General features: G+C 73.5%; 39 protein-coding genes and 1 riboswitch. Of the genes, 24 read left to right on the top strand and 15 right to left on the bottom strand.

The genetic code is table 11. The annotated features are described in order from the left end of the window. Nucleotides 1–89 precede the first annotated feature (89 nt). The 5 genes from AC069X_RS06955 to AC069X_RS06975 all read left to right on the top strand — a co-directional run bounded on the left by AC069X_RS06955 (nt 90) and on the right by AC069X_RS06975 (nt 7,200). The gene (locus AC069X_RS06955; protein ID WP_478725922.1) at nt 90–836 is read left to right on the top strand and encodes an NUDIX hydrolase; all 747 of its coding nucleotides are present in this window, start codon (nt 90–92) and stop codon (nt 834–836) included. A gap of 164 nt (nt 837–1,000) precedes the next feature. Beyond that, nucleotides 1,001–3,031, top strand: a complete 2,031-nt coding sequence (locus tag AC069X_RS06960; RefSeq protein WP_478725924.1) for an ATP-binding cassette domain-containing protein — start codon at nt 1,001–1,003, stop codon at nt 3,029–3,031. Nucleotides 3,032–3,178: 147 nt separating this feature from the next. Continuing rightward, on the top strand, nt 3,179–4,120 hold the full coding sequence (locus tag AC069X_RS06965) for a FadR/GntR family transcriptional regulator (RefSeq protein ID WP_478725926.1): 942 nt from the start codon (nt 3,179–3,181) through the stop codon (nt 4,118–4,120). A 377-nt stretch (nt 4,121–4,497) separates the two neighbouring features. Beyond that, a complete protein-coding gene (locus AC069X_RS06970) occupies nt 4,498–6,072 on the top strand; it encodes an RNA polymerase sigma factor (protein ID WP_478725928.1) in 1,575 nt (524 codons plus the stop codon). Between the two features lie 273 nt (nt 6,073–6,345). Next, nucleotides 6,346–7,200: a serine protease gene (locus AC069X_RS06975; RefSeq protein WP_478725930.1), complete on the top strand. Its 855-nt coding sequence runs from the start codon at nt 6,346–6,348 to the stop codon at nt 7,198–7,200. Between the two features lie 198 nt (nt 7,201–7,398). On the opposite strand, the gene AC069X_RS06980 is transcribed toward AC069X_RS06975, so the two are convergent. Continuing rightward, nucleotides 7,399–7,632, bottom strand: coding sequence for a DUF7455 domain-containing protein (locus AC069X_RS06980; RefSeq protein WP_007267009.1), 234 nt, complete (start codon nt 7,630–7,632; stop codon nt 7,399–7,401). Nucleotides 7,633–8,079: 447 nt separating this feature from the next. On the opposite strand from AC069X_RS06980, the gene AC069X_RS06985 reads away from it, so the two are divergent. The 3 genes from AC069X_RS06985 to AC069X_RS06995 all read left to right on the top strand — a co-directional run bounded on the left by AC069X_RS06985 (nt 8,080) and on the right by AC069X_RS06995 (nt 12,481). Then, nucleotides 8,080–10,200, top strand: a complete 2,121-nt coding sequence (locus AC069X_RS06985) for a DNA gyrase/topoisomerase IV subunit B (RefSeq protein WP_478725932.1) — start codon at nt 8,080–8,082, stop codon at nt 10,198–10,200. Between the two features lie 185 nt (nt 10,201–10,385). Further along, nucleotides 10,386–10,892: a DUF485 domain-containing protein gene (locus AC069X_RS06990; RefSeq protein ID WP_478725934.1), complete on the top strand. Its 507-nt coding sequence runs from the start codon at nt 10,386–10,388 to the stop codon at nt 10,890–10,892. After that, complete coding sequence (locus tag AC069X_RS06995; protein ID WP_478725936.1) at nt 10,889–12,481, top strand: solute symporter family protein; 1,593 nt, start codon at nt 10,889–10,891, stop codon at nt 12,479–12,481. The genes AC069X_RS06990 and AC069X_RS06995 overlap by 4 nt, the downstream gene beginning before the upstream one ends. A 27-nt stretch (nt 12,482–12,508) precedes the next feature. Here the strand turns inward: AC069X_RS06995 and AC069X_RS07000 are convergent, their stop codons facing one another. From AC069X_RS07000 to AC069X_RS07010, 3 genes are all read right to left on the bottom strand, one after another. Then, nucleotides 12,509–13,207, bottom strand: coding sequence for a DUF7342 family protein (locus AC069X_RS07000; RefSeq protein ID WP_478725938.1), 699 nt, complete (start codon nt 13,205–13,207; stop codon nt 12,509–12,511). Further along, a complete protein-coding gene (locus AC069X_RS07005; RefSeq protein WP_478725940.1) occupies nt 13,204–14,820 on the bottom strand; it encodes a sensor histidine kinase in 1,617 nt (538 codons plus the stop codon). Before AC069X_RS07005 ends, AC069X_RS07000 begins: the two co-directional genes overlap by 4 nt. A 75-nt stretch (nt 14,821–14,895) precedes the next feature. Beyond that, nucleotides 14,896–16,161, bottom strand: a complete 1,266-nt coding sequence (locus tag AC069X_RS07010; protein WP_478725941.1) for a citrate synthase — start codon at nt 16,159–16,161, stop codon at nt 14,896–14,898. A gap of 70 nt (nt 16,162–16,231) precedes the next feature. Between AC069X_RS07010 and AC069X_RS07015 the strand changes: the two genes are divergently transcribed. Both AC069X_RS07015 and AC069X_RS07020 read left to right on the top strand, forming a co-directional pair. Continuing rightward, on the top strand, nt 16,232–17,383 hold the full coding sequence (locus tag AC069X_RS07015; RefSeq protein WP_478725943.1) for a citrate synthase: 1,152 nt from the start codon (nt 16,232–16,234) through the stop codon (nt 17,381–17,383). 14 nt (nt 17,384–17,397) lie between these two features. Next, entirely contained in the window at nt 17,398–18,558 is a 1,161-nt protein-coding gene (locus AC069X_RS07020; protein ID WP_478725945.1) for a CobW family GTP-binding protein, read from the top strand. Between the two features lie 10 nt (nt 18,559–18,568). Here the strand turns inward: AC069X_RS07020 and AC069X_RS07025 are convergent, their stop codons facing one another. Together AC069X_RS07025 and AC069X_RS07030 are read right to left on the bottom strand one after the other, a co-directional pair. Further along, complete coding sequence (locus AC069X_RS07025; protein ID WP_478725946.1) at nt 18,569–20,686, bottom strand: restriction endonuclease; 2,118 nt, start codon at nt 20,684–20,686, stop codon at nt 18,569–18,571. A gap of 120 nt (nt 20,687–20,806) precedes the next feature. Beyond that, nucleotides 20,807–23,263 carry a DNA gyrase/topoisomerase IV subunit A gene (locus AC069X_RS07030; RefSeq protein WP_478725948.1) on the bottom strand — a complete coding sequence of 819 codons (2,457 nt, stop codon included), beginning with the start codon at nt 23,261–23,263 and terminating at the stop codon, nt 20,807–20,809. A 228-nt stretch (nt 23,264–23,491) separates the two neighbouring features. On the opposite strand from AC069X_RS07030, the gene AC069X_RS07035 reads away from it, so the two are divergent. The 4 genes from AC069X_RS07035 (at nt 23,492) to AC069X_RS07050 (ending at nt 28,315) form a co-directional block, all read left to right on the top strand. Further along, nucleotides 23,492–24,844, top strand: coding sequence for a M16 family metallopeptidase (locus tag AC069X_RS07035; protein WP_478725950.1), 1,353 nt, complete (start codon nt 23,492–23,494; stop codon nt 24,842–24,844). A gap of 20 nt (nt 24,845–24,864) precedes the next feature. Next, the gene (locus AC069X_RS07040; protein WP_478726354.1) at nt 24,865–26,232 is read left to right on the top strand and encodes a M16 family metallopeptidase; all 1,368 of its coding nucleotides are present in this window, start codon (nt 24,865–24,867) and stop codon (nt 26,230–26,232) included. A 218-nt stretch (nt 26,233–26,450) separates the two neighbouring features. After that, nucleotides 26,451–26,610, top strand: a riboswitch (cyclic di-AMP (ydaO/yuaA leader). Nucleotides 26,611–26,622: 12 nt separating this feature from the next. Further along, the gene (locus AC069X_RS07045; RefSeq protein ID WP_478725952.1) at nt 26,623–27,426 is read left to right on the top strand and encodes a M23 family metallopeptidase; all 804 of its coding nucleotides are present in this window, start codon (nt 26,623–26,625) and stop codon (nt 27,424–27,426) included. A gap of 223 nt (nt 27,427–27,649) precedes the next feature. Then, nucleotides 27,650–28,315 carry a GntR family transcriptional regulator gene (locus AC069X_RS07050; protein WP_478725953.1) on the top strand — a complete coding sequence of 222 codons (666 nt, stop codon included), beginning with the start codon at nt 27,650–27,652 and terminating at the stop codon, nt 28,313–28,315. 255 nt (nt 28,316–28,570) lie between these two features. Here AC069X_RS07050 and AC069X_RS07055 read toward each other — a convergent pair whose 3' ends face one another. Continuing rightward, complete coding sequence (locus AC069X_RS07055; RefSeq protein ID WP_361598842.1) at nt 28,571–28,852, bottom strand: HPr family phosphocarrier protein; 282 nt, start codon at nt 28,850–28,852, stop codon at nt 28,571–28,573. Nucleotides 28,853–29,063: 211 nt separating this feature from the next. Between AC069X_RS07055 and AC069X_RS07060 the strand changes: the two genes are divergently transcribed. From AC069X_RS07060 to AC069X_RS07075, 4 genes are read left to right on the top strand one after another with little or no spacing between them, the layout of a single operon-like run. After that, complete coding sequence (locus AC069X_RS07060) at nt 29,064–31,925, top strand: bifunctional acetate--CoA ligase family protein/GNAT family N-acetyltransferase (protein WP_478725956.1); 2,862 nt, start codon at nt 29,064–29,066, stop codon at nt 31,923–31,925. Between the two features lie 38 nt (nt 31,926–31,963). Further along, nucleotides 31,964–32,569, top strand: coding sequence for a DUF5998 family protein (locus AC069X_RS07065; protein ID WP_478725957.1), 606 nt, complete (start codon nt 31,964–31,966; stop codon nt 32,567–32,569). Then, the gene (locus tag AC069X_RS07070) at nt 32,569–33,774 is read left to right on the top strand and encodes an alkaline phosphatase family protein (RefSeq protein WP_478725959.1); all 1,206 of its coding nucleotides are present in this window, start codon (nt 32,569–32,571) and stop codon (nt 33,772–33,774) included. Before AC069X_RS07065 ends, AC069X_RS07070 begins: the two co-directional genes overlap by 1 nt. A 59-nt stretch (nt 33,775–33,833) precedes the next feature. Beyond that, on the top strand, nt 33,834–34,484 hold the full coding sequence (locus AC069X_RS07075) for a thymidine kinase (protein ID WP_478725961.1): 651 nt from the start codon (nt 33,834–33,836) through the stop codon (nt 34,482–34,484). Between the two features lie 46 nt (nt 34,485–34,530). Here AC069X_RS07075 and AC069X_RS07080 read toward each other — a convergent pair whose 3' ends face one another. The 4 genes from AC069X_RS07080 to AC069X_RS07095 all read right to left on the bottom strand — a co-directional run bounded on the left by AC069X_RS07080 (nt 34,531) and on the right by AC069X_RS07095 (nt 36,784). Further along, a complete protein-coding gene (locus AC069X_RS07080; RefSeq protein ID WP_478726356.1) occupies nt 34,531–35,277 on the bottom strand; it encodes a VOC family protein in 747 nt (248 codons plus the stop codon). 213 nt (nt 35,278–35,490) lie between these two features. After that, nucleotides 35,491–35,811 (bottom strand): winged helix-turn-helix domain-containing protein, encoded by a 321-nt coding sequence (locus AC069X_RS07085; RefSeq protein WP_478725963.1) that lies wholly within the window; start codon nt 35,809–35,811, stop codon nt 35,491–35,493. Beyond that, nucleotides 35,808–36,224, bottom strand: a complete 417-nt coding sequence (locus tag AC069X_RS07090) for a hypothetical protein (protein WP_478725965.1) — start codon at nt 36,222–36,224, stop codon at nt 35,808–35,810. The genes AC069X_RS07085 and AC069X_RS07090 overlap by 4 nt, the downstream gene beginning before the upstream one ends. 128 nt (nt 36,225–36,352) lie before the next feature. After that, on the bottom strand, nt 36,353–36,784 hold the full coding sequence (locus AC069X_RS07095) for a nuclear transport factor 2 family protein (protein WP_478726358.1): 432 nt from the start codon (nt 36,782–36,784) through the stop codon (nt 36,353–36,355). A 106-nt stretch (nt 36,785–36,890) separates the two neighbouring features. Here AC069X_RS07095 and AC069X_RS07100 point away from each other — a divergent pair, with 106 nt between their 5' ends. Together AC069X_RS07100 and AC069X_RS07105 are read left to right on the top strand one after the other, a co-directional pair. Continuing rightward, complete coding sequence (locus AC069X_RS07100; protein WP_478725967.1) at nt 36,891–37,463, top strand: PadR family transcriptional regulator; 573 nt, start codon at nt 36,891–36,893, stop codon at nt 37,461–37,463. Next, nucleotides 37,450–38,307 carry an SGNH/GDSL hydrolase family protein gene (locus tag AC069X_RS07105; protein ID WP_478725968.1) on the top strand — a complete coding sequence of 286 codons (858 nt, stop codon included), beginning with the start codon at nt 37,450–37,452 and terminating at the stop codon, nt 38,305–38,307. The genes AC069X_RS07100 and AC069X_RS07105 overlap by 14 nt, the downstream gene beginning before the upstream one ends. Here AC069X_RS07105 and AC069X_RS07110 read toward each other — a convergent pair. Next, nucleotides 38,234–39,022: a VOC family protein gene (locus AC069X_RS07110; protein WP_478725970.1), complete on the bottom strand. Its 789-nt coding sequence runs from the start codon at nt 39,020–39,022 to the stop codon at nt 38,234–38,236. The genes AC069X_RS07105 and AC069X_RS07110 overlap by 74 nt on opposite strands. A gap of 176 nt (nt 39,023–39,198) precedes the next feature. Here AC069X_RS07110 and AC069X_RS07115 point away from each other — a divergent pair, with 176 nt between their 5' ends. Next, nucleotides 39,199–40,032: a sulfurtransferase gene (locus AC069X_RS07115; RefSeq protein WP_478725972.1), complete on the top strand. Its 834-nt coding sequence runs from the start codon at nt 39,199–39,201 to the stop codon at nt 40,030–40,032. Nucleotides 40,033–40,075: 43 nt separating this feature from the next. Here the strand turns inward: AC069X_RS07115 and sepH are convergent, their stop codons facing one another. Further along, nucleotides 40,076–41,101 carry a septation protein SepH gene (gene sepH, locus AC069X_RS07120; RefSeq protein WP_478725974.1) on the bottom strand — a complete coding sequence of 342 codons (1,026 nt, stop codon included), beginning with the start codon at nt 41,099–41,101 and terminating at the stop codon, nt 40,076–40,078. 532 nt (nt 41,102–41,633) lie between these two features. Here sepH and AC069X_RS07125 point away from each other — a divergent pair. Continuing rightward, nucleotides 41,634–42,494: a hypothetical protein gene (locus AC069X_RS07125; RefSeq protein ID WP_478725976.1), complete on the top strand. Its 861-nt coding sequence runs from the start codon at nt 41,634–41,636 to the stop codon at nt 42,492–42,494. 7 nt (nt 42,495–42,501) lie between these two features. On the opposite strand, the gene AC069X_RS07130 is transcribed toward AC069X_RS07125, so the two are convergent. Further along, nucleotides 42,502–43,836, bottom strand: coding sequence for a D-arabinono-1,4-lactone oxidase (locus AC069X_RS07130; RefSeq protein WP_478725977.1), 1,335 nt, complete (start codon nt 43,834–43,836; stop codon nt 42,502–42,504). Next, entirely contained in the window at nt 43,781–45,043 is a 1,263-nt protein-coding gene (locus tag AC069X_RS07135) for an MFS transporter (protein ID WP_478725979.1), read from the bottom strand. Before AC069X_RS07135 ends, AC069X_RS07130 begins: the two co-directional genes overlap by 56 nt. Nucleotides 45,044–45,211: 168 nt before the next feature. Here AC069X_RS07135 and AC069X_RS07140 point away from each other — a divergent pair, with 168 nt between their 5' ends. Continuing rightward, nucleotides 45,212–46,378, top strand: coding sequence for a ferrochelatase (locus tag AC069X_RS07140; protein ID WP_478725981.1), 1,167 nt, complete (start codon nt 45,212–45,214; stop codon nt 46,376–46,378). A gap of 9 nt (nt 46,379–46,387) precedes the next feature. Then, nucleotides 46,388–47,191 carry an inositol monophosphatase family protein gene (locus AC069X_RS07145; RefSeq protein ID WP_478725983.1) on the top strand — a complete coding sequence of 268 codons (804 nt, stop codon included), beginning with the start codon at nt 46,388–46,390 and terminating at the stop codon, nt 47,189–47,191. Nucleotides 47,192–47,316 lie beyond the last annotated feature (125 nt).

Raw genomic sequence — 47,316 nt, forward strand, 5'->3', positions numbered from 1 at the left:
CTCGGCAGGATCCGGACTGGGGTCCAGATCACCGTCTCCGGGATCACCAAAGGACTGTTTATCGTCAGGCAGACGACTATGATCGCGGCATGTCGCCCTACGACCCGTCGGCCTTTCCGCCCTTCGCCGTCACCGTCGACCTGGTCGTGCTCACCGTGCGGCGCCACGCGCTCTGCGCGCTGGTCGTACGACGGGGTGAGCAGCCCTTCCAGGGGCGCTGGGCGCTGCCCGGCGGCTTCGTGCGCGGGGACGAGGACCTCGCGGGCGCCGCGGCCAGGGAGCTCTCCGAGGAGACCGGGCTGTGCGCGCACGACCCGGCCGCGCCCGGCGTGGACAACGGCGCTCACCTCGAACAGCTCGCCACCTACGGGGACCCGCAGCGCGACCCCCGGATGCGGGTGGTCAGCGTGGCGCACCTGGTCCTCGCGCCCGACCTCCCGGCACCGCGGGCCGGAGGCGACGCCAACAGCGCCCGCTGGGCCCCCGTCGACGAACTGCTGGAAGGCCCCGACCAGGCCCCCGCCGGGCTCGCCTTCGACCACGCGCGGATCCTCGCCGACGGCGTCGAGCGGGCCCGCTCGAAGATCGAGTACTCCTCCCTGGCCACCGCCTTCTGCCCGCCCGAGTTCACCGTCGGCGAGCTGCGCCGGGTGTACGAGGCGGTGTGGGGCGTGGCGCTCGACCCGCGTAACTTCCACCGCAAGGTCACCGGGACCCCCGGGTTCCTGGTGCCCGCCGGGGGGACGACCACCCGTCAGGGCGGGCGGCCCGCCCAGCTGTTCAGGGCCGGCGGCGCGACCCTGCTCAACCCGCCGATGCTGCGTCCCGAGGTCTGAGCCGCCGGGGCCCGGCCGGTGGCACCCTCCGCCTTCCGGGTGCCGGCGGGCGGCGATGCCGACGGGGACACGGGCCGGTTGCGCAGAAAATCGGACATATCGCGTTATCTTGCATGCGGTACCCACGCTGCCGCAGAGCGGTCTCACACCCCGCGAGAGAAGCGATGCTCCAGGCCATCGGACTCACCAGCACACCCCGTCGAAACCTCCCGCCCCTCGTGGACGACCTCACCTTCGAGGCCCGCCCGGGGTGCGTGACCGCCCTGCTCGGAGAGCCGGGCTCGGGCAAGACCACCGCACTGCGGCTCATGCTCGAACTCGAACCGGGCCGTGGCGTCACCTACTTCCGCGGCCGTCCGCTGCACCGGATCCCGCATCCCGCCCGCGAGGTCGGAGTCCTCCTCGGCGACGTCCCCGGCCACCCCGCGCGGACGGTCCGCGGCCAGCTGCGGATGCTCTGCGCCGCCGTCGGCGTCCCGGCCTCCCGCGCCGACGCCATGATGGAGGTCGTCGGCATCGGCGGCCTGCGCGACCAGCGGCTCGGCTCGCTCTCGGCCGGCATGGACCGCCGGCTCGGGCTGGCGGCGGCCATGCTCGCCGACCCCTGCACCCTGCTCCTGGACGAACCCACCGCAGGGCTGGCCCCCCGGGAGCGAGCCTGGCTGCACGGGCTGCTGCGCGGCCACGCCTCCCTCGGCGGCGCCGTGCTCTTCACCACCGACGACGCGAAGGAGGCCGCCCGCAGCGCGGACCGGGTCGTCTCCATCGCCGCGGGCCGGCTGGTCGCCGACCAGGACGCCGGGGACTTCGCGCGCACCCGGCTGCGGCCGCGGGTGGCCGTGCGCACCCCGCACGCCGCCCGGCTGGCCGACGTACTGGGCCGCGAGGCCAGGGCGGCGCACCGCGTGGTGGAGATCGTCGAGGAGAGCGGCAGCCGGCTCTCCGTGTACGGGAGCAACTGCGCGGAGGTCGGGGAGGCGGCCTTCCGGCACGGCGTACTGGTGCACCAGCTCGCGGACGAGACCGGCGACACCGGAGCGCCCGTCCCGCCCGTGCCGCAGGCCCGTACGCGGACCGGCGCCGGGATCCGGGTCGAGGCCCGGGTGGAGGCCGCCGCGCAGGTCCGCACCGGACCGGCCGGCGTCGGGGCCGGCGGGGACGCGGGCGGGCGGAACGCCCGCCGGCCCGCTGCCGAGAACGCCGCCGCGCTGCGCGCCGAGCCGGCCGCCGAGCCCCCGCCCGCCCCCGGCACGGCACCCGCTCCGCCCCCCGCGCCCGCCTCCGGGGCCGGATCCGGCGGCTCCTCCGGATCCGGCACCGCCTCAGGCCCCGGGGCCGCCGGGCGGGGCCGGGCGTTCGCGCGGCGGGCCAGGGGCGCCCGCCCTGACAGTCCCGCGCGCCCGGCCCCCGCCGTGCGCCGCCTCGGCGGTCCGCTGCGTCCGCTGCGCTACGAGCTGCGCCGCGTCTTCGGCACCGCCACCCCCTTCCTCACGGCCGCCCTCGTCATCGCCGTCTCCGCCGCCACCGCGCTCGTGCTCGCCCGCACCGGCCACGCCTCGCAGAACCGGACCCTCGCCGCCTGGCCGGAGCTGTTCCCGCTGCCGCCCGCCGCGCTGGGCGCCGGGCTGCTGGGCGCCCTCGCCTTCGGCGAGGAGTACCGCTACCCCGCACTCGCGGCCGACCGGGGCACCGTGCCACGCAGGCTGGGGCTGCTCACCGCCAAGCTCGGCGTGTGCGCCGCCCTCGCCCTCCTGCTCGGCGCCCTCGCGGTCGCCGCCGACGCCGCCGCGCTCCGCCTGGTCTTCGGGTCGGCACCGCTGCGCGCCCCGGCGGAGTGGCTGGCTCCGGCCGCGAGTTGGGCGGGGCTGCTGGTCGGCTGCGCCTGGGCCGGGGTGCTCGCGTCGGCCGTCTTCCGGTCCGCCACCGTGGGCCTGGCCGCCGTGCTCGCCGTACCGGTGATGGTCGTACCGCTGGTGCGCAAGGTCCTGGAGGGCCAGTCCGCGTACCCGGCGAGCGGAGTCGCCTCCCGGCTGCGGGCCCTCGCCTCCGCGCCCTGGCCGCCCGAGGGGGACCGCTACGTGCTGGGGGCCCTTCGGGTGATGGCCCAACCCGTCGGCGCCGCGCTGGTGTTGTCGTTGATGGTCCTGTTGTGCGCCTATGGGTTCACAGGACTGCGCACCCGAGTCCGTTGGTGATCGTTCCGATGCGGGAGGCGACTGAGGGCTGACCGGAGAAGACCGCTTCGCGCGAAATCACGCGAAGCGGACCGCAACTCCCCGCAAAAGGCCCGGTTCCTTACGATAAGGCGTCAATTGCGTAGGTGGCACCGATCACCCTTTCGTGTGCTTTTCACCAAAGACCTCAAGGGTCATGGAGGCACGGCCGACAAAGGATTCGTGAGTACCCTTGCGCACACCATGATGACCGCCGCCCGCCATGCCGACACCGGCCTCGCCGGCCCGGGCGAACTCGACCGCTACCCCTACGCGGAGGCCGCCGGATCCGACCGGGTCGGACCACCCCACTGGGACGGCGCCGACGTCGAGTTGAGCCGCGTCGGCCGCCGGGCGGCCGGCAGCCGCGGCCGCGGACTGCACGGCCAACTCGTCCAGCAGCTCGGCCAGATGATCGTCTCCGGCGACCTCGGCGCGGACCGTCCCCTGGTCCCCGAGGAGATCGGCCAGCGCTTCGAGGTCTCCCGCACCGTCGTCCGCGAGTCGCTGAGGGTCCTGGAGGCCAAGGGCCTCGTCAGCGCCCGCCCCAACGTGGGCACGCGCGTCCGGCCGGTCGCCGACTGGAACCTCCTCGACCCCGACATCATCGAGTGGCGCGCCTTCGGGCCGCAGCGCGACGACCAGCGCCGCGAGCTCAACGAGCTCCGCTGGACGATCGAGCCGCTCGCCGCCCGCCTCGCCGCCGGCCACGACCGCCCGGACATCCAGCAGCGCCTCTCCGACATGGTCGAGATCATGGGCCACGCCCTGGGTCAGGGTGACGCGATCACCTTCGCGCGCGCCGACAACGAGTTCCACGCCCTCCTGATCCAGGTCGCGGGCAACCGCATGCTGGAGCACCTCTCCGGCATCGTCTCCGCCGCCCTCCAGGTTTCCGGCAGCCCGGTCACCTCCTGCGACCGCCCCAGCGAAACCTGTGTGGCGCACCACGCGCGCATGGTCGAGGCCCTGGCCTCCGGCGACGGCGCCGGAGCCGAGAGCGCCATGCGCCAGCTCCTGACGGTGCATCCGGAGGTCGAGCGCGTGGTCCCCGCCCCGCGCGAGCACTGACGCTCCGACGCACGGGGGCGTGGGAGCGCACCACCGGTCGCCGGGTCCCTTCGGGCCCGGCGACAGCGGCGTAAGGACAGCGGCGCAAGGGAACCGTGGGCCGCTGCGTACGACTGCGAAACGGGCACGTTCGCGCACTCGGTGTGACACAGGCCACGAAGAGGTGTAAGGGGGCTCGAAGATTGGGCGTAACGCTCCGCGACGTCACGCGATGACCTAAGAGGTGATGGCCGACGGAGGGAAGACAGCAGCCCTTGGGGGTGCTGTGCAGCTCCCCGGCCCCTGCCCGCGCCCCCCGGCCCATCCCCAGTCGGTGGTCGTCGGCTCCGGTCCAGCACCAGGCCGGGGTCGGAAGCCGTTCCCATCGTTCCGAGAGGTTGTTCGTGTCGGCCAGCACATCCCGTACGCTCCCGCCGGAGATCGCCGATTCCGAGTCTGTGATGGCGCTCATCGAGCGGGGCAAGGCCGAGGGGCAGATCGCCGGCGATGACGTGCGTCGGGCCTTCGAGGCTGACCAGATTCCTGCGACCCAGTGGAAGAATGTTCTGCGCAGCCTCAACCAGATCCTCGAGGAAGAGGGTGTGACGCTGATGGTCAGTGCCGCGGAGTCGCCCAAGCGCACCCCACGCAAGAGCGTCGCAGCGAAGACTCCCGCGAAGCGGACGGCGACGAAGACCGTCGCGGCCAAGACGGCGGCCGCCCCGGCAGCGGCCGACACCGCCGCGGAAGCCGGGGCGCCGGACCCCGACACCGCCGACGCGCTCGCCGGGGAGCCCGCAGCCGAGCCCGCCGCGAAGAAGACGGCGGCGAAGAAGACCGCCAAGAAGGCCGCGCCGGCCAAGAAGACCGCCGCGAAGAAGACGGCGGCCAAGAAGACCGCCGCCAAGAAGGACGCCGACGAGGGCGAGGAAGAAGTCCTCGACGAGGGCCCCGACGCCGCGAAGGCGGAGGCCGAGGAGGAGGACGAGGGCGGCGAGAACAAGGGCTTCGTCATCTCCGACGACGAGGACGACGCCCCCGCCCAGCAGGTCGTCGTGGCGGGCGCCACCGCGGACCCCGTCAAGGACTACCTCAAGCAGATCGGCAAGGTGCCGCTCCTCAACGCCGAGCAGGAGGTCGAGCTCGCCAAGCGCATCGAGGCGGGCCTGTTCGCCGAGGACAAGCTGGCGAACTCCGACAAGCTGGCGCCCAAGCTCAAGCGCGAACTGGAGATCATCGCCGAGGACGGCCGCCGCGCCAAGAACCACCTGCTGGAGGCCAACCTCCGCCTCGTGGTCTCCCTCGCCAAGCGCTACACCGGCCGCGGCATGCTCTTCCTGGACCTGATCCAGGAGGGCAACCTGGGTCTGATCCGCGCGGTGGAGAAGTTCGACTACACCAAGGGCTACAAGTTCTCCACGTACGCGACCTGGTGGATCCGCCAGGCGATCACCCGCGCCATGGCCGACCAGGCCCGCACCATCCGCATCCCGGTGCACATGGTCGAAGTGATCAACAAGCTCGCCCGCGTACAGCGCCAGATGCTCCAGGACCTGGGCCGCGAGCCCACCCCGGAGGAGCTCGCCAAGGAACTCGACATGACCCCCGAGAAGGTCATCGAGGTCCAGAAGTACGGCCGCGAGCCGATCTCCCTGCACACCCCGCTCGGCGAGGACGGCGACAGCGAGTTCGGCGACCTCATCGAGGACTCCGAAGCGGTCGTCCCGGCCGACGCCGTGAGCTTCACGCTCCTGCAGGAGCAGCTCCACTCGGTGCTCGACACGCTCAGCGAGCGCGAGGCCGGCGTGGTCTCGATGCGCTTCGGACTGACCGACGGCCAGCCCAAGACCCTCGACGAGATCGGCAAGGTCTACGGGGTCACCCGTGAGCGCATCCGCCAGATCGAGTCCAAGACCATGTCGAAGCTGCGCCACCCGTCGCGTTCGCAGGTCCTGCGCGACTACCTGGACTGAGCCGTACCGCGGGGCCGGGGCCGGGCACGGTCCCGGCCCCCGTACCGAGGCCTCAAGCGGACGTCGAAGGTCCTTCGACGCGTCGTGGACGCCCCTTCGACCGGTGCGCGGCGCCTTCCTCCGCCTCGCCGGCCGCCAGGACCGCTTCCGGCGCCCCCGGCCGGCTCCGTGGGGCGGGACCCGCCGTGCGCGGGGGACGGCCGCGCAGGTGCGCGCCGACCCGGGTCATCCCACTCTGGGTGTAATCGAGCACACTCAGAGTCAGGAGGCCTCATGCGTCGTCCCTTCGCCCGTGTCCTGGCGGGCGCTCTGACCCTGGTGGCGGGAGCGGCCGCGGCGCCGCTGGCCCAGGCGCCCAGGGTGGCCGCGGACAGCGTCGTCATAGGCGGGAGCCCGGTGCGGGTGGCCGACAGTCCGTGGGTCGTGGCCCTCGCCAGCCGTGACCGGTTCGGGGGTATCCGCGACGGGCAGTTCTGCGGGGGCGTCCTCGTCGCACCGACCACCGTCGTCACGGCGGCGCACTGCCTGGGCCGCCAGGTGCTGGGAGGGCCGGTCGAATCAGTCGCCGACTTCCGCGTCATCACCGGGCGTACGGAGCTCCGCGCGCCCGAGGGCCGGGAGATCGCGGTGCGCGGGGCCCGGGTGAACCCGGCGTACGACCCCGGGACCAACGCCGGGGACCTCGCCGTGCTGGAGCTCGCCGAAGCGGTGCCGGCGGACCACGTGCTCCCCATGGCCGGACCCGGGAGCCCCGCCTACGAGGCGGGTACCGAGGCGGCCGTGTACGGCTGGGGCGACACCAGCGGCTTCGGCGACTACGCCTACGGGCTGCGGGCGGCGCGGGTCACCGTCCTGGCGGACGAGGTCTGCCGGCGGGCGTACCCGGGGGACTCGGACGGTCAGTACCGGGAGGACTCCATGGTGTGCGCGGGCGACAGCGCGGGCGGCAAGGACGCCTGCCAGGGTGACAGCGGCGGGCCCCTGGTGGCCCAGGGGCGGCTCATCGGACTCGTGTCCTGGGGCCGCGGCTGCGGGCGCGCCGACAGCCCGGGCGTATACACCCGGATGGCCCCGCTGGTCGGGTTCGTGAGCGGGCCCGAGAGGGCCGTGCGGCCGGGCGGGGTCTAGGGCACCGAAGGGGATGCCCCGAGGGGCTCCAGGCGCCCCGTACGGCCCCTGGAGGGTGCTGTGGGCCGAGGGGCCGGGTCCCGGAGGGGAAGAGTGCCCCGGATATGAGGACGGGCGGCGTCCCTGGGTCTCAGAGATGCCGCCCGTCGACCGGCCTGGCCGGTCCTGGCTCGTCGGATGCGAGGTTCAGGCCTTGTGTCAGCGGTCCTCGTCGGCCGCACTGGCGGCCGGAGCGGACGTAAGCCGCTCGGTCTCATCCTGTATTTCCGCGGCGATCTTCTTGAGTTCCGGCTCGAACTTACGCCCGTGGTGGGCGCAGAAGAGCAGTTCACCACCGCTCAGGAGGACGACGCGCAGATATGCCTGGGCGCCGCAACGGTCGCATCGGTCAGCGGCCGTCAGCGGGGTCGCGGGTGTCAGAACAGTAGTCACGTCGCCTCTTCTCTAGCTCGACGAGCTGTCGTACCAGGGTCAACATCCAACCAGGCCGAAAACGTTCCCGCTCGCGGCTTTTCCTCGAAACTTCCTTCCGAAGCTGGCCGGCTGCTGCCGGTTGGCGGCGAAGGAGCCGTATTGCGTTGCTTTACGGTTTCGCGTTGTCAGTCGTTCGCTTGTAGCAGTTCTCGTCCTCCCCGGCGTGAGTGCCGGTTGTTCATGAGGACGTGCCCGAACCCTAAATGGTTCATGCGTGGAAGGGAACGTGATGTTTGCTTCACCCCCACGGGGGATCGAACACCCGTGCGGATCTGCACTAGGCTGTGGAACCCACGAGGGTGGCGTTGCATCGGCTCTACCAGGCCTCGGTACCCTTCGACCGGCGACCCAGCCACCCCTGCGCCCGACCGGGCCAGAAAAGAAATTCAGCGAGGAGCGAACTGCGTGACCGCCGACACGTCCGTGCCTTCCAGCGCGCTGCTGTCCGGAGCAGACCGGGACGGTTCCAACTACACCGCGCGGCACCTGCTCGTCCTCGAAGGCCTCGAGGCCGTCCGCAAGCGCCCCGGCATGTATATCGGCTCCACCGACAGCCGAGGCCTGATGCACTGCCTCTGGGAGATCATCGACAATTCCGTCGACGAGGCCCTGGGCGGCTACTGCGACCACATCGAGGTGATCCTCCACGACGACGCCTCGGTCGAGGTCCGCGACAACGGCCGGGGCATCCCGGTCGACGTCGAGCCCAAGACCGGCCTGTCCGGCGTCGAGGTCGTCATGACCAAGCTGCACGCCGGCGGCAAGTTCGGCGGCGGCTCCTACGCGGCCTCCGGCGGTCTGCACGGCGTCGGCGCCTCCGTGGTGAACGCCCTGTCCTCCCGCCTCGACGTCGAGGTCGACCGCGGCAGCTCCACGCACGCCATCAGCTTCCGGCGCGGAGTCCCCGGGCTCTTCACCGAGCAGGGCCCCGACAGCCCCTTCGACCCGGCGAACGGCCTGCGCAAGGTCAAGCGCATCGCCAAGGGCAAGACGGGCACCCGGATCCGCTACTGGGCCGACCGGCAGATCTTCCTCAAGGACGCCCGGCTCTCCCTGGAGAACCTCTACCAGCGCGCCCGCCAGACCGCCTTCCTCGTCCCCGGCCTGACCATCGTCGTCCGCGACGAGCGCGGCATCGACGGCGCCGGCAAGACCGAGGAGACCTTCCGCTTCGACGGGGGCATCAGCGAGTTCTGCGAGTACCTCGCCCAGGACAAGGCCGTCTGTGACGTGCTGCGCCTGACCGGCACGGGCACCTTCAAGGAGACCGTCCCGGTCCTGGACGACCGCGGCCACATGACCCCCACCGAGGTCACCCGCGAGCTGGGCGTCGACATCGCCCTGCGCTGGGGCACGGGGTACGAGACCGGCGTCAGGTCCTTCGTGAACATCATCGCCACCCCCAAGGGCGGCACCCACGTCACCGGGTTCGAACGCTCGGTCACCAAGACCGTGAACGAGGTGCTGCGCTCCGCGAAGCTGCTGCGCGTCGCCGAGGACGACGTGGTCAAGGACGACGCGATGGAGGGCCTGACGGCCGTCGTCACCGTCCGTCTCGCCGAGCCGCAGTTCGAGGGCCAGACCAAGGAGGTCCTCGGCACCTCCGCGGCCACCCGGATCGTGGCCGCCGTCGTCGCCAAGGAGCTCAAGGCCTTCCTGACCTCCACCAAGCGCGACGACAAGCAGCAGGCCCGCGCCGTGATGGAGAAGATCGTCGCGGCCGCCCGGACCCGGATCGCCGCCCGCCAGCACAAGGAGGCGCAGCGCCGGAAGACCGCGCTGGAGTCCTCCTCGCTGCCGGCCAAGCTGGCCGACTGCCGCAGCGACGACGTGGACCGCAGCGAGCTCTTCATCGTCGAGGGCGACTCCGCGCTCGGCACGGCCAAGCTCGCGCGGAACTCGGAGTTCCAGGCACTGCTGCCGATCCGGGGCAAGATCCTCAACGTCCAGAAGTCCTCGGTCTCGGACATGCTCAAGAACGCCGAGTGCGGCGCGATCATCCAGGTCATAGGAGCCGGCTCGGGCCGCACCTTCGACATCGACGCCGCGCGCTACGGGAAGATCGTCCTGCTCGTCGACGCCGACGTGGACGGCGCCCACATCCGCTGCCTGCTGCTCACGCTGTTCCAGCGGTACATGCGCCCGATGGTCGAGGCGGGCCGGGTCTTCGCGGCCGTGCCGCCGCTGCACCGGATCGAGCTGGTCCAGCCGAAGAGGGGCCAGGACAAGTACGTCTACACGTATTCGGACAACGAGCTGCGCCAGACCCTGCTGGAGTACCAGCGCAAGAACATCCGGTACAAGGACGCCATCCAGCGCTACAAGGGCCTCGGCGAGATGGACGCGGACCAGCTGGCGGAGACCACGATGGACCCCCGCCACCGCACCCTGCGCCGGATCAACATCGGCGACCTGGACTCCGCCGAGCAGGTCTTCGACCTGCTCATGGGCAATGAGGTCGCCCCGCGCAAGGAGTTCATCACCGGCTCCGCGGCGACCCTCGACCGCTCCCGCATCGACGCCTGACCCGGGCGCGGTACCGGCCGGCGGAGGCCGGTACCGCCGATGCGGAAACTGCGTTCCGGCACACCGGTGCCCGTCGTTCCATCACCTGAAGGGGTGAAGAGCACCGGGACATCAGTCCGGAAACCGACCATCCGGCACATCCTTGTGGGCACGCGGCCAATGCGGCGGCGGACAAGGAGAGTTCGGTGGACAAGCACGAAGGTCGTGATGCCGGAACGATCCGGTTGGACGACCCCTGGTACGACGCGCTGGCCGTGGGCTGGGGCGAGGGTGAGGGCGCGGACCCGGTCCCGGCCCCGGCCGCCCCGGCGGGGCGGCCGGCGCCCCGCGCATCCGACATCTACCTCGAAGTGCAGCGCAGCGCCGCCTTCCAGGAGGTCCGCGGCCGGTACCGAAGGTTCGTCGTCCCCGCGACCGCCGGCTTCTTCCTCTGGTACGTCGCCTACGTGGTCACCGCCACGACGGCCCCGGAGCTCATGGCCCGGCCCGTGGCCGGCGCGGTCAACGTGGCCCTCCTGGCGGGCCTCGGCCAGTTCCTCAGCACCTTCCTGCTGACCTGGGCGTACGCCCGGCACGCGCGCCTGCGCCGGGACCGGGCCGCCCTCGACCTGCGCTGGACGGTCTTCGAGCAGGAGCGCGTACAGGAGCGTGCGCAGGAGCGGATGCAGACATTCCGGGGGGAGGGGGCGTGACCACCGAACACCAGACGCTCGCGCTGATCCTCTTCAGCCTCTTCATCGCGGTCACCCTCGGCATCACCACCTGGGTCAGCCGCAACCGGCACGGCTCCGCCGAGGAGTTCTACGCGGGCGGGCGGCTCTTCTCCCCTATGGAGAACGGTTTCGCCATCGCCGGCGACTACATGTCCGCCGCCTCCTTCCTGGGGATCTCCGGGCTGATCGCCCTCTTTGGCTACGACGGCCTGCTCTACTCCGTCGGCTTCCTCGTCGCCTGGCTGGTCGTCCTGTTCCTGGTCGCCGAACTGGTGCGCAACTGCGGCCGGTTCACCCTCGCCGACGTCGTCGCCGCCCGGATGAGCGAGCGGCCCGTGCGGATCGCCGCCGGGACCTCCTCGGTCGTCGTCTCCGTTCTCTACCTGGTCGCGCAGATGGTCGGGGCGGGCAGCCTGGTCGGGCTGCTGCTCGCGGACTCGGGCCCCGCCGCCCGGACCCTGACCGTGATCGGGGTGGGCGCGCTGATGGTGGTCTACGTGACCTTCGGCGGAATGCGGGCCACCACCTGGATCCAGATCGTCAAGGCGGTGCTGCTGATGGGCGGGGCCGTCACCCTGACCGTGCTCGTCCTGCTCCGCTTCCACGGGAACCTCGACCAGCTGCTCACCGGCGCCGCCGAGCGCAGCGGGCACGGGGCCCGCTTCCTGAGCCCCGGCCTCAAGTACGGCGGGGACTGGACGTCCCGGTTCGACTTCATGAGCCTCGGCCTCGCGCTGGTCCTGGGCACCGCGGGGCTGCCCCACATCCTGTCGCGCTTCTACACCGTGCCCACCGCGCGGGCGGCCCGCCGGTCGGTGGTGTGGGCGATCGCGCTGATCGGGGGCTTCTACCTGATGACCGTCGTCCTCGGCTTCGGGGCGGCCGCGCTGGTCGGTCCCGACGCGGTGCGCGCCTCGAACGCCTCGGGGAACACCGCCGTACCGCTGCTGGCGGCCTTCCTCGGCGGGGGTGCCGAGTCCACCGGGGGCGCGGTGCTGTTCGCCCTCGTGGCCGCCATCGCCTTCGCGACCATCCTGGCCGTGGTCGCCGGGATCACCCTGGCCTCCTCGGCCTCCGTCGCGCACGATCTGTACGCCTCCCTCAAGCGGCGCCGTGCCCGGCAGCGCAGCGAGGTGGCGGTGGCCCGGGTCGCGGCCGTCGGGATCGGGGCGGTGGCCATCGCGCTGGGGCTGCTCGCCCAGGACCTGAACGTCGCCTTCCTGGTGGGGCTGGCCTTCGCCGTGGCGGCCTCGGCCAACCTGCCGGTGCTGCTGTACTCGCTGTTCTGGCGGGGCTTCACCACGCGGGGGGCGGTCTGGTCGGTGTACGGGGGGCTGGTGCCGGCGGTGCTGCTGGTGGCCCTTTCGCCCGTGGTGTCCGGCAGCCCCGAATCCCTCTTCCCGGGCGTGGACTTCCAGTACTTCCCGCTGCAGAACCCGGGGATCGTCTCGATCCCGCTCGGCTTCCTGGCCGGCTGGCTGGGTACGGTCACCTCCGCCGAGGAGCCGGACGAGCGCAAGCACGCCGAGACTGAGGTGCGGTCCCTGACGGGGGCCGGTGCGGTGTGACGGCCGCCGTGCGCGCCGGGCGGCCGGCTAGCCGGCGTCCGAGGGGCGCCAGGCGTAGCGGTGTTCGGGGCGGCCGGTCTCACCGTAGCGCAGGGCCAGCGTGACGCGGCCGGCGCGGTCCAGGAGCTTCAGGTAACGCTGGGCGGTCTGCCGGCTGATCCCGGCGCGGTCGGCGATCTGCTGGGTGGACAGCGGGCCTTCGGCCGCGCGCAGCACCTGGCGGACCAGTTCCGCGGTGGTGGGGGAGTGGCCCTTGGGGAGCTCGTTCGGGGTGCCGGCGGCGGCGAGGGCCCCGAAGATCCGGTCGACCTCGGCCTGTTCGGCCTCGCCGCCACCGGAGAGGGAACGGCGCAGGGAGGCGTAGGCCTCCAGCTTGGCGCGCAGTCCGGCGAAGGTGAACGGCTTGACCAGGTACTGCAGGGCGCCGAGCCGCATGGCCGCCTGGACGGTGGCCAGGTCCCGGGCGGCCGTGACCATGATCACGTCGGTGTGGTGGCCCAGCTGGCGCAGGCGGCGCACCAGGTCGAGGCCGTTCTCGTCGGGGAGGTAGTGGTCGAGGAGGACCAGGTCCACCGGGAGGGCGGTGAGGAAGTCCAGGGCCTCGGCCGCCGAATGGACCTCGCCGCGGACCTGGAACCCGGGAACCTTCGCCACGTACGCCGCGTTGATCCTGGCAACACGCATGTCGTCGTCGACGACCAATACGTGGATCGGGGTGTCGCTCATCGCAGGGCCTCCGGGAGTACGACGGAGAACTCCGCCCCTCCGTCCTCTGCTTCACCGGCCCGGGCGCTGCCGCCCTGCCGCTCCGCGAGGCGGCGTACGAGGGCCAGCCCGAGCCCTCGCTCGCGGTGGGCCTTGGGCTGCTTGGTCGACCAGCCTTCGGTGAAGATCTCCTCGCGCCGGCCGGCGGGGATCCCGGGGCCGCTGTCGCGCACCCGCAGCACGGCGGTGCGTCCCTCCGCGCGGATGTCGACCTCGACCAGGGGCGCGGCCGAGCCGGCCGCCGCGTCCAGGGCGTTGTCGACGAGGTTGCCGAGGATCGTGACGAGGCCGCCCGGGTCCACCAGGCGGTCGGGGAGGAGGGCGGCCGGTGCGAGGCGCAGCGCGACGCCGCGCTCGGCGGCGACGGTGGCCTTCCCCACCAGCAGGGCCGCCAGCAGGGGGTCGTGGACCCGCTCGGTGACCTGTTCGGCGGTGGTGCGGTGGACGCCGACGACCTCGGTGACGAAGGCGGCGGCTTCCTCGGGCAGGCCCAGTTCGAGGAGGCCGAGGAGGGTGTGGAGGCGGTTGGCGTGCTCGTGGTCCTGGGCGCGCAGGGCGTCGATCAGACCCTTCGTCGAGTCCAGTTCGCGGCCCAGGTGCTCGACCTCGGTGCGGTCGCGCAGGGTGGCGACGGCGCCGCCGTCCGCGGTGGGCATCCGGTTGGCGACGAGGACGCGCGGGCCCTGGACGGTGAGCAGGTCGCGGCCGGTGACCCGGCCGGTCAGGACGTCGCTGGTGCGGCCCGGGCCCAGGACCTCGTCCAGCGGCCGTCCGGTGAGGGCGTCGGGGCGGTCCGGGGCGAGGCCCAGCAGCCGGGCGGCCTCGTCGTTGACGAGCCGGACCCGGTCGTCGGGGTCGAGGGCGATGACGCCCTCGCGGATGGAGTGCAGCATGGCCTCGCGCTCCGCGAGGAGGCCCGCGATATCGGAGAAGGCGAGGTCACGGGTCTGCCGCTGGATCCGTCGGGACAGCAGGTAGGCGGCCAGCGCACCGGCGGCCAGGGCGCCGCCCGCGTAGGCGAGCAGGCCGGGGATGGCGCCGAGCAGCCGGTCGCGGACGCTGTCGTAGGCGATGCCGACCGAGACGGCGCCGACGATCTCCCCGTCGGCGGCGACGAGGGGGACCTTGCCGCGGGCGGAGCGGCCGAGGGTGCCCTCGTCGATCTCCATCACCTCGTGGCCGGCGAGGACGTCGCCCGGGTCGGTGGAGACCGGGCGGCCGATCCGGTCGGGGCTGGGGTGGGAGCGGCGGATGCCGTCCAGGCCGAGGACCACCACGTACTCGGCCCCGGTCGCCCGGCGGATCCGCTCGGCCGCGGACTGCACGGGTCCGTCCGCCGCCGGCCCGGACCGCAGGACGTCGGCGGCCAGGGACGGGTCCGCCGCCGCGCTCTGGGCGATGGCCAGGGCCCGGCGCATCGCCTGGTCGTCCAGCTGGCTGCTCAGGGGGGCCAGGAAGAGCCCGGTCGCCAGGACGGCGACCCCGGCCGCGATGGCCAGCTGGGTCAGCAGGATCTGCGAGACGGCCCGTCTGGGGAGCCCGAGGCGGCGAGCACTCGTGGGGAGGAACCGCATGACTAGCACGGTAGGTCGGCCGGGGCGGAAGCGGAATTTCCCCGGTCTATGAGAAGGCCCACCCGGAGGGGCACGTCAGGGCAGCGGGCGGGGCGGGCGCGGGCCGGTGTAGTGGCCGCTGGGGCGCATGCGCAGGGGGCGTTCCTGGTACTCCTCCAGGGCGTGCGCGATCCAGCCCGCCGTCCGGGCGACCGCGAAGACCGTCTCTCCGGCCTCCGCGTCCATCCCGCAGGACACGGTGAGCACCGCCAGCGCCAGGTCCACGTTGGGGTGCAGCCCGTGCCGGGCCGTCACCGCCGCCACGTCGCGCGCCGCGGCCAGCGCCGGGGCGGCCTGCGGGAGCTCCTCCAGCCGCCCGAACAGGGCCCGCGCCCTCGGGTCCTCGCCCCGGTACAGCCGGTGGCCGAGCCCGGGGACCCGCCGCCCCGCGCGCAGGTGCTCCGCCACCACGGGCGCGGCGCCGCCCCGCTCCAGGACCTCCGCCAGCATCCGGTGCGCGAGCCGCCCGGCGGCCCCGTGCAGGGGGCCCTCCAGCGCGCCGAGGCCGGCCGAGACCGCGGCGTACGGGTGGGCCCGCGCCGAGGCGGCCACCCGCACCGCGAGGGTGGAGGCGGCCAGGTCGTGGTCGACCAGCAGGGCCAGAGCCAGGTCCAGGGCGTCCACGGCCGCCGGGTCGGGCGCGTGCCCGGTCAGCCGGGACCACAGGGCGCGGGCGGTCCGCCCGTCGCCGCCGGTGCCGCCGTCCGGGGCGGGGTCCGGCCCGGGCAGGGCGCCGACCAGCGTCGGGATCAGGCAGCGCGCGGAGTCCAGTACCGCCTCCTCGGAGAGGTCGAAGCGCAGCGGGTCCACCACCGCCGCGGCGGCGACCGCCACCCGCAGCCGGTCGAGCGGGCCGCTGTGCGCGGGCAGCGCGGCCACTGCCCGCCGGGCGGCGGCGAGGGCCTCCGGGGGAGCGGTGAACCGGGCGCCTTGGGGCAGGCTCCCCGTCCAGAGCCACTCGGCGACCTCCTCGTAGGCGTACCGCGCGGCCAGCTCGACGGCGTCGACGCCCCGGAGGAAGTACCGGTCGGCCTCGATGAGGGTGAGCGAGGTGCGTACGGCGAGTTCCCCGGCCGGGACCGCGGCCTCCCGCCGGCTGCGCCGGGCCAGCGCCTCCACCTCGCGCGCGTCGAAGGTGCTGCCCCGCCCGGCCGCGTCGCGGCGGCTGCCGAGCTGGCCCCGGCTGACGTACGCGTACACGGTCGCGGGCTTCACCCCGAGGAGCTGCGCCGCCTCCTGGGTGGTGAGCCGTCTCTCGGTGGCCGCCTCGGCGGGGTGGTCGCCGGCGTGGTCGTCACTCATGACACCCACCCTACATATATTGATTCAATCAACATTGACATCGATCCATTCAAGGATGGATGGTCGATCCATGAACACCACCGTCGAAGTACCCCGCGGTCTCGCGGGAGTCGTGGTCACCGAGACGCAGCTCGGTGACGTCCGGGGCCGCGAGGGCTTCTACCACTACCGCCAGTACTCGGCCGTCGAGCTCGCCGCGAGCCGCACGTTCGAGGACGTGTGGCACCTGATGTTCCGCGGCACGCTCCCCGCCGACGCCGCGGAGCGGGCCGCCTTCGCCGCCGGGATCGCCCCGCTGCGGCACCTGCCCGCCGAGGTCCGCGACGCCCTTCCCGCCCTCGCCCGCGCCACCGCCCTCTCGGGACCGCTCGCCGGGCTGCGCACCGCGCTCTCGCTGCTCGGCGCCTGCTCAGGATTCCGCCCGGTGTACGACATCGGCCACGAGCGCCGGGCCGCCGACGCGCTCGCCGCCTGCGCCGCCGTACCCACCCTGCTCACCGCCCTGCACCGGCTGGGGCAGGGCCTGGAACCGGTCGAGCCGCGCGACGACCTGCCGTACGCCGCCAACTACCTCTGGATGCTGACCGGCACCGAGCCCGACCCGGCGAAGACCCGCGCCGTCGAGCGGTACCTGATCTCCACCGTCGACCACGGCTTCAACGCCTCCACCTTCACCGCCCGCGTCATCGCCTCCACCGGCGCCGACGTCGCGGCCTGCCTCACCGGCGCGGTCGGCGCGCTCTCCGGCCCGCTCCACGGAGGGGCGCCCAGCCGGGCCCTGGACACCCTCGACGCCATCGCCGCGGTGGACCGCATCGGGCCGTGGATCCGGGAGCGGGTCCTCGCCGGGGACCGGATCATGGGCTTCGGGCACCCCGTGTACCGCACCGAGGACCCGCGTTCACGCATGCTGCGGGACATCGCCCGGCAGTTCGGCGGGCCGCTCGTGGACTTCGCCGTCGAGGTCGAGCGGCAGGTGGAGGAGATCCTCGCCGAGCTCAAGCCGGGCCGTGAGCTGCACACCAACGTGGAGTTCTACGCCGGCGTCGTCATGGAGCTGTGCGGGCTGCCGCGCGAGATGTTCACCCCGACCTTCTGCGCGGCGCGGGTGGTGGGCTGGAGCGCGAACGTCCTGGAGCAGGCCGCCGACTCGAAGATCATCCGCCCGGCCGCCCGCTACACCGGCCCGACCCCGCCGCACCCGGTGCCCGTCCTGGGCTGACTACGATCGTCCGGGTGAACAGCGTCCAGCCCATTCCCGTCGTGGTCCTCGCCGGATTCCTCGGCTCCGGCAAGACCACGCTCCTCAACCACCTCCTCGCCAACCGGGGCGGCACCCGGATCGGGGTCGTCGTCAACGACTTCGGCTCGATCGAGATCGACGCGATGTCGGTGGCCGGGCAGGTCGGCGACTCGATGGTCTCCCTCGGCGGGGGCTGCCTGTGCTGCGCCGTCGACGGCAGCGAGCTGGACGCGTACCTGGAGAAGCTCGCCGCGCCCGTCCACCGCATCGACGTGATCGTCATCGAGGCCAGCGGGCTCGCCGAGCCCCAGGAGATGGTCCGGATGCTGGTGGCCAACGAGAACCCGGCGATCCGCTACGGCGGCCTGGTGCAGGTCGTCGACGCGGCGGAGTTCGACCGGACCCGTGCCGCGCACCCGGAGACCGACCGCCACCTCTCCGTCGCCGACCTGGTGGTGCTCAACAAGACCGACCGGGTGGGCGCCGACGAACGCTCCCGGATCGAGGGGGAGCTCGCCGCGCTCTGCGCCCCGGGGACGCCGCTCGTCGGCGCGGACCACGGGCGGATCGACCCGGAGCTGCTCTTCGACCGCCGGCCCTGGACCGAGACCCGGGGCCAGCTGTCCTTCGAGGACCTCATCGCGGAGGCGGAGGAACACGAGGGCCACGACGGCCACGACGGCCACGCCCACGCCCGCTACGAGAGCGTCGAGTTCACCTCCGGCCAGGCCCTGTCCCCGCGCCGCCTCATCGACTTCCTCGACCGGCGCCCGGCGGGCCTCTACCGGATCAAGGGCTTCGTCTGGTTCGGCGTGCCCGGCCACGAGGAACGGTACGAGGTCCACGCGGTCGGCCGCTTCCTGAGGTTCGGCCCCGGCCCCTGGGGGCGGGGCGAGCCCCGCCGCACGCAGCTCGTCCTGATCGGCTCCGGCATCGACGGGCCGGGCCTGCTGCGCGAGCTGGAGGCCTGCCGGGAACCGGCCCCGCACGAGGCCCGCCCCGAGAGCATGTGGGCGGTCCTGCGCTACGTCCCCCGGCAGGCGCCGCCCGCCCCCTCCGACCCCTCGGCGCGGGAAGACCCCTTCTCACCGGAGGGCCCCTTCTCACCGGAGGGCCCCTTCTCTCCGGAGGGCCCCTTCGCGCAGGAGCCCTGAGCCCCTGGGCTCAGGCCACCTCGACCCCGTACTCCCGCAGCAGGTCCACGAGGCCACCCCGGTATCCCTTGCCGCCGATGACGAACTTCCAGTCGCCGTTCGGGCGGCGTCGGAAGGAACCCAGCACCAGGGCCGTCTCGCCCGCCCGGCCGTCGGAGACCTCCAGCTGGTCGATCTCCGCCCCCGACGCGTCCAGCAGCCGGATCCGGGCGTCGGTGAAGCCCGCCAGATCGGCGTCCGGATTCACCTCCGGGTCCACGGCGGCGACCAGCACCAGGCGGTCGGCGCGCTGCGGGAGGGCGTCGAAGCCGACCTCGACGGCCGCCTTGTCCGGGGCCGGGTGAGGCCGGGACCGCACCGAACCGTCCGGGGTCCGGGGGTTGTTGAAGAAGACGAAGTGGTCCTCGCTCAGCACCCGGCCGCCCTCGCAGACCAGCGCGCACACGTCCAGCGCGACCCCGCCCGACCAGGTCATGCCCAGCACGTTGCGGTCGGCGGGGACGGGAGACGGATCGGCCAGGGTGGGCGTGGCCGCCGCGGCCGCCGGCCCGGAGGTCCGCTGGGCCGGGACGGTGCCGCCGCCCAGGCGCCCCCGCAGCCCGTACCGGTGCAGCAGCTCCACCAGCTCGGCCCCGGGAACCAACTCCAGCGGCTTGCCGTTGGCAAAGGTGTACGACCCGGGCCCGAAGGACGCGGTGGTGACCAGCACCCCCTTGTTCGCCCCCTTGTCCTGGACCGTGCCGTACAGGTCCCGTACCGCCGTCGGCGGCACGGTGTTGCGGTAGCGCTTGACCTGCACCACGATCCGTCCGCCCCGGATCGGGGCCGGGTCCAGCGCCTCGACGTCCACGCCGCCGTCGCCGGACCGCTGCGTGGTCACCGCCTCCATGCCCATCGCCCGGAAGAGCTCGGCGACCAGGTTCTCGAAGGCGATCGGGTCCATCTGGAAGAGGTCCGGTTCCTCCTCACCGCCGCCGTCGGCATGTCCGCCGTGGCTCACGACGTCCCCGCCGACCTCGCCCGGGCGGCGGCCCGCCCGCACGGCCGTCAGCTGGTCCGGGCGCGCCGACAACTGCCCCCGCAGCCCCTCGGACAGGCAGTCCACCGCGCTCACCTGCTCCAGCCGCAGCCCGGAGAAGGCGGTGCGGGCCGCCTGCACGGTCGCCAGTACGAGCCGCGCTTCCCGGCCCGTCACCGGATCGTGGTCGTCCACGAAGCCGTTGACGACCACCGAGTCCAAGGCCGCGAACTCGTCCGCCGCGAACAGTTCGCGCAGCACGAGCAGCACGCACTGGGCGAGCAGGTCCCGGTACAGAGCCCGCCGCTGCGTGGCCGGCCGCGCCGTCTCCCTGTCCTGGTCCGTACTCGGCATGTAGCGCACGGACTTCACCTCCGGCACCACCTCGTACCGGGGCAGCTCCCAGTCCAGTACGAGCTGGCGCGCCGCCGGGTCGTACGCCGCCTCCACCTGGCGCGGCAGCTCCCCCGGCCAGGCGGTGGAGGCGTACAGGGCCGCGGAGAAGTACTCCACCACCGCGTCGGGCTCGCCCGCGCGCAAGGAGGCGGACAGCTCGGTGAGGCCGCTGTTGTGCCGGCGGATCCCGGCGAGCTGTTCCGCCGCCCACTGGTCGTACTGCCGCCGGTACACCGCCAGCTGCCGCAGGCGTTCCTGTTCGGCGGCGTGGGCGGCCTGCCAGGCCGCGGTGTACCGGTCGTGGGCCTCCCGCTCCGCCCGGCCGCGCGAGCCGAGGGCCCAGCCGCCGCCCTGCTGGTGGAACTGCGCCAGCTGCGGCATGGGGACGGGGTGCGCGAGACCGCCGGGGTCGAAGGGCTGGAGCTGCTCGGGCCGCACCAGGGCGGCCATCCGGAAGGCCGGCGCCCGGCAGCCCGAGGCCAGCAGTCCCTGCAGGGCCGCCACCTGCGCGTCGAGCTGTTCGGTACGGCGCCGTGCCTCGGCCTCGCGGTGCTGCTTGTAGGCGGCCTGCTGCTCGCGCCGGTCGCGGGCCGCTTCGCGTTCGTACGCACGCCGGCGCCGCTCCGCCTCGCGCACCTGGATCACCTGCGTCTGCTGCTGCTGTCGCTGGGCCTCGGCCCAGACCCCGATCAACCCGCTCGACCGACGACTCATCAGCTCTGCTCTCCCCCCACCCGCGTGTACCGGGAAAACAGTAGTGGGCGGGCGGGGCGGGCGGCCCGGCGAACGCCTCGGTCCGCCGCTTCCCCCGCTCCGCCCGCCCCTGCCGCGCGGCTACAGCGCGGCGCCCGCCAGCGACTCCACGGTGGCCGGCAGCGCGGCGCCCGAGCCGTCACGGCGCGGGTCCGGGACCGGCAGCGCGGCCGGGGAGCCGTTCTTGGCGGCCGCGCGGACCGGGGCGTTGCCCGCCCAGGCCAGCGTCAGCGTGTCCTCGCCCTTCAGGAACCGCTGGCAGCGCACGCCGCCGGTGGCCCGGCCCTTGCGCGGGTACTGGTCGAAGGGGGTCAGCTTGCCGGAACGCACCGAGTCGTCCAGCGTCCCGTGCGAGCCCGCCACGGTGAACACGAGGGCCTCCCGGCCCGGGTCCACCGCCGAGAAGTGGATCACCTTGGCGTTCTCGGAGAGCTTGATGCCCGCCATGCCGCCCGCCGGACGCCCCTGGGGACGGACCTGGCCGGCCGGGTAGCGCAGCAGCTGGGCGTCGTCGGTGATGAAGACCAGGTCCTCCTCGCCCGTGCGCAGCTCGACCGCGCCGACGATCCGGTCGCCCTCCTTGAGGGTGATGACCTCCAGCTCGTCCTTGTTCGCCGGGTAGTCGGGCACGACGCGCTTGACGACGCCCTGCTCGGTGCCCAGGGCCAGCCCCTGCGAGGACTCGTCGAGCGAGAGCAGACAGACCACCGTCTCGTCCGTCTCCAGCCCGGAGAGGAACTCCGTCACCGGCGCGCCGCCGGCCAGGTTCGGCGCGGCCGCCGTGTCCGGCAGCTGCGGCAGGTCGATCACCGGGAGCCGCAGCAGGCGGCCGGAGGAGGTGACCGCGCCCACGTCGGCCCGGGCGGTCGCCGCGACCTGCGAGACGATCACGTCGTGCTTCGCGCGGGCGGCACCCTCCTCCACGGGCAGCGGGTCGGCGTTCGCCGTACGGGCCAGCAGGCCGGTGGAGGACAGCAGCACCCGGCACGGGTCGTCCGCGACCTCCAGCGGGACCGACGCCACCGAGGTGCCCGCCGACTCCAGCAGCACGGTGCGCCGCTCGGTGCCGAACTTCTTCGCCACCGCGGCCAGTTCCGAGGAGACCAGCTTGCGCAGCGCGGCGTCCGACTCCAGGATCCCGGTCAGCTCGTCGATCTCGCCGGTCAGCCGGTCGCGCTCGGACTCCAGCTCGATCCGGTCGAAGCGGGTGAGCCGGCGCAGGGGCGTGTCCAGGATGTACTGGGTCTGGACCTCGCTCAGCGAGAAGCGCTCCATCAGGCGCTCCTTGGCCTGCGCGGAGTTGTCGCTGTCGCGGATGATCCGGATGACCTCGTCGATGTCGAGCAGGGCCACCAGCAGGCCCTCGACCAGGTGCAGCCGGTCGCGGCGCTTGCCCCGGCGGAACTCGCTGCGCCGGCGCACGACCTCGAAGCGGTGGTCGAGGTAGACCTCCAGCAGCTCCTTGAGGCCCAGCGTCAGCGGCTGCCCGTCGACCAGCGCGACGTTGTTGATGCCGAAGGACTCCTCCATCGGCGTCAGCTTGTACAGCTGCTCCAGCACGGCCTCCGGGTGGAAGCCGTTCTTGATCTCGATGACCAGGCGCAGGCCGTGCGAGCGGTCCGTGAGGTCCTTGACGTCGGCGATGCCCTGGAGCTTCTTCGAGCCGACCAGGTCCTTGATCTTCGCGATGACCTTCTCGGGACCGACCGTGAAGGGCAGTTCGGTGACGACCAGGCCCTTGCGGCGCGCGGTGACGTCCTCCACGGAGACGGTCGCGCGGATCTTGAAGGTGCCGCGGCCGTTCTCGTAGGCGTCCTTGATCCCGGACAGGCCCACGATCCGGCCGCCGGTGGGCAGGTCGGGACCCGGCACGAAGCGCATCAGCGCCTCCAGGTCCGCCTCCGGGTACCGGATCAGGTGCCGGGCGGCCGCGATGACCTCGCCCAGGTTGTGCGGGGCCATGTTGGTGGCCATGCCGACGGCGATGCCGGAGGCGCCGTTGACGAGGAGGTTCGGGTAGGCCGCCGGGAGGGCGACGGGCTCCCGCTCCTGGCCGTCGTAGTTGGCGGTGAAGTCGACCGTGTCCTCGTCGATCGACTCCGTCATCAGCGACGTGGCGTCGGCCATCCGGCACTCGGTGTAGCGCATCGCGGCCGGCGGGTCGTCGTTGCCGAGCGAGCCGAAGTTGCCGTGGCCGTCGACCAGCGGCAGCCGCATCGAGAAGGGCTGGGCCATGCGCACGAGGGCGTCGTAGATCGACGCGTCGCCGTGCGGGTGCAGCTTGCCCATGACCTCGCCGACGACGCGGGCGCACTTGACGTACCCCCGGTCGGGCCGCAGGCCCATCTCGTTCATCTGGTAGACGATGCGCCGGTGCACCGGCTTCATGCCGTCGCGGGCGTCGGGCAGGGCGCGGGAGTAGATCACCGAGTACGCGTACTCGAGGAAGGAGCCCTGCATTTCGTCGACGACGTCGATGTCGAGGATCTTCTCCTCGAAATCCTCCGGCGGCGGGGTCTTCGTGCTGCGGCGGGCCATCGCTGCGCGGCTCCTTAACCAAGGTTCGGGGTGTACTGGGGGGATCTGGCGTGGTTGACGCGGACCATTGTGGCCCGAGGCGCCGACAACGCCGACTCCGACCCCGGGGGTCCCCCCGTACGGAGTGCGGGGGAGTGACCCGGGAACTTATCCGGCTGTCGGCGCGCTTGCATACAGTGGCAGGTCTGACACAAATCTCTGCATCGCGATCGAAGGGACCACATGCCCATGGGTCACACGGCCACAGCTCAGGCCGGCTCCGGCGGCCTGACAGCGACCGAGCACCGGCTGGCCAACGGCCTGCGCGTGGTGCTGTCCGAGGACCACCTCACTCCGGTCGCCGCCGTCTGCCTCTGGTACGACGTCGGCTCGCGCCACGAAGTCAAGGGGCGCACCGGTCTGGCTCACCTCTTCGAGCACCTGATGTTCCAGGGTTCGGCGAGCGTACCGGGCAACGGCCACTTCGAGCTCGTCCAGGGCGCCGGCGGCTCCCTGAACGGCACCACGAGCTTCGAGCGGACCAACTACTTCGAGACGATGCCGGCGCACCAGCTGGAGCTCGCCCTGTGGCTGGAGGCGGACCGCATGGGCTCGCTGCTCGCGGCCCTGGACGACGAGTCCATGGAGAACCAGCGCGACGTCGTCAAGAACGAGCGCCGCCAGCGGTACGACAACGTCCCGTACGGCACGGCGTTCGAGAAGCTGACCGCCCTCGCCTACCCGGAGGGCCACCCGTACCACCACACCCCGATCGGCTCCATGGCCGACCTGGACGCCGCCTCCCTGGAGGACGCGCGCAACTTCTTCCGTACGTACTACGCGCCCAACAACGCCGTGCTGTCGGTCGTGGGCGACATCGACCCCGAGCGGACCCTCGCCTGGATCGAGAAGTACTTCGGCACCATCCCGGCGCACGACGGCAAGCAGCCGCCGCGCGACGGCACCCTCCCCGAGGTCATGGGCGGGCAGCTGCGCGAGGAGATCGTCGAGGAGGTCCCGGCCCGCGCGCTGATGGCCGCCTACCGCCTGCCGCACGACGGCACCCGCGAGTGCGACGCCGCCGACGTGGCGCTGACGGTGCTGGGCGGCGGCGAGTCCTCCCGCCTGCACAACCGCCTGGTACGCCGCGACCAGACGGCCGTCGCGGCCGGCTTCGGCATGCTGCGCCTGGCCGGAGCGCCCTCGCTGGGCTGGCTGGACGTCAAGACCTCCAGCGGCGTCGAGGTGCCCGCCATCGAGGCGGCCGTCGACGAGGAGCTCGCCCGGTTCGCCGCCGAGGGCCCCACCGCCGAGGAGATGGAGCGCGCGCAGGCGCAGCTGGAGCGCGAGTGGCTGGACCGGCTGAGCACGGTGGCCGGCCGCGCCGACGAACTGTGCCGCTACGCGGTGCTGTTCGGCGACCCCCAGCTCGCCCTGACCGCCGTCCAGCGGGTGCTGGACGTCACCGCCGAGGAGGTGCAGGCCGTGGCCGCGGCCCGGCTGCGCCCCGACAACCGCGCGGTGCTGGTCTACGAGCCGCTGGGCGGCGCCGAGGCCCACGAGACCGAGCAGCACGACGAGAACGAAGGGGCGGAGCAGTGAGCGACACCGCAGCCGTCACGATGACCTTCCACCCGCGGCCGGAGGCCGGCGAGGCGAAGCCGTGGGCCTTCCCGGCCCCCGAGCGCGCCACGCTCCCCAACGGCCTGACCCTGCTGCGCTGCCACCGCCCCGGCCAGCAGGTCGTGGCGGTCGAGGTCAACCTCGCCGCGCCGCTGGACGCCGAGCCCGAGGGCCTCGACGGCGTGGCCACGATCATGGCCCGCGCCCTGTCCGAGGGCACCGACAAGCACTCCGCCGAGGAGTTCGCCGCCGAGCTGGAGCGCTGCGGCGCCACGCTCGACGCCCACGCCGACCACCCCGGCCTGCGGGTCTCCCTGGAGGTCCCGGCCTCCCGGCTGCCCAAGGCCCTCGCGCTGCTCGCCGAGGCCCTGAGCGCGCCCGCCTTCGCCGACGGCGAGGTCGACCGGCTGGTGCGCAACCGGCTCGACGAGATCCCGCACGAGCTGGCCAACCCGCAGCGCCGCGCCGCCAAGGAGCTCTCCAAGGAGCTCTTCCCGGCGACGCTGCGCATGTCCCGCCCGCGCCAGGGCACCGAGGAGACGGTCGCGCGGATCGACTCCGGGGCCGTACGCGCCTTCTACGAGGCCCACGTGCGCCCCTCCACCGCCACCGCGGTGGTGGTCGGCGACCTGACCGGGATCGACCTGGACGCCCTCCTGGCGGACACCCTGGGCGCCTGGACCGGCGACACCGCCGCGCCCCGCCCCGTCCAGCCGGTGACGGCCGACGACACGGGCCGCGTGGTCATCGTGGACCGGCCGGGCGCCGTCCAGACGCAGCTGCTGATCGGCCGGATCGGGCCGGACCGGCACGACATCGTCTGGGCCCCGCAGGTGCTCGGCACCTACTGCCTCGGCGGCACCCTCACCTCCCGCCTGGACAAGGTGCTGCGCGAGGAGAAGGGCTACACCTACGGCGTGCGGGCCTTCGGCCAGGTGCTGCGTTCCACCGCCGACGGCAAGGGCGCCTCGATGCTCGCCATCAGCGGCTCCGTGGACACCCCCAACACCGGTCCGGCGCTGGAGGACCTGTGGAAGGTGCTGCGCACCCTCGCGGAGGGCGGACTCACCGACGCCGAGCGGGATGTGGCGGTGCAGAACCTGGTGGGCGTGGCCCCCCTGAAGTTCGAGACGGCCGCCTCCGTCGCGGGCACGCTCGCCGACCAGGTGGAGCAGGAGCTGCCGGACGACTACCAGGCGCGGCTGTACGCGCGGCTCGCCGAAACCGGTACGGCGGAGGCCACTTCGGCCGTGGTGAACGCCTTCCCGGTGGACCGTCTGGTCACCATCCTGGTGGGCGACGCGGCGCAGATCGAGGAGCCGGTCCTGGCGCTCGGGATCGGTGAGGTCACCGTCGTCTCCAACTGAGCGGCGCGAGACCCGAGACGGGCCGGAAACCGGCCCGTTTCCAGGGGGCTCCGGTGGAACATCCACCGGAGCCCCCTTTGTCCGTTTTGGTGGCGTGGTTGCAGGTATGCGGTGTGGCGTACGCAACAAAAGCGCTCGTCTGTTTGGCGATTGACTGATGATCCGCCTAGCGTCGGCCGTGCTGTTCGTCAGTTTGTACCCGCCGCAACCGCGGCACCGGACAGCGATCGCCGAGTCCCCGTCAGGCGCGAGCCTGGGGAGCCGGGGACCCACATGAGTCCCTGGGGTGAATCGGACCCTCTCGCAAGAGGAGGCCCGTAGGAGACCTTCCTGCTCCGAACCCGTCAGCTAACCCGGTAGGCGAGAGGGAAGGAAAGGATCACCCCCTTCATGGCGTTTGGCAGTCGTGCCGCCGGTTCTGGTAAGCACCGTGGTTCCAGCCGTCTGAGCCGCAAGACCGCCGGCTACGCCGGCATCGCCGCCCTCGCCACCACGGGCGTGGTCGGCACCCTGGCCGCTCCGGCCTTCGCGGCGGACAACAGCAGCGCCCCGTCCATGGAGGACACCGGTCAGAACGCGATCGTCGTCGCCGACGGTCTGCAGGACGACATCGAGGTCCAGGCCGCCACGCAGCAGAGCGCCGCCGAGGCCGCCGCCGCGCAGGCGCAGGCCGAGGCCGAGGCGAAGCAGCGGGCCGCCGAGGCCAAGCGCGTCGCCGAGGCCCAGGAGAAGGCCGAGCGCGAGGCCGCCGAGAAGGCCGCCAAGGAAGAGGCCCGCAAGCGCCTCAACACCTTCGTCTCCCCCATCGAGGGCTCGTACGTCAGCACCTCGTACGGCGCGGGCGGCGGCATGTGGTCCTCCGGCAGCCACACGGGCATCGACTTCCACGCCGACTCCGGCACCTCCGTGCGCGCGGTGGGCGCGGGTACCGTCGTCGAGGCCGGCTGGGGCGGCGCCTACGGCAACAACGTGGTGATCCGCCACAACGACGGCACGTACACCCAGTACGGCCACCTGAACTCGCTGAGCGTCTCCGCCGGCCAGACCGTCGCCCCGGGCCAGCAGATCGGCCTGTCGGGCTCCACCGGCAACTCCAGCGGCCCGCACCTGCACTTCGAGGCCCGTACCGGCGCCACGTACGGCACGGACATCAACCCGCTGGCCTACCTGCGCAGCCACGGCGTGGGCATCTGACCCGCAGCACGCGCTTCACCGAAGAAGGCCCCGGCTCACCGAGCCGGGGCCTTCTCCGTCGTTCCGGCACTCCGCTCGCCGCGTCCGCCGCCTCTCTCCGGCCACGGGCCGTGGCGCCGTCGGCCGTTTCCGATTTCCGGGCTTCTCCGGGGATTGTCGTGTGTTGCAATAGAGTCGCAGTGCGGCCACGATAAACCGAATCGAAACCAGCGGAGGTCCGGCCTTGCGTATTCCGGCGCATTCGGTGTGCACAGCGATCCGCGACGACATCGTCTCCGGATTCTTCGGGCCGGGCAGCCGGCTGACCGAGGAGGTGCTCGCCCGCCGCTACGGGGTCTCGCGCGTCCCCGTCCGCGAGGCGCTGAGGACGCTGGAGTCCGAGGGGTTCGTCACCACGCGGCGGCACGCGGGCGCCTGCGTGGCCGAGCCGACCCGGCAGGAGGCCGCCGACCTCCTGGAGCTGCGCGTGCTGCTGGAGCCGCTCGCCGCCTCCCGGGCCGCCCGCCGGCGCACGGACGCCCACCTGAAGGTGCTGCGCGGCCTGGTCAGGCTGGGCCGGGACCGGGCCGAGCGGGCCCAGGGGGAGGACCTGCGGGCCCTGGGGGGCTGGTTCCACGAGACCCTGGCCCAGGCCTCGGGCAGCCCGGGGCTGATCACCCTGCTGACCCAGACCCGGCGCAAGATCGCCTGGATGTACGTGGTCGAGGCCCCGGCGCAGCCCGTGGAGTCCTGGGCGGAGCACGGCGCGATCGTGGACGCGGTCGCGCGCGGGGACGCGGAGCGGGCCAGGACCCTGACCGCGCTGCACGCGCAGCGGGCCGCCGAGGCGCACCGGCCGCGGGTGAGGAATCCGCAACCTGCCGTCAACACGGCGAGTGCTCCGAATTAACAGGGTCCGTATACAACGGAGGGATATTCGCGCGGCGCCGGATTGCCGGCCCATTTTCTTCTTCGCGCTATTGCGGTCCGGCGTTCCGGTCGGCCGTCCCGATTTCGGAATTCTCCGGAAGGGTGCGCGCATTTCCTTCGTCGCGCGGCCGGAGAGCGCTGAACGCCGCGCGGCCGGAGAGCGCTGAACGCACGGAAGCCGCGGCCCCCGGTGGTGGTGGGGGCCGCGGCTTCCTCCCTGCGGAGACCCGAAGGGTCAGACGGTCTCGGGGAGCTCCTCGAGACCCTCGGCGACCAGCTTCGCGAGGCGGTCGAGCGCGACGTCCGCACCCTCGGCGTCGGAAGCCAGGACGATCTCCTCGCCGCCCTGGGCGCCCAGGCCCAGGACCGCCAGCATCGACGCGGCGTTGACGGGGTCGCCGCCGGCCTTCGCGATGGTCACCGGAACTCCGGAGGCGGTCGTCGCCCGGACGAAGATCGAGGCGGGACGAGCGTGCAGGCCCTCGGCCCAGCCGACGTTGACGCGGCGCTCTGCCATGGTGATGCCCTTCAGGTTCTTACGGGTTGTCTAGACCAGTCTCTCACGCCGCCCGGAATGCTCGGACCGACCATCGGCCCGTATCCACCGCCGTTCGACCTTCCCCAGCTTGCACCGGTTCGCCCCGGTGCGCCGCCTTCGCCGCGCGCTCGCGGAGCGGGCCGGCCACCGCACCCGCACACCCGGCCGGATCCACCCTTAAGGTGACCCCATGACCACCGCGTCGGACCCCTCGTACCCGGCCCACTGGGAAGCGGACGTCGTGCTGCGCGACGGCGGCACCGCCCGGATCCGCCCCATCACCACCGAGGACGCGGGCCGCCTGGTCAGCTTCTACGAGCAGGTATCGGACGAGTCGAAGTACTACCGCTTCTTCGCCCCCTACCCCCGCCTCTCGGACCGCGACGTCCGCCGCTTCACGCACCACGACTACGTGGACCGGGTCGGCCTCGCCGCGACCATCGGCGGCGAGTTCATCGGCACCGTCCGCTTCGACCGCATCGGCCCCGACGGGCGGCCCGCCTCCGCCCCCGCCGACGAGGCCGAGGTCGCCTTCCTCGTCCAGGACGCCCACCAGGGCCGCGGGGTCGCCTCCGCCCTCCTGGAGCACATCGGCGCGGTGGCCCGCGAGCGCGGGATCCGCAGGTTCGCGGCCGAGGTGCTGCCCGCCAACACCAAGATGATCAAGGTGTTCACGGACGTCGGCTACCAGCAGAAGCGCAGCTTCGAGGACGGCTCCGTCCACCTCACCCTCGACCTCGAACCCACCGCCGAGTCCCTCGCCGTCCAGCGCGCCCGCGAACAGCGCGCCGAGGCCCGCTCCGTGCAGCGCCTCCTCGCCCCGGGCTCCGTCGCGGTGATCGGCGTCAGCCGGTCCGGCGCCGGGGTGGGCGCCACCGCCCTGCGCAACCTGCGCGACGGCGGCTTCCGCGGCCACCTCTACGCCGTCAACGAAGCCCGCGCCCCCGGCATGGAGGGTGACCTCCTGGAAGGCGTACGGGCCTACCGCGGGCTCGCCGACATCGGCGCCCCCGTCGACCTCGCCGTCGTCGCCGTCCCCGCCGGCCGGGTCCCCGAGGCCGTCGCCGCCTGCGGGGAGCACGGGGTGCAGGGGCTCGTCGTGCTGTCCGCCGGATACGGCGAGAGCGGCCCGGACGGCCTCGCCCGGCAGCGCGAGCTGGTGCGGCAGGTCCGCTCGTACGGGATGCGCCTCATCGGGCCGAACGCCTTCGGGGTGATCAACACGGCGCCCGAGGTGGAGCTGAACGCCTCGCTCGCCCCGGCCGCCCCCGCCTTCGCGCGCGGCCGGACCGGCCTGTTCACCCAGTCCGGAGCGATCGGCATCGCCCTGCTGTCCGCCCTGCTGCGGCGCGGCGAGGGCCTGTCGTCCTTCGTGTCCGCCGGGAACCGGGCCGACGTCTCCGGCAACGACATCCTCCAGTACTGGTACGAGGACGAGGCCACCGACGTGGCCCTGATGTACCTGGAAACCCTCGGCAACCCGCGCAAGTTCACCCGCCTCGCCCGCCGCACCGCCGCCGCCAAGCCCGTGGTCGTCGCCCGTGGCGGGCGCCACACCCCCGCCGGGCACGTCGTCCCCGGCACCCGGCTCCCCGAGTCCACCGTCTCCGAGCTGCTCCGCCAGGCCGGCGTCATCCGCGTCGACACCGTCACCGAGCTGGTCGACGTCGGCCTGCTGCTGGCCGGGCAGCCGCTGCCGGCCGGCCCCCGGGTGGCGATCCTCGGCAACTCCGAGTCCCTCGGCGTGCTCACCTACGACGCCTGCCTGACCGAGGGGCTGCGGCCGCTGCCCCCGCTCGACCTGACGACCGCCGCCGGCCCGGCCGACTTCCGTGACGCCCTGCGCACCGCCCTCGCTTCCGGCGACTGCGACGCCGTCGTCGTCACCGCCATCCCCTCCGTGAGCGAGCGGGAGCTGGCCGACGACCTCGCGCAGGCGCTCCGCGAAGCCGTCACCGAGGTCCCGGGCAAGCCCGTGGCGGTGGTGCACGTGGAACTCGGCGACCTGGCCGAGGCCCTGTCCGCCGCCGGCGCCGCACCCCCCGCCACCCCTCCCGCCGCGCCCCTCCCTCCCGCCGGGCCCCCGGCCGGCGACGGCGGAGACGGCCCCGGCGACGGAGACAGCCCCGGCCCCGGCGACGGTGTACGGGGCCCCGGCGACGGCGGAGGTCCCGGCGGCGCGGGCCGGATCCCCGCCTACCCCGCCGCCGAGCGCGCCGTGAAGGCCGTCGCCGAGGCCGTGCGGTACGCCCGGTGGCGCCGGGACAACGCCGACACCGGACAGGTCCCCGAGTACGAGGACATCGACGAGGCCGGCGCCGCAGCCCTCCTCGCCACCCACCTCGCCGGCCTCGACGAGGGCGCCGCCCTCACCCTGGACGAGACCGACGCCCGCGACCTGCTCGCCCGCTACGGGATCCGGGTGCTGCCCACCCTCCCCGCCCCCAGCCCCGACGCAGCCGTCCGCGCGGCCCGGGTGCTCGGGTACCCCGTCGCCCTCAAGACCACCGCCCCGCACCTGCGCCACCGCGCCGACCTGGGCGGCGTACGCCTCGACCTCACCACCGAGGCCGAGCTAAGGCGCTCGTACGAGGAGCTCACCGACGCCTTCGGCAAGCCGGCGGAGCTCCAGCCCGTGGTCCAGTCGATGGCCCCGCGCGGGGTCGACACCGTCGTCCGCGCCACCGTCGACCCCGCCGCCGGGGCCGTCCTCTCCTTCGGGCTCGCCGGCGTCGCCTCCGAGCTGCTCGGCGACACCGCGCACGGCCTGGTTCCCGCCACCGACCGGGACGCCGCCGGGCTGATCCGCGCCATCCGCACCGCGCCCCTGCTCTTCGGCTGGCGCGGCAGCGACCCCGTCGACACCCCCGCCCTGGAGGAACTGCTGCTGCGGCTGTCCCGGCTGGTGGACGACCACCCGGAAGTGACCGGGGTCTCGCTGGAGCCCGTCGTCGTCGCCACCGAGGGCCTCTCCGTGCTCAGCGCCACCGTCCGCGTGGCCCACCCGCCCGCCCGGACCGACCTCGGCCCCCGCACCCTGCCCAGCTACTGAGCGCACGGCAGGCAGGGGGAGCCCGTACGGGCCTTAGGATGGACCCCATGGCGAAATCCGGTACGACGACCCAGGGACTGCGCGCGGCCATCGAGCGCAGCGGCTACTACCCGGCCCTCGTGGCCGAGGCCGTGGAGGCCGCGGTGGGCGGCGAGCCGATCTCGTCGTACCTGGTCCACCAGGAGACCACCTTCGACTCGAACGAGGTCCGCCGGCACGTCACCGTGCTGGTCCTGACCGGCAACCGGTTCATCGTCAGCCACACCGACGAGCAGGCCGCCGACTCCGGTTCGCCGTCCCCGTACGCGACCACGTCCACCGAGTCGGTGAAGCTCTCCAGCATCTCCTCCGTGGTGCTCAGCCGCGTCGTGGCCAACCCGGAGTCCTACACGCCCGGCCAGCTGCCCCGCGAGGTCGTGCTGACCATCGGCTGGGGCGCGGTCTCGCGCATCGACCTGGAGCCCGCCGCCTGCGGCGACCAGAACTGCGACGCCGACCACGGCTACACCGGCAACTCCACCGCCGACGACCTCAGCCTGCGCGTCAGCGAGGCCGGCGACGGCCCCGAGACGGTGCGCCAGGCACTGCTCTTCGCGCAGGCGCTCAGCGAGGCGACGGCCGCCACCTCCGGTCCCGCCCGCTGATGTCGTACTCCGTGCCGCCGAACTGGCAGGACGAGCCGGAACCGCTCGACCTCGCCGGCGCCCCGGTCCCGCAGTACGGCTCCGGCTCCCTCGCCGACCTGCTGCCGACCCTCGCCGCCGGTCAGGGCGTACCCGGTCTCACCGCCGGGATCGCCGAGCTGTCCCCGGCCGACCGGAACTGCGTGTTCCTGGTCGACGGCATGGGCTGGGAGCAGATCAAGGCCCACCCCGACGAGGCTCCCTTCCTGACCTCCCTGCTCGCGAGCTCGCGCGGCGGCACGGGCCTGCCGATCACGTCCGGCTTCCCGGCGACCACCGCCACCTCCCTGGCCTCGGTCGGCACCGGCCTGCCGCCCGCCCGGCACGGCCTGCCCGGCTACGCCGTGCGCAACCCGGCCTCGGGCGAGCTGATGAACCAGCTCCGCTGGCACCCCTGGACCTCGCCGCGGCCCTGGCAGCCCTACCCGACGGTCTTCCAGCTCGCGGACGCGGCCGGCGTGCACACCGCGCAGGTTTCCGCGCCGAACTTCCAGACCACACCGCTCACCCAGATCGCGCTCAGCGGCGGCACCTTCCACGGCCGGATGACGGGCGAGGAGCGGATGGACCTCGCGGCGATCCAGCTCGCGGCCGGCGAGCGCTCGCTCGTGTACACGTACTTCAGCGAACTCGACGGGGCCGGGCACCGGCACGGCGTGGACTCCGACGCCTGGCGCGGCCAGCTCATGTACGTCGACCGGCTCGTGCAGCGGCTCGCGGAGCAGCTGCCCCCGCGCACCGCCCTGTACGTCACCTCCGACCACGGCATGGTCGACGTCCCCTTCGACGAGGATTCCCGGATCGACTTCGACGAGGACTGGGAGCTGGGCGCGGGCGTGGCCCTGCTGGGCGGCGAGGGCCGGGCCCGGCACGTCTACGCGGTGCCGGGCGCCGAGGCCGACGTACTGACCGTGTGGCGCGAGGTGCTCGGGGACCGCTTCTGGGTCGCGAGCCGCGAAGAGGCCCTGGAGCTGGGCTGGTTCGGCATGCCGGGGGAGTGCGACGAGCGGGTCCTCGGGCGGATCGGCGACGTGATCGCCGCGGCCCAGGCGGACGTCGCGATCACGGCCTCCCGCAACGAGCCCAACGAGTCGGCGCTCACCGGCATGCACGGCTCCATGACCGCGGCCGAGCAGCTCGTGCCGCTGTTCGAGATCCGCACCTGACCGCTCCCGCGCCTCCCCGTCACCACCCCCACCCCGACCTGAAAGGTCCCGTACTTCCCATGCCCGAGCTGGTGTTCTTCTCCGGAACGATGGACTGCGGAAAGAGCACGCTGGCTCTGCAAATCACCCACAACCGCTCCGCGCGGGGCCTGGTCGGGGTGATCTTCACCCGTCAGGACCGGGCGGGCGAGGGGAAGCTGTCCTCGCGGCTGGGCCTGGTGACGGACGCGGTCGAGGTCACCGACGCCATGGACGTGTACGCGTACCTGGTGCGGGAGCTGTCGGCGGGCGGCAAGGCGGACTACGTGATCGTCGACGAGGCCCAGTTCCTCGCGCCGGAGCAGATCGACCAGCTGGCCCGGGTCGTGGACGACCTGGACATGGACGTCTTCGCCTTCGGCATCACCACCGACTTCCGCACCAAGCTCTTCCCCGGCTCGCAACGGCTGATCGAACTGGCCGACCGGATCGAGCAGCTCCAGGTCGAGGCCCTGTGCTGGTGCGGTGCCCGCGCCACGCACAACGCCCGTACGGTGGGAGGGGAGATGGTGGTCGAGGGCGCCCAGGTGGTCGTCGGCGACGTCAACCGCCCGGCGGAGGAGATCGGCTACGAGGTCCTCTGCCGCCGCCACCACCGCCGGCGCATGACCTCCGCCGCCTCCCACGCGGGCGCCCTCTCCCCGGACGTGCTGCCGGTCAACAACGCCTAGGAGCGCGCGGAGGGGCCCCGGACGGGCTCGAAGGGCCCGGAAGGGCTCAGAAGCGGCCGGGCGCGGCCGGGCCGACGATGCTGAACGCGGCGCCGTCCCGGTCCCGCAGGATGCGCTCGTGGGGGTAGGCGCCGGAGTCCGCGGCGGGGACGGCGATGCCGCCGAGGGCGATGGCGGCCTCCACCGCGGTGTCCAGGTCGGGGACCCGGAAGTGGGTGCGCCAGCGCGGCCTCAGGTGCGGGTCGGGGGCCTCCGCGAGGGTTCCGCCGTGCAGGCGGGCCACCGTCCGGCCCGCGCGGCGGAGCAGGATCCGGTCGTCCTCCTCCACGTAGGCGACCTCGCAGCAGCCGGCGTGGTCACAGGCCCACTCCAGGACCTCGCCGTAGAAGATGGCGGCGTCGAAGGCGTTCCTGGTGTGCAGCTCCAGCCAGGCCGGGGCGGCCTCGCCGCCCATGCCCCAGTCGGGGATGGCCTCGCCCTGCCAGATGCCGAAGACCGCCCCGTCGCGGTCGGAGGCGAGGGCCGCCCGCCCCGTGCCGAAGGACAGCGGGCCGACGGCGACGGTCCCGCTGCGCTCGCGGATACGGGCCGCCGTGACGTCGGCGTCGTCCACGGCGAAGTACGGGGTCCAGGCGACGGGAATGCTGAGCGCCGGGGGCAGGGCGCCGATGCCGGCCACCGGAACCCCGGAGGCGAAGCCGACGGCGAAGGCCTCGCCGAGGTGGGCGGGCCCGAATTCCCATCCGAGGACCGCGCTGTAGAACTCCTTCGCCGCGCCGAGGTCGCGGGCCATGAGGCTGACCCAGCAGGGCGCGCCGAATGTTTCGTGGCTCGATGTCGACACGGTGAACCCCATCCGCCGGTGCGCCCCCGGAAGCCCTTCCACAGTACTCGCGGGCGGCCCCCGGGGGCGGTGCGTAGCCGCCTGGGCGCGCTCCGTCAGGTGCGGGACGCCCGGCACATCCTCGTACCGGGGCGCTGTCGGCCGGACGGCGACACGCCGGGGTCAGTGCGGAGGTCCCGCGATGGCGGTGAGGGCGGCGACGTGCCGCCGGTACCCGGCCAGGCCCTCCCCGGTCAGGAGCAGCCAGGTGCGCGGCATGCGCCCGACCCGCCCCTTCTCGACCGTCACCCAGCCTGCTTCCTCCAGGCGCGCGACCTGCTTCGACAGTGCGGAGTCGGTGATCTCCACGAGGTCCCGTACGTAGCCGAACTCGGCCTTCTCCACGGGTGCCAGGGCGGCCACGATCGACAGGCGCACGGCCGAGGAGAGCAGCGGGGCGAGCGCGTGGCGCGGGTGCGGGGTCCGGTCGACGGGAGTCGTCATGCGGCGCGGACCTCCCGCCAGGCCGCGGCGGCGGGGGGCAGCGCGCACAGCAGGGCGGCCGCGGCCGCGAAGGCGGTGCTGTCCGTGAAGAGGGTGAGGCCCAGCGCGAGCGACAGCCCGTACGCGGCGGCCCACGCGCCGATCGCGCCGAGGTAGCGGCGGCCGTGGCCCCGGGGGACCACCGGCTGGCGCATGGCGAACGCGGACAGGCCCATCACCACGACCGCGTTCGCCACCGTGCTGACGAGCGTGCCCGTCCGCCCGTGCCACAGCAGCACGGTGGGGACGAGGACGAGCTGCCACCCCGCGAAGGCCCACAGGCAGCCGGTGAGCCACCGGCCGCGCCGGCGTGCGCCGGCCTCGATCCCCGCGATCCCCTTCAACGCCGTTGCCGCGGCGGCCTGTTCGGTCATGACGGTCCCCCCTGGACGGTGGCCGGGCGGCTCCGTGCGCCATCACCCGGCAAGTACTTGCCAATGTAGCAAGTGCTTGCCGGGTGTGCGAGCCAACGGGCCTGGCGGACCGTGCCGATGACCGGCCGTCAGGCCTCCGGGGCCAGCCCGTCGGCGATCAGGCCGGCCAGGACCGCCTGTCCCAGGGCCTGCACGGCGGACTGGGGGCGGACCATCACCGTGAACTCCTTCACCCGGCCCGCGTCGTCGAACTGGAGCTGGTCGATGCCGTGGACCTGCTTGCCCGCCACCAGGGCACGGAAGGGCAGGACCGCCGTCGGGGCCTCTCCGTCGCCCGAGGTGGTCTCGACCACGCCGTCCAGCCGGCCCAGGTAGCGGAGGTCCTCGAAGGTGCGCAGCAGGACGCCGAAGAGGCCCAGGACGGCCGCCTTGCCCTCGAAGGGCTTGAACTTGACCGGGCTGAAGAGCCGGATGTCCTCAGTGAACAGGTCGTCCAGCGCGGCGAGATCGTGCTTCTCCACGGCAGCGCGGAAGCGTTCGGCGCTGTCCGAGGTCTCCATGGTGCCCATGTGCCCCTCCTCCTGTCGGTGATTACTCAAGGATGCGAGTAGTCAGATTCTTGAGTATGGTGCCGCCACGGGCACCCAAAGGGAAGAGGGAGCGGTCATGGCCCTGCGGCACGCGGTACTGGCGGCACTGCTCGACGGCGAGTACAGCGGCTACCAGCTGGCGAAGGCCTTCGACATCAGCGTCGCGAACTTCTGGCACGCCCTGCCCCAGCAGCTCTACGCCGAACTGGCGAGGCTGGAGGCGGACGGGCTGGTCGCGGGCCGGGAGGTGGTGCAGGAGTCCCGGCCCAACAAGCGGCTGTTCCGGGTCACCGACGCCGGCCGGGCCGAACTGGAACGGTTCGCCGGCACGCCCTCGAAACCCTCCTCCATCCGCGACGACCTCCTCGTGAAGGTCCAGAGCGCCGACCGGATCGGCACCGCGCCGGTCATCGAGCAGCTCCTGGAACGGGCCGCCGCCGCCGAGGCCAAGATCGAGCTGCTCCGCAAGCTGCTGCGGAACATGCGCGGAGACCTGGACGAGGACGCGTACCTGCTCCGGGGCGAACGGATCGGCGGCTACCTGACCTGCCTGCGCGGGGTGGCCTTCGAGGAGGGCCACCGGGACTGGTGCCTGCGCACCGCGGAGGTGCTGGGCAAGAGGGAGGGGAGCATCCGTGCCGAAGACTGAGTACCTGCGCTACGTCGCCCTGGGCGACAGCCAGACCGAGGGCCTCGGGGACGGTGACGACACGGTGGGCCTGCGGGGCTTCGCCGACCGGCTCGCCGGGCACCTCGGAGCCCGCACCCCCGGTCTGGCGTACGCCAACCTCGCGGTCCGGGGGCGGCTCGCCGGACAGGTCCGCGCCGAACAACTCGGGCCCGCACTGGAGTTGCGCCCGGACGTCGCCACCGTCGTCGCCGGGGTCAACGACCTGCTCCGGCCGCGTTTCGACGCCGCCGAGGTGGCCGGGGAGCTGGAGGAGATGTTCGCGGCGCTCACCCGCGCGGGCGCCCGGGTGGCCACCGTGACCTTCCCCGACGTGGCCCGGATCGCGCCGCTGGCCCGGCCGCTGAGCCCCCGCGTGACCGAGCTCAACGCCCGCGTCCGCGCCGCCGCGGCCCGCCACGGGGTCGTGGTGGCCGAGACGGGCCGGGCGGCCGTCGCCACCGACCCGCGGCTGTGGAGCGCCGACCGGCTCCACGCCAGCGCCCTCGGCCACGCCCGGATCGCCGCGGCCCTGGCCGAAGCCCTGGAACTGCCCGGCAGCGACGGCGCCTGGCGGGAGCCCCTGCCGCCCCGGCCGCCCCGCACGGCATCCCGGGCCGTCGCCGCGGAGCTCGCCTGGGCGGCCGGCTTCCTCGGCCCCTGGCTGGGCCGCCGGCTGCGCGGCACCTCCTCCGGCGACGGCCGCACCGCGAAGCGCCCGCAGCTGCTGCCGCTCCAGCCCCCGACAGGCCCTAGGCAGGCGCCGTCCGCACCAGCGCGAACACCGCCCCCTCCGGGTCCGCGACCACGGCCAGCCGGCCCGTGATCCGCTCCCGGGGCGGGGCGACCACCCGGCCGCCCAGTTCGGTCACCCGCGCGGCGGCCGCGTCGGGGTCGGCCACCTCGAAGTACGTCATCCAGTGCGGCCCCCGGTCGTGCGGCAGCGACCGGCCGACCCCGTGCACGGCGGCGACCGGCCGGCCGGCCAGCCGCAGCGTCGTGTAGTCGAACTCGGCCGAGACGTCCGGATGCCGCTCGGCCTCGTGCCCGAAGACGTGCTCGTAGAACTTGCCGACCGTCGAGGTCTCCTGGGTCAGCAGCTCGTTCCACACCGGGGTGCCCGGCGCCCCCGCCCGGCGGGCCGCGGGGTGCCCGTCGGTCTGCCAGATGCCGAAGATCGCGCCCAGCGGGTCGGAGCAGATCGCCATCCGCCCCGCCGCCCCCGCGTCGAGCGGGCCCACCGCGACCGTGCCGCCGCAGGACCGGATGGACTCGGCGGTGCAGTCGGCGTCGTCCGTGGCGAAGTACGTGGTCCATGCCACCGGAAGATGGCGGTCCGGCGGCATCTCGCCGATCCCGGCGACCTCCTCGCCGTCGAGGAGGGCCCGGACGCACGGGCCGAACTGGGTGGGGCCGGGCTCGTACTCCCAGCCGAAGAGGTCGGCGTAGAAGTCCTCCGTGCTCCCGAGGCCGTGCACCATCAGGCTCACCCAGCACGGTGTGCCGGGCGTGCGCCGCGAAGCCCCCGATGCCTCCGTCATGTCAGCCGTCTCCTGCCGTCGTCTCCGTGGTCCCCGCAGATGCTTCCACTCCGCGGCACCCGGCGCGCCCCGACCGGCCGCGTGAACGGGGCGCGGAACAGAGATGACCGAATCACTGCGGCCCGTCGATGTCCGGCTTGTTACACGGGCTCGGCGACGGGGAGGAAGATGGGCCCATGACTGCGATTCTCTCGGCCTCCGAACTGAGGAGGGAGCTGGCCGCTCCCCGCCCGCCGGTGCTGCTGGACGTCCGCTGGCAGCTGGGCGGTCCCGACCAGCGCCCCGCCTACGAAGCCGGGCACGTCCCCGGCGCCGTGTACGTCGACCTCGACCGCGAACTGGCAGGTCCACCGGGCGCGGGCGGCCGCCATCCGCTCCCGGACCCGGAGGACTTCGGCGCCGCGATGCGCCGCGCCGGGGTGCGCGCCGACGAGCCGGTGGTCGTGTACGACGGCGGTCTGGGCTGGGCGGCCGCCCGCGCGTGGTGGTTGCTGCGCTGGACGGGGCACCGGAACGTGCGCGTACTGGACGGCGGCCTGGCGGCGTGGACGGCGGCGGGGGGTGCGCTGAGCGCCGACGCGCCGACACCGGCCGAGGGCGATTTCAAGCCAACCCCCGGGCTGTTCGGCGTGCTGGACGCCGATGACGCGGCGAAGCTGGCTCGAACAGGACTGCTGCTGGACGCCCGGGCGGGGGAGCGCTACCGCGGCGAGGTCGAGCCGATCGACCGGGTCGGCGGGCACATCCCCGGCGCGGTGTCGGCCCCGACCACGGAGAACGTCGGCCCGGACGGCCGGTTCCTGCCGGCCGGGGAACTGCGCGCGCGGTTCGCGGCACTGGGCGCGGCGGGGGACACGGCGGTGGGCGTGTACTGCGGCTCGGGCGTATCCGGGGCGCACCAGGTCCTCGCGCTGGAGGTGGCCGGAATCCCGGCGGCCCTGTACGCGGGCAGCTGGTCGGAGTGGTCCTCGGACCCGGAGCGGCCCGTGGCCACCGGCCCGAATCCCTGACGGGTCCGCGGCGGTGGCGCCCCCGGGGGCGCCACCGGGCGGGTCACTCCTGCTTCTTGCGCCGGGTGCCGAAGACGATCTCGTCCCAGCTGGGCACGGCCGCCCGGCGTCCCGGCCGGACCCCGTCGGCCTCGGCCTGCCGGTCGGTGGTGCCGGTCAGCCGCTCGCGGTGGCCCGCCACCGTGCGCGGCATCAGTACGTCCGCGTACGCCGCGCCGGCCGATGCCGCCGCGGCCGGGGGCTCCTCGGCCTCGGCCTCCTCGGCGGGGGTCTCCGTACGGTCCGGGACGACCAGATCGCCGCGGAAGCTCGGGACGGCCTCCAGCAGGCTGGTCAGCGTGTCCCGTTCCTCCTCGGGCTCCGGTGCGGGCGGCGGGGCGGGCCGGCTCTCGGCCCGTTCCAGCTGCCGGTCGAGCGCGCGGTCCAGCGGCCGGTCCCGGGGCAGCCGGGCGATCCTCGGCACGAACGGGAAGCTCGGCTCCGGGGTCGACGGCAGATCGTCGGCCTCGCCGATCAGGGAGCGGGCCTCGTCGTCGACGGCGACGACCAGCCGGCGCGGCGGGTCGTACGTCCAGCTCGCCGAGTGCGGTTCGCCCGCCACCCGGTAGACCAGCAGGACCTCCCAGGTGCCGTCGTCGCGGCGCCAGGAGTCCCACAGCACGGAGTCCTTGTCGGCCCCGCGCAGCGTGAGGCGCTCCTGCACGGCCTCGCCGAGCTGCGGTCCGGTGTTCTCGCCGGGGCGTCGCACGGGGGTCTTGCGGGCCCGCTCGGCCATGAAGGCGCGCTCGGCCAGCACCGGGCCCTCGAAGCGGCGCACCCGGTCGACCGGGATGCCGGCGAGCTGGGCGACCTCCTCGGCGGAGGCACCGGCCCGTATGCGCGCCTGGATGTCGCGGGGGCGGAGGTGGCTCTCCACCTCGATCTCGATCTGGTTCAGGCGCGCGCGGTCATTGCGCACGGCAGCCCGCAGCCGCTCGTCGATCGGAAGCGTGTACTCCGTGCTGTCCGCAGCCTTGAGCACCAGTCGTGTTCCGTCATTCGAGACGGCCACGACACGCAGTTCGGGCATGGGGACCTCCCGGGTGGTGCCTGCCGACGTCACGTGCGTCGCTGCTTCCGCTAGTCGAGTGTGGCCTGCCCGGGTGCAGCCTGCCACAACCTTGCCGAGTTAAACCGGCGTGTCGGGCATGCGCCCTTGATCGACGTTATGGCACGGTTACCTGTTGGGCACGCACAGTGACCAAGTGGTTACTGTGCGCAGCAGGAACCCGTGCGATACCGCGGTATCACCGGTCTTGAGTGCCGTTTCTCCATCAGCCGGCCCCCTCTCCCGAGTCCGGACAGCCGTAAGGAAGGACGGTCCCAGGGCTCGCCACAGTACTCCATTCGGGCCACCCGGGTGGACCGCCGCGCCGCCGAACTTGTCGCGGCCGCCGGGAGTCGGCCTGCCCGGAATCGGGGCCGCGACCGGGCCCACCTGCGCACGCTGCCGTTTTCGGGTGTCCTGCTTCACAGAATCCGCAGAAACGGAACTTTCCGTTTCACTCATGGGTCCCTAACTCTCGGAAGAGGAGAGGCGCGAGAGGCGGGACACACCGGGGATGAGGATGGGTCGGGAAGCGGCGAACGGAACGCGGGCGGACAACCAGGACCGGCCGGCGGGCCCGGACCGTCCGGCAGGCGCGGCGGACGCGGCGGAACCGGCGCGCAGCAAGCTCGACCTGAGCGTGGCCCAGATCGCGGGCAGCTCCCTCGCCACCGTCGCGGCGGCGCTGCTCGCCTCCCGGATGGGCGTCTACGGGACCATCCTCGGCGCCGGCGTGGTCAGCATGGTCGCCACCGCCGGCGGGCCCGTCATCCAGCACGTCTTCCGGCGCACCGGCGACCAGTTGCGCGAGAGCGCCCGCCCCAGGGCCCGTCAGGCGCCGCCGGCCGCGGGGCAAGCGGTCCCGCCGCCGGGGGAGTTCGGCGAGGCCACCGTGCACGGCACCCGCGTACGCGGCTGGAAGCGCACGGCGGTGGCCTCCGGGGCCGCCTTCGCCCTCGCCCTCGGCGGCCTCGGGACGTACGAGGCCTTCGCGGGCACCTCGGTCAGCAGCGACGGCCGCACCATCCTGTCCGGCGGTTCCCGCACGGCCTCCGACCACAAGCCCTCCGCACCGGAGTCCGGCCGGGACGGGGGCGGCGGGGGCGGCGGGGGCGGCGCGGACCGGCACGGCGAACGGGGCGCGGGCGACCGCGGGGACGGCGCGGGAGGGCAGGAGGGGAAGGGCGGACGGACCCCGGAGTCCGGGACCTCCCCGAGTCCCTCCCGCACGCCCGGCGGCCGGAGCCCGAGCCCCGCCCCCTCCGGTTCGGCGACGCCCGGCCCGGCCCCGTCCCCCTCGGAGGACGGCCCGCGGCCCGGTCCCGCCCCGAGCGGTGCGGGCGGCGGCCGCGAGCCGTCGCCCGGCGCCCCTTGAGCGGGGGTCAGTCCCCGAGCACCCGCCGCAGGTAGTCGTTGCCGAACAGCCGGTCCGGGTCCAGCCGGTCCCGCAGCGCGGTGAACTCGCCGAAACGCGGGTAGGCCGCGGCGAGGTACTCCGCGTCGCGGGTGTGCACCTTGCCCCAGTGCGGCCGTCCCCCGTGGGCGGTGAAGATCCGCTCGGCGGCCGTGAAGTACGCCTGGTACGGGGTGCCCCGGTACATGTGCACCGCGATGTAGGCCGTCTCCCGCCCCGAGGCCGTGGACAGCGTGATGTCGTCCGCCGGGGCCGTGCGCACCTCCACCGGGAAGCTGATCCGCAGCGGCGAGCGGTCGACCATGGCCTTGAGCTCGCGCAGCGCCTCCACGGCCCGCTCGCGCGGAAGGGCGTACTCCATCTCCACGAACCGCACCCGGCGCGGGCTGGTGAACACCTTGTACGGGATGTCCGTGTAGGTCCGCGCCGACAGGGCGCGGCTGGCGACGCGGGCGATCGAGGGGATGGCCGCCGGCACGGCCCGGCCCAGGGAGTTGACGGCCTGGAAGAGGCCGTTGGACAGCAGCTCGTCCTCGATCCAGGCGCCGACCGCGCCGGGCGGGGAGGCGGGGCCCTGGCTGCGGTTGTTGCGCTTGGTGTTGCAGTTGCCGGTGTGCGGGAACCAGTAGAACTCGAAGTGCTCGTTCTCCGCGACGTGCTGGTCGAACTCGGCGGTGACCCGGTCGAAGCGCATCGGCTCCTCGCGGGCGGTCAGGAGGAAGAGCGGCTCCACCGCGAAGGTGATCGAGGTGACGATGCCCAGGGCTCCGATGCCGAGCCGGGCCGCCGCGAAGACCTCGGGGTTCTCCTTCTCCGAACAGGTCATCAGCCGGCCGTCCGCCGTGACCAGCTCCAGCGCGCGGATCTGGGCGGCGATGGAGGCCGAGTCGCGGCCGGTGCCGTGGGTCCCGGTGCTCGTGGCGCCGGAGACCGTCTGCTCCATGATGTCGCCCATGTTGGTCAGCGACAGGCCCTGCCGGGCCAGGTCCCGGTTGAGGTCCTTGAGGGCGGTGCCGGCCGCCACGGTGACGGTGCCCGCCTCCCGGTCGGCCGACAGGATCCCGGTGAGCGCCTGCGGCCGTACGAGCACCCCGTCGGTCGCGGCCGCCGCGGTGAAGGAGTGGCCGGTGCCGACCGCCTTCACCCGCAGCCCTTCCTCCGCGGCCCGGCGGACCGCCTCCCGGAGCTCCCCGACCGAGGCCGGAGTGACCACGCGCGCGGGCGTGGCGCGGACGTTGCCCGCCCAGTTACGCCACGTGCCCGGTGCGTTCTTCGCTGTTGCTGCTGTCCCCGACGTCGCCATCGCTGGCAGGCTCCTCCCCTTGCGCCGGCCTCGTCAGCCGGCGGTAACCCGCGAACGCCACCGCCGCCGCGGCCACTCCCGAGGAGATCGAGACCACGAACCCGCGCTGGGCGCCGGCCGCGTCGATGACCAGACCGGTCACCGAGGAGCCTGCCGCGACCCCGACCGCCAGGCCGGTGCTGATCCAGGTCATCCCCTCGGTGAGCTTCGCGCGTGGTACGTGCGCCTCGATCAGGGCCATCGTGGTGATCATCGTGGGAGCGATGGCGAGGCCCGAGACGAAGAGCGCCACGGCCAGGATCGGAAGGTTCCCGGCCAGTAGGAGGGGGATCATACTCACGGCCATCGCACATATGCCCAGGACCCATCGGCGTTCGGCCTTGCCCTTGAGGTGCAGCAGACCGAAGACGATCCCGGCGATACAGGACCCCGCCGCCCAGATCGCCAGGATGAAGCTGGCGGAGGACTTGCTGCCCTGCTCGTCGGCGAAGGCCAGGGTGGACACGTCGATGGACCCGAAGATCGCGCCGGTCGCCACGAAGGTGGCCGTGAGCACCTGGAGGCCGGGCGAGCGCAGGGCCGAGGTGCGGTCGGCGTCCGGGCTGCGCGGGTGCGGGGCCGGCTCGGTGGAGCGCTGCGCGGTGAGCAGCCAGACGCCCACCAGCAGGCAGCCGGCCGCGATCACCGGTCCGGCCTCGGGGAACCAGGTGGTGGACAGGCCGATGGCGAGGATCGGGCCGAAGATGAAGCACACCTCGTCGACCACGGACTCGAAGGAGTACGCGGTGTGCAGCTCGCGCGGGGAGTCGCGGTAGAGCTCGGTCCAGCGGGCGCGGACCATCGAGCCGACGCTCGGCACGCAGCCGGCGACGGCGGCGAAGACGAAGAGCGTCCAGTCGGGGAGGCCGTACGCGGCGGCCAGGACCAGGGCGGTGACGGCGGCGACCGAGATCACGGTCGCCGGGCGCAGCACCCTGCGCTGTCCGTACTGGTCCACGAGGCGGGAGACCAGGGGGCCGATGACCGCCGCGGCCAGGGCCAGGGTGCCGGTGAGGGCGCTCGCCATCGCGTAGCGGCCGGTCATCTCGGAGATCATCGTGAGGATGCCGACGCCCACCATGGATATGGGCAGGCGGCCTATGAGGCCGGCGGCGCTGAACCCCTTGGTTCCGGGGGCCGCGAAGATCGCGCGGTAGGGACTGGGCAAGGTCGCTCCGTAAGGGACGTCATCGGCCCATACAGGTTACGACTGCCGACAAGGCACCCGCATGGGGAAAAATCAACGCTTCGACTTAGGGTTACCTTACCTACGCCGCGTCCGGGATGCGGACCGGGCGGTTCTCCCGGGCGGACCCCGAGTGGCAGGATTCGAGGCATGTCAGACCAGCTCCGTGCCCCCGAAGCGCCCGCGGCCGAAGGCCTCGCCGCCCCCTACGACGCCCTGCTGCTGCTGTCCTTCGGCGGCCCCGAGGGACCCGACGACGTCGTGCCGTTCCTGGAGAACGTCACCCGCGGCCGCGGCATCCCGCGCGAGCGGCTCAAGGAGGTCGGGCAGCACTACTTCGGTTTCGGCGGGGTCAGCCCCATCAACGCGCAGAACCGCGAGCTGCTGGACGCCCTGCGCAAGGACTTCGCCGAGCACGGTCTGGACCTGCCCGTCTACTGGGGCAACCGGAACTGGGCCCCGTACCTGACCGACGTGATGCGCGAGATGGTCCGCGACGGGCGCCGCCGCATCGCCGTCCTCGCCACCAGCGCGTACGCCTCGTACTCGGGCTGCCGCCAGTACCGCGAGAACCTCGCCGACGCACTGGCCACCCTGGCCGAGGAGGGGCTGGAGCTGCCCCGCGTCGACAAGCTGCGGCACTACTTCAACCACCCCGGCTTCGTGGAGCCCATGATCGACGGCGTGGTGGCCTCGCTCGCCGCACTCCCCGACGACGTCCGCGAGGGGGCCCACCTGGCCTTCACCACCCACTCCATCCCGGACTCCGCGGCCGACGCCTCAGGCCCGGCCGAGGAGCACACCGAGGGCGGCCGGGGCGGGGCCTACGTCAGGCAGCACCTGGACGTCGCCCGGGTCATCGCGGACGCCGTCGCCGTCGAGACCGGCACCGCGCACCCCTGGCGGCTCGTCTACCAGTCCCGCAGCGGCGCCCCGCACATTCCGTGGCTGGAGCCGGACATCTGCGACCACCTGGAGGCCCTGCACACCGAGGGCGCGCCAGCCGTCGTCATGGTGCCGATCGGCTTCGTCTCCGACCACATGGAGGTCCTGTACGACCTCGACACCGAGGCCACGGCCAAGGCGGCCGAGCTGGGCCTGCCCGCCGAGCGCTCGGCGACCGTCGGCGCCGACCCCCGCTTCGCCGGGGCGGTACGGGAACTCGTGCTGGAGCGCGCCGCCCGCGAGCGCGGGGAGCAGCCCCGGGAGTGCTGGGTGGGCACCCTGGGCCAGAGCCACGACCTGTGCGCGGTGGGCTGCTGCCCGGCCCGCACGCCCCGGCCGGCCGCCGCCGGCGCGGACAGCCCGTACGCGTAGGGGGAACGAGTGATCTCCGAAGAGCTGAAGGCCGAGCTGCTGGACGTGGCCCTGGAGGCCGCCCGGCGGGCCGGGGAGCTGCTGCGCGACGGCAGGCCCGCCGACCTGGCGGTGGCCGCGACGAAGAGCAGCCCCATCGACGTGGTGACCGAGATGGACATCGCCGCCGAGAAGCTGATCACCGGCATCCTCGCCGAGCGGCGGCCCGCCGACGGGCTGCTGGGCGAGGAGGGCGCGGACAGCCCCGGCACGAGCGGGGTGCGCTGGGTCGTCGACCCGCTGGACGGCACCGTGAACTACCTCTACGGGCTCCCGAGCTGGGGCGTGTCCATCGCCGCCGAGTACCGGGGCGAGACGGTGGCGGGCGTCGTCGCGGCGCCGATGCGCGGGGAGACGTACCACGCGGTGCTGGGCGGCGGGGCCTGGTCGGGCACCGCCCGGCTGGCCTGCCGGCCGGCCGCACCGCTGGACCAGGCGCTGGTCGCCACCGGGTTCGCGTACGTCCAGACGCGGCGGGCCCACCAGGCCGAGGTGGCCGGGCGGATCATCCCGCTGGTGCGGGACGTCCGGCGCGGCGGATCGGCGGCGCTCGACCTGTGCGACGTCGCGGCCGGGCGCCTCGACGGCTACTGGGAGCGCGGGCTGAACCCGTGGGACCTGGCGGCGGGCGAGCTGATCGCCCGCGAGGCGGGCGCCCTGACGGGCGGACGCCCCTCGGAACCGGCCTCGGGGGAGCTGGCCCTGGCGGCCACCCCGGCCGTCTTCGCCTCGCTCCAGCCGCTGCTGGAGGAAGCCGGAGCCTGGCACGACTGAGCAGCGCCGCGGGCCGCGGACGGCACAGGGCCCCGGGGGGGGGAGAGGGGGGGGGGGGGGGGTGGGGGGGGGGGGGAGGGGGGGGGGGGGGGGGGGGGGGGAGGGGAAAGGAAGAGACGTGTTTG

This window comes from Streptomyces sp. NPDC043896, assembly GCF_056435605.1.

What these genes read in the sequence shown, in the direction of transcription:
- AC069X_RS06955 (WP_478725922.1), top strand. Translation starts at nt 90, where the DNA reads ATGTCGCCCTACGACCCGTCGGCCTTTCCGCCCTTCGCCGTCACCGTC.
- AC069X_RS06960 (WP_478725924.1), top strand. Translation starts at nt 1,001, where the DNA reads ATGCTCCAGGCCATCGGACTCACCAGCACACCCCGTCGAAACCTCCCG.
- AC069X_RS06975 (WP_478725930.1), top strand. Translation starts at nt 6,346, where the DNA reads ATGCGTCGTCCCTTCGCCCGTGTCCTGGCGGGCGCTCTGACCCTGGTG.
- AC069X_RS07000 (WP_478725938.1), bottom strand. Translation starts at nt 13,207, where the DNA reads ATGAGCGACACCCCGATCCACGTATTGGTCGTCGACGACGACATGCGT.
- AC069X_RS07005 (WP_478725940.1), bottom strand. Translation starts at nt 14,820, where the DNA reads ATGCGGTTCCTCCCCACGAGTGCTCGCCGCCTCGGGCTCCCCAGACGG.
- AC069X_RS07010 (WP_478725941.1), bottom strand. Translation starts at nt 16,161, where the DNA reads ATGAGTGACGACCACGCCGGCGACCACCCCGCCGAGGCGGCCACCGAG.
- AC069X_RS07015 (WP_478725943.1), top strand. Translation starts at nt 16,232, where the DNA reads ATGAACACCACCGTCGAAGTACCCCGCGGTCTCGCGGGAGTCGTGGTC.
- AC069X_RS07025 (WP_478725946.1), bottom strand. Translation starts at nt 20,686, where the DNA reads ATGAGTCGTCGGTCGAGCGGGTTGATCGGGGTCTGGGCCGAGGCCCAG.
- AC069X_RS07030 (WP_478725948.1), bottom strand. Translation starts at nt 23,263, where the DNA reads ATGGCCCGCCGCAGCACGAAGACCCCGCCGCCGGAGGATTTCGAGGAG.
- AC069X_RS07035 (WP_478725950.1), top strand. Translation starts at nt 23,492, where the DNA reads ATGGGTCACACGGCCACAGCTCAGGCCGGCTCCGGCGGCCTGACAGCG.
- AC069X_RS07040 (WP_478726354.1), top strand. Translation starts at nt 24,865, where the DNA reads ATGACCTTCCACCCGCGGCCGGAGGCCGGCGAGGCGAAGCCGTGGGCC.
- AC069X_RS07045 (WP_478725952.1), top strand. Translation starts at nt 26,623, where the DNA reads ATGGCGTTTGGCAGTCGTGCCGCCGGTTCTGGTAAGCACCGTGGTTCC.
- AC069X_RS07055 (WP_361598842.1), bottom strand. Translation starts at nt 28,852, where the DNA reads ATGGCAGAGCGCCGCGTCAACGTCGGCTGGGCCGAGGGCCTGCACGCT.
- AC069X_RS07060 (WP_478725956.1), top strand. Translation starts at nt 29,064, where the DNA reads ATGACCACCGCGTCGGACCCCTCGTACCCGGCCCACTGGGAAGCGGAC.
- AC069X_RS07065 (WP_478725957.1), top strand. Translation starts at nt 31,964, where the DNA reads ATGGACCCCATGGCGAAATCCGGTACGACGACCCAGGGACTGCGCGCG.
- AC069X_RS07070 (WP_478725959.1), top strand. Translation starts at nt 32,569, where the DNA reads ATGTCGTACTCCGTGCCGCCGAACTGGCAGGACGAGCCGGAACCGCTC.
- AC069X_RS07075 (WP_478725961.1), top strand. Translation starts at nt 33,834, where the DNA reads ATGCCCGAGCTGGTGTTCTTCTCCGGAACGATGGACTGCGGAAAGAGC.
- AC069X_RS07080 (WP_478726356.1), bottom strand. Translation starts at nt 35,277, where the DNA reads ATGGCCCGCGACCTCGGCGCGGCGAAGGAGTTCTACAGCGCGGTCCTC.
- AC069X_RS07085 (WP_478725963.1), bottom strand. Translation starts at nt 35,811, where the DNA reads ATGACGACTCCCGTCGACCGGACCCCGCACCCGCGCCACGCGCTCGCC.
- AC069X_RS07090 (WP_478725965.1), bottom strand. Translation starts at nt 36,224, where the DNA reads ATGACCGAACAGGCCGCCGCGGCAACGGCGTTGAAGGGGATCGCGGGG.
- AC069X_RS07095 (WP_478726358.1), bottom strand. Translation starts at nt 36,784, where the DNA reads ATGGAGACCTCGGACAGCGCCGAACGCTTCCGCGCTGCCGTGGAGAAG.
- AC069X_RS07100 (WP_478725967.1), top strand. Translation starts at nt 36,891, where the DNA reads ATGGCCCTGCGGCACGCGGTACTGGCGGCACTGCTCGACGGCGAGTAC.
- AC069X_RS07110 (WP_478725970.1), bottom strand. Translation starts at nt 39,022, where the DNA reads ATGACGGAGGCATCGGGGGCTTCGCGGCGCACGCCCGGCACACCGTGC.
- AC069X_RS07115 (WP_478725972.1), top strand. Translation starts at nt 39,199, where the DNA reads ATGACTGCGATTCTCTCGGCCTCCGAACTGAGGAGGGAGCTGGCCGCT.
- sepH (WP_478725974.1), bottom strand. Translation starts at nt 41,101, where the DNA reads ATGCCCGAACTGCGTGTCGTGGCCGTCTCGAATGACGGAACACGACTG.
- AC069X_RS07125 (WP_478725976.1), top strand. Translation starts at nt 41,634, where the DNA reads ATGAGGATGGGTCGGGAAGCGGCGAACGGAACGCGGGCGGACAACCAG.
- AC069X_RS07130 (WP_478725977.1), bottom strand. Translation starts at nt 43,836, where the DNA reads ATGGCGACGTCGGGGACAGCAGCAACAGCGAAGAACGCACCGGGCACG.
- AC069X_RS07140 (WP_478725981.1), top strand. Translation starts at nt 45,212, where the DNA reads ATGTCAGACCAGCTCCGTGCCCCCGAAGCGCCCGCGGCCGAAGGCCTC.